Genomic DNA, 57,671 nt, shown 5'->3' on the forward strand with positions numbered 1-57,671 from the left:
CCGAGTTGCTCGACCGGGCGCGCGACGACGGTGATCCCCGGGACCATGTATGCCGCCCACGGGCTGTCGTCGACCGTGACCAGAGACACTTCGCGTCCGATCGCGAGCCCCCGCGAACCTGCGACCTTGAGCACGGACAGCGCCATGTCGTTGTTGGAGGTGAAGATGACCGTGGGTGGGGAGGCCAGGTCGAGCATCTCTGCGACCGCGGCCTCCGATGACTCGGGGACGTCTTCGCTGAAATGCCAGACCTGGTCTTCGGGAGGGATGCCCGCGTCGGCCGCTCCGGCGGCGAAACCATCGGCACGGTCCCTGACGCTCGAGATCAGTGCGGGGGGCCGTGCGGTGGTCTGGCCTGCGATGTTCGCGGCCGTGATCAGGAAGCCGAGCCGGGCGTGCCCGAGGCCGACGGCATTGCGGACCGCCTCCCGCGTGCCGGTGAAGTCGTCAGTCGTGACCGTGGTGACGCCGAGATCGTCCAGGCGACGGTCGGCGAGCACGAGCGGGCGTCCGCCCAGGTTTCCGGCCTCGAGGTGCTCGCTGTGGCCGATTGCGGAGGGGAACACGATGAGGCCGTCGACCTGCTTCTCGAGCAGGGTTTCGATGGCCCCTCGCTCTACGTCCGGGTCCTCGTCGGTGTTGCTGATCAGGACCTGGTACCCGCGTTTTCGCGCGGCATCGACGATGGACTTGGTGGCGCGGTCGAAGAATGCGTTCGTGAAGTCTGCGATGACCACGAGTCCGATCGTGCTGGTCGACCCGGCGCGCATGGCCCTGGCGAGTTCATTGGGGCGGTAGCCGATCTCGTCTGCTGCGCGACGGACGCGTTCCACGGTGGCTGCGGACGTGCGCCCATACCCGGAGAGGGCCCGGGAGGCGGTGGCGCGGGAGACGCCGGCGTGCTCTGCGACGTCGATGATCGTCGGAGCGTGACTTCGTCGTTCAACCATGAACAATCCTCGTAATCGAAACGTTACCGAACAGGCTTGCGCCGCGGTGCTGTGTGCTGCAATCTTATACAAGTTTGCGAGAACGATCTCGCAAACGGCGTGTGCAGTCGCAATTGCAGTGCACCTATGTGTCAAAGGAGACCTCCATGAAGCGTTCGTTCCGAGCGATCACCACCGTCGGCGTCGTAGCCGCATTCGCCATGTCATTGGCCGCGTGCTCGACAACCGCGAGCACGGGAAGCGCGACCACGGCGACCGAAAAGAAGGACATCACCATCGCCTTCGTGATGGGCGCAGAGTCCGACCCGTTCTTCCAGGCCATGAAGGTCGGCGCCGAGGAGGAGGCCAAGGCCCAGGGCGTCAAGCTCATCTGGCAGGGCGACCCGGCCAAGTACTCCGCCGAAACGCAGATCCCGATCGTCGACGCCGTGCTCGCCCAGCAGCCCACCGGCCTCGTGCTCATCCCGACCGACCCGAAGGCCCTGCAGGCCTCGGTTGCCAAGGCCACAGCGGCCGGCATCCCCGTCGTCAACGTCGACACCCACGTCTCCGACCTCAAGGACGTCGTCAGCTTCATCACCGGCGACAACGCCGACGGCGGTTCCAAGGCCGCCGACGCGCTCGCGACCCAGATCGGCTACAAGTCCGGCGGCTCGTACAAGGTCGTCGTCGGACTCACCAGTGCCACCGCCACGACCAACGTGAGCCGCCTCGACGGCTTCAAGGCCCAGGTCGCCGCGAAGTACCCCGGCGTGGAAATCGTCGACGTCGCCTACTCCGAGTCCAACCCGGAGACGGCTGCCACGAACGTGAGCAACTGGCTGACCAAGTACCCGGACCTGAACGGCATCTTCGCGATCGACGGCACGAACGCCTCCGGCGCGGCCGCCGCGCTCGAGTCGAAGGGCCTCAGCGGCAAGATCGGCCTCGTCGGCTACGACGCATACCCGGACAACGTCGCCAAGATCAAGTCGGGCATCTTCACTGCCCTCGTCGCCCAGGACCCGGCCGCCGAGGCTCGCCTGGCCATCAAGACCCTCGTCGAATTCATCAACACCGGCAAGACGGCGACCGAGCACGAGGTCGTCATCCCCAACGTCGTCCTCGACTCCAAGACCTCTGACGCTGACTTCGCCAAGTACACCTACGTCAAGTAACTGACGCTTCCCGTACTTCACGAAAAGAGCCAGGGAGTCATCGTGACCAACAGCAATCAAACCACTGCGCGGAAACCGGGCGTTCCGGCGGAACAGAAGCCGGTTCCGCTCGCTCTCACGGCGCGGATCAGCACCCTCGCGTCGAACCAGAGCACCATCCTGATCGGCGTGATGGTCCTACTCGTCGTCGTCTTCTCGGTGCTGGAGCCCAAGTTCTTCTCCGCACTGACCGCCAGCAACATCCTCACAGACTGGGGATCGGTCGTCCTGATTGCAGTTGGCCAGACCTTCGTCGTGATCAGCGGTGGAATCGACCTCTCGGTCGGGGCCGTCATCGGTCTCAGCGGAGTCGTGTCGGCCTGGACGATGGCGAACGTCCTCAAGGTCGACCAGACGGTGTCCGGCGCGGACGCGTCGGGCCCGCTCCTCATCGGCACCCTGGTGTCGGTGGGAGTGGGGCTCCTCGTGGGCCTGACCAACGCCTTCCTGATCAACAAGCTCCGGATCGTCCCGTTCATCGCGACCCTGTCGACGATGGGGGCCGCCCTCGGGCTCTCCGTGATCATCTCGAGCGGGCAGCCCATCGGCTCGGCCAACAACTTCGACCTCATCGCCGCGATGGACCCGAAGGTGAACCCGTTGTCGTGGGCCTTGATCGTCGTGATCGTCGTGGTGACCATCGCCGGCCTGTTCCTGCACAAGGCGCGGTTCGGCCTCTACACCTACGCGATCGGCTCGAACACCTTCGCTGCCCGCGGCGCGGGCATCAACGTCGAACGACACCTGACGTTGGTCTACGCGCTCTCCGGGGCCCTGGCGGGCCTCGCCGGGATGTACGTCTACCTGCGCCTCGGTGCCGGCTCGCCGTCATCGGGAACGGGGCGTGAACTCGACGCCATCGCCGCGGTCGTCATCGGCGGCGCATCCCTGATGGGGGGCATCGGCCGGATCTGGGGCACCGTGCTCGGTGCGCTCATCCTCTTCACGGTGCAGTCCGGCCTGATCATGGTCGGCGTCGCACCCGACTGGAAGAAGGTCGTCGTGGCCATCCTGATCGCCGCGGCCGTCGCTGCGCAGACGCTGCAGAGCAAGAACGGAAGAAAATAATGACCGGCGAAGTGATCTACGAAGTCAAGAACGTCTCCAAGCGCTACGGGTCGGTCGTCGCCCTCGATGGTGCGAGCCTCAAGCTGCACGCCGGCGAGGTGCTCGGCCTGGTCGGCGACAACGGCGCGGGCAAGTCGACGCTCGTCAAGGTCCTCTCGGGGGCTCACCAGCCCAACGGCGGGAAGATCTACCTCGACGGCGTCGAGCGCACCTGGGGTTCGCCCCGGGAGGCGCTCGAGGCCGGCGTCGAAACCCTCTACCAGGACTCGGGGCTCGCCCCGCACCTGACGGTGTCGCAGAACGTGTTCCTCGGCCGGGAGAAGACCGTCAAGGGAATCTTCGGCACGATGGGCTTCCTGGCCCGCAAGGAGATGGAGCACGACGCCCACGAGGACCTCGAGCGCGTCGGGATCGCCGTTCCGGCATCCGACCGCCCGGTGTCCCAGCTTTCCGGCGGTCAGCGCCAGGCCGTGGCGATCGGCCGCGCCGTGGCGTGGGCGCGCCGTGTGATCATCCTCGACGAGCCGACCAACCACCTCGGTGCACGGCAGGCCGGCGAGGTGCTGCATGTCATCAAGGCCGCGAAGGCGAAGGGGCTCGGCGTGATCTTCATCTCGCACACCCTGCCTCATGTGCTCGAGGTCACCGACCGGGTCGTCGTGCTGCGGCTCGGCAAGATCGTCATGGATGCCCCCACCTCGGAATTCGACGGGGATCGCCTGATCGGTGTGCTCACCGGAACCATCCAGACGGTCAGGGTCGAGGGCGACTGACCCGCCGGTCGGACGCTCCGGGAAGCAAACGAAGCAGCCCCCTGGCGGCGCACTGCAGACACTCGCAGTGCTCCGCCCGGGGGCCGTCTTCGTGTCCTGAGACCGTGCGCGCTGGTCTCAGACGCTCGTGCGGAGCAAACCCCCGACATCCGTTTCCGCCCCGCCCGCTGCGGCGCGATTGGCCTCCAGCCAGGCGGTCAGGTCGGCGGCGGACAGGGGACGCGAATAGAGGTAGCCCTGCACCCCACCCGTGCCGAGGGCCTCGAGGAGACGTTGCTGGTCAAGCCGCTCAACGCCCTCTGCGACCGTCGCGACGCCGAGCTGGGCGCACAGCCGAACGATCGCCTCGATGACGGAGCGGTCGAAGGGATTGGACACCGCGCCGGCGACGAAACTCATGTCGATCTTCACGATGTCGACGGGGAGCGCGCGCAATGACGTCAGGGAGGCATAGCCCGTGCCGAAGTCGTCGATTGCGATCCCGACGCCGAGCGCTCCGATCGCGCGGAGGCGACCGATCGCGGCGGGGGAGTCCAGTACGACGGTCTCGGTGAGTTCGATGATGAGATCCTTCGCGAGGGTCCCGGTGTCGGCCAGGCAGCCGATGATCGAGTCGACGAACCCCTCGCGGTCGAGCTCGTGGGCCGAAACGTTCACGTGCACGGCCATCGGCGCTCCAGGATTGGCCGTCCGCCATGCCGCGGCGTCGAGGCAGGCGCGTCGCATCACGAAAGCGCCGATACCGATGATCGCTCCGGTCCGCTCGGCGATGTCGATGAAGTCACCGGGGAAGAGCAGGCCGCGTTCCGGGTGTTGCCAGCGGACGAGGGCCTCGACGGCGGTGCACTGCAGCCCGGGGAGATCGAGGATGGGCTGGTAGTGCACGACGAGCTCGTCGGCGGCCGCCGCGGCCGCGAGCTGCCATTCGAAGGTGACCCTGGGATTGTCCACGCGGAGGAGGCCAGGCTCGAAGACCTGGACGCGGTTCTTGCCATTGGCCTTCGCCGCGTACATCGCCACGTCCGCCTGGTGCACCAGATCCTCGATGTCGATCCCTGCTGCTGCTGTGGCGATGCCGATGCTGACGCCGACCTGCGCGGTGTTCCGCTCGAGGGTCACCGGTTCGGCGATCGACCTGCCCAGGGCTGTGGCGATGCAGAGGGCATCGGAATCACTCTTGCCGGCCAGGATGATGGCGAACTCGTCGCCACCGAGCCTGGCGCAGATGGCATTGCTCCCGGTGTTTGACCGCATCCGCTCGGCGACCTCGATGAGGAGTTCGTTTCCGGCCCGGTGTCCGAGAAGGTCGTTGACGTCCTTGAAATCGTCGAGATCGAGGAAGAAGATGTGGACGCCGCTGGCATCGTCTACCGTGCCCAGGATCGCGGTGAGCTTGGCCATGAACGACGCACGGTTGTTGAGACCGGTAAGCGGGTCCGAACTGACCTGGACCGTGAGCTCCCCCTGGACCGTACTGTTGCGGAGGGCGAGCGAGACCTGGTTGGAGAGCGCCCGGACCGAAACGAGGGCCTCCGCCGGGATCGTGCCGGGGGCTCCCACAAGAATCCACGTATTCGCCTGGGCATTCGAGGCGAGGCAGGCCCACGCCAGGGGGGTGCCGACGGCTGCATCGAGTGGGAGGGAGTCGACGTCGGTCGCGCTGGCGTCTTTTCCATTGGAGGCAGACGTGATGACGGTGCCGGGCAGTTGCGCAGGCAGCGAGTCGAACTGGCCGGTCGCGCCGTCGACGCGCAGGACAGGGCCGTCGCGCATGACCCGCAGGACGCGCAGTCCGGGGGTGGCGAGGCAGAGTTCCTGCGTCGCAGCCCAGCCGATGACCAAGATATCCGCCTCGTCGATGACTCCGAGGAGCAGGGTTCCAGTCGCCGAAAGCTCACGGTCGCGTCGCATCGACTGTTCGCGGGAGACCAGCACCATGCTCAGTTGCCGCACGATCACGACGGTGAGGAACAGGGTCGGAATAGTGCCGAGCACCACCACCGGTGGCGTCATCGCTGCGGACCCGTTGACCGGAACCCACAGCACGACCGTGATGACGAGTGCAAGCGAATACAGCGAGCAGCGGATGAATGACCTCGCCGTGGAACCGTAGAGTCCGCGCAACCAGATGGCCCCGAACATGACCCCGAGGACGATCATCGGGTCGGGCAGTGTCAGTGCGAGCGCCACGAACGCGACGAAGTCGATCAGGTCGAGTGCGAGCGGAATCCTTCTGAGGATGAACGCGGAACACCACGAGGCGATCAGGGCGACCGCGGCCGTGAGCGCGACCAGGAGAACTCCGTTGGTGTCCGAGGCGACGATGATCGGAACGGTGAGCAGAACTGAGGCCACCGCGAACCACGTGAAGAGCCACCGGGTGCCCTCCGTCATGCAATCCGGGCGGCGGAACGGATTCCACAGCGCGGTGAAGAAGTGATGTTGTTGTATCGCGGTCATGCGAGGCCGGGTCCTGTCAGTGTGTAGGCCGGCGAACCCGAAGGTCCCGTGCCTTTGCGACCCCGCCTTTCGACGGGTGTGCCTGTATGAGACCGCAATATTTGAAGCGTTTTCACACAGGGCCAGCCTAGCCTCCGCGTTCGGGGGGCCTGGCCGGAAGGAGCACCCATCCGTGTCGGGTAAACTCGAATGTCGGATTTGAGGGGTGTTTCGGTGGTCGACCTGGAGCTTGAACGGGAACAGAACTACGTGGCAACGCTGTACGCGCGTCTGGACGCGCTGCAACGGGAGGCCGAGGACCAGCTGACGGCGGTGCGGTTGCTCGACGTCGGCGGAAATCATCAGACCCGCTCCGAGCGGGACACCTTTGCGCGCCTCTACGAGGACCGGATCGTGCAGTTGCGGGAGATCGACGACCGGCTGGCGTTCGGCCGGCTCGAACTGGCCGCGGACGACGCGAGCGGCGACTCCGTGTTCCGCTACATCGGCAGGGTCGGGCTGCGCGACGAAGACTTGCAGCCGATGCTGCTCGACTGGCGGGTGCCGCAGGCGAGCGCGTTCTACCAGGCGACGGCCGCGACCCCGCTGGGAGCCAGGGCCAGGCGCCACCTGCAGTCCAGGGGGCGGACCATCATCCGGATCGAGGACGAGATCCTCGACGCCGAACGCCTCGGCGGAGAACCCTCAGAACATCAGGGGGAGGGAGCGTTGCTCTCCGCGCTGACCGCCCAGCGCACCGGGCACATGCCCGACATCGTCGCGACCATCCAGGCGGAACAGGACCGGATCATCCGCTCTGACCTCGCCGGAGTGCTCGTCGTCCAGGGCGGGCCGGGCACGGGGAAGACCGCCGTCGCGCTGCACCGTGCGGCGTACCTGCTCTACACGCATCGCGATCGCCTGAAGCACAACGGGGTGCTCATCGTGGGGCCGTCCCGCTCGTTCCTGCAGTACATCGAGGCGGTGCTGCCGTCGCTCGGCGAGACCGGGGTGGTTCTCTCAAGCGTTGGACAGCTGTACCCGGGCGTCGAGGCGACCCGCGAGGACGTCCCCGCCGTCGCGGCGCTCAAGGGCCAGGCTTTCATGGCCGCGCTCATCGCCCATGCGGTGCGCTCCCGGCAGCGGATCCCGGTGGGGACCCGTCAGCTCGAGGTCAACGGCGACAAGATCACCCTGGCCCCGCAGCTCGTGGCGAACGCGATCGCCAAGGCGCGCGAGGGCGGCAAGCCGCACAACCTCGCGAGGGTCACCTTCGTGAAGACCGCGATCGGCGCGCTCGCGCGCGACTGGCTGCGCCAGCTGCAGCAGGGCGGCGCCTCGATGGACGAGTCCGACCTGCCGATGCTGCGCGAAGACCTGCGGCTCGCCCAGGACGTGCGCGTCGCGCTCAACACCGCGTGGCTGCCGCTCACCCCCGAGAAGCTCGTGCAGGATCTCTACGCACGCCCGCAATGGCTCGCCGAGCTCACCCCGGGCTGGAGTGCGGAGCAGAGGGCGCTCCTGCACCGGGCCAGGGACGCCGAGTTCACGATCGCCGATATCCCGCTGCTCGATGAGGCGGCCGAGCACCTCGGCGAGTACAACGTCGTCGACGCCGCCCAGAAGCGCGAGCAGAAGGAACAGCGCAAACGCGACATCGAGAATGCCGAACTCGCAATCGCGAACATGGACGTGAAGGGTCTCGTCAACGCGCGCGCCCTGGCAGACAACTTCGCCGAGCTCGGCGACCGGGCCACGACCGCCGAGCGTGCGGCCGTCGACCGCACCTGGACATACGGCCACGTCGTCGTCGACGAGGCGCAGGAACTCTCGCCGATGCAGTGGCGGCTGCTGCTGCGCCGGGGGCCGCGCCGGTCGTTCACGGTCGTCGGCGATATCGCGCAGGCCGCATCCGCCTCAGCATCCGGCAGCTGGAAGGAGGCGCTCGCGCCCATCCTCGACGCCTCCCTCGAGGCCGGGCGCTGGCGCCTCGAGGAACTGACCGTGAACTATCGCACACCCCGCCAGATCGCGACCGCCGCCGAGGAGATGGCGATCGCGCACGGGCTGCCGGTGACGCCCTCGCGGGCGGTTCGCGCGAGTGAGTGGCCGATAACCGTCGAAGCGGATGTCGCGGCAGCGGTTCACCGCGAGCGCGCGCTGCGTGCGGGCGGTACCCTCGCCGTGATCGCTGCCGATGCGGCGCTTGAGGCCGTCGGGGCGGAGCTCTCGGCGGAGTTCGGGGACCGTGTAGGTCTCGGCGCCCTCGGGCTCGGCAGGGAGATCGCACTCCTTGGGCCTCGCGACGCGAAGGGCCTCGAGTTCGACGCCGTGATCGTCGTGGATCCCGCAGGCATCGTGGCCGCCTCGGAGCGCGGGGCCGGATCGCTGTACGTCGCCATGACCCGCGCGACGCAACGCCTCTACCTCGTCGCCGACCTGAACTCCGCGCTGCCCGCCGGCCTCACCCGCTGACCCTCGCCCGCTGAGCCCCACCTTCGCGCCGCCCGTGAAGTTCCGCGAGAGTGCACTTTTGGCCCTTAAACCACGGGTTTAAGGGCCAAAAGTGCGCTCTCGCGGAAGGACGGGACGGGACCGCGCCGGGCGGGCGAGGCGGCGGGGTCAGGGGCTGGGCGCCTCGAAGTAGAGGTGGGCGTGCGCCCGGCATCCGTCGTTGAAGGGCGCCGCGCAGTGCGGGCAGCGTGTCGCGGCACGGTAGTCGGTGATGCTCAGGGTGCGGAGGCAGGCTCCGCAGAGGATCGCCTGCTCCGCCCAGAGCGCGACCGGCCACTGCCGCGCGGCATGATCGGCCGCGGCGGCGTGGCAGAGGTGGCAGGGGTAGAACCGGCGGCAGCAGTAGAACCGGATCGCGACGACATCCGCCGCCGTGTTGTAGTGAACGCACCGCGTCTCGTCGTCGACGGTCTCGCCGAACACCTCGAGGTCGGTCGTGCTCAGCTGTTTTCGGCCCGGTGGCTGCACCAGCGGCCGCCTACTTCTTGGCGGCTGCGGTGACCTGGTCCTGGACGAAGGTGGAGAACACCGTCGCGTCGGTCAGGGAGCCGGTGTAGGCGACGCCGTTGACGAGCACGGTCGGGGTTCCGGCGACCTTGGTGAGGGTCGTCGAGTTGGGCAGCGGGCCGGCGAGGGCGCGCTTGGTCGCATTGCCGACCCAGGACTTGAAGGCACCGTCAGTGATGCACTTCGTGATGCCGGCGTCCGTGGCTCCCGCGGTCGTGACCAGGCTCACAAGTTCCTGATCCGTCAGGCCGGCGGTGCTCTCAGCGGGTTGCTGGGCGAACAGGGCGGCGTTGACGGCCGGGAATGCGGCGGGCTGGTAGTTGGCCACGCACACGGCGGCGTTCGCTGCCCGGGTCGAGTACTTCGTCCCGGCCGAGTTGGCGTCGAGGATGGAGATCGGGTGGTACTCGAGCGTCGCGTTGCCCGCGGTGACCCAGGAGTTGATCGCGGTGCCGTTGGTGGTCTCGAACTGGCCGCAATAGGGGCACAGGTAATCGGCGTAGACGACGATGTTCGCAGTGCTCGTGAGCTTGGTCTGGTCGGTCGCGACCGGCGTGGCGTCCGCGGCGAGGGCGGCCGTCGGGACGGCGGTGATGGTCGTTCCGTCGCCGGTGAGCAGGACCCCATCGCTGGCCATGTTCAGCGGGCCGGCGGCCGCGGGGCCGTTGCTGTTCACGATGACGAGGGCGACGACGACGGCGATCGCAACCAGTCCGGCACCGATGCCGCCTCGCAGGAACAGCTTGTTTCGCTTGTCCTTCTTCTGCTGGGCTTCACGCATCAAGCGGGCGCTCTCCCGTGCCGCATCGCGGCGGTCCTTCTTCGGGGGCGTGCCTTTGCCGGGGAGGTTGCTGTTCATAGACCCTGTACACCGTTTCGTCGCGAGTGACTTATCGAATCTAGGTTAGGCCGTCCACCTCCACGCCCCGTGCCATCGGGCTGGGAGCCAGCTGTGAGGAGGGTTAGAACCAGGTGCTGAGGTGCGGCGGCTGCCCTGAGCGGAATGCGGCGTCGACCTGCGTCGCGGCATCCTCCGTGTGCGCGGTGACTCTGCCGGCGCGGCTCAGCACGACGGCGCTCGGGCCGCCCAGGTACAGGGCGGAGAGGGCGGCGACCGAGAGGCTGAGGTGGGCCGCTCCCGCCGGGGTGGCCTCGCCCGCGGCGAGCGGATGCGCCGAGCCGGCACCGTCTGGAGAGACAGTGAGCAGGAACTCGCCCCCTGCGATGCCGAGGTCGTCGGAGACATCGAGGAGGAAGACGCCGGGTGCGGCGTATCGGCGGTGCTCGAGTGCGGCAGGCACGTCGAGGAGGCGCAGCCAGAGGTGGTCGCGTTCGGCGGAGGCGCGCACGGCCCGCGGGTTCTCGAGCTGCCAGACGAGGGGCTCCGCGGTACTCCGGAGCGGGGCGGAGACCTCTCCGATGAGGTCGAGGTCGAGCAGGAAGCGCCAGAGTGCTGTGTATGCCGCGTCGGTCGCCGCGACCAGGTCGACGACGTCGAGCCGACCAGGGTAGGCGTCGCCCTCGAGCGTGACGCTGTAGACCGCGAATCCCTTCGGTCGGCCGGTCGGGTCGTCGAAGCGCACCGTCTGCCGCGTCGGGGTGGCGGCGGTCGTCGGGGTCGGGGCTGCCGCCTCGGACGGCTCGGCCAACGCGGGGGTCGTGAGTCCGAGGATCTGGTCCCAGAGGCTGTCGCGACGGTCGACGTCACCGGCGCCGCGCCTTCTGGCGGCTTCGAAGATCGCCGGGGCGTCGTGGCGCAGCGATTCGGGGGAGACGAAGTGCAGCCGCCCCATGTCCGTCGGGGCTGCCGGGGCCGGCCGGGCGTCGCCGGTGGTGATGGTGATGCTTGCCTGGTGCGCGGCCGGCCCGAACCCGTATCGCGCGTAGATAGTGGCCTCCGACACGGTGAGCATGGCGAGTGGCAGGCCGAGCCCGTGCGCGGTGCGGAGCTCGGCGGTGAGCAGGGCGCGGGCGAGGCCTCTGCGGCGGTGCGTCGGCGAGACGGTGACCGAGCTGATCGCCCAGGCGGGCAGCGTGCCGCCGCCGGGGACGCTCAGGCCCATCGGCCAGGACCGCACCGTCGCGACCGGGGTGAGCGGATCGGCAGCGGTCGCGTCGAGGACGGCCGTCACGCGATCCCCTGCGGTGTTCGCCAGGCGGCGGACAAGTTCGTTGTCGTCGGGCGCGCCCTCGTGGAAGCCGCGCGCTGTCGCGCGGTGCCAGTGTCGCCGGGCCTCGGTGTCTGCGGCGTCGATCAGGCGCAGTTCGAGGCCGCCGATCGCGAGCACGGCCGCCGATTCCTCGTCGATGGGCGTGCGTGCGAAGTCGGGTGCCGTGTAGTCGTTCACGGCCCTACTGTACTGGCCGGGGACCGGCCGGAGTCAGCTCGCGACGGTCGCGGCTGGCGTCCCGGGCCCGGGGACCGGAGGGACGAGCGCTCGTGCGACGGCCGCGCGGCCGATGGCGGCGAGGGACTCCGGCCCCGCCTCGGAGCCGATCTCGCCGCGTGGCACGGTCGCGAAGCCGAGGGAACGCTCGCCGAGTACGATCACCCGGCCGCCGCCGGCCTCGAAGGAGCGCAGCTCGTCCGTGAGCGGAGTGCCGTCCGTGTCATCGGGGGACGGCGGTCCGGCGAGGATCAGGATCCGGGGGCGCTGCCCGCGCAGGGATCGGACGAGTGCGAGTTCACGGTCGGGATCGCCGGCCGTGACGGTCACCGTGACGGTGAGTCCGGCATCCGCTGCCGCGTCGATCACGCCGGATGCCAGGAATGCGTCGCGCGGGTCCGCGATGTCGGTGACGACAAGGGCGACCGTCCGGGTGCTTCCCGTGGCAACGGCCTGCGCCGAGAGGTTGGGAGTGTAGCCGAGCTGGGCGGCGGCCGTGAAGACCCGGTCGCGGTAGTCCCCGTTGACGGTGCGGGTGCTGCCGTTCAGGGCACGCGACGCGGTGGCGAGGGACACGCCAGCCGCGGTGGCCACGTCGAGCAGGGTGGGTAGCCTGGATGACGGACTCATCGGTCCATCCCCTTCCTGGGGACTGGCGGGCCGGTTCGCGGTTCGGGTCGCGGTTCGGCAGGTGCTTGTCATTGTGGCACGCCGGGCGCGGGGAAGGCGTGTGCGGGCCTGAGACTCTCCTGCGGAACCGGGAATTCCCCCCGGTTGCGGGGCGACCGGGGGGAATTCTGCCTGCCGGCAGTGGCTGCCGGGCGTTCGGAACCTAGTTCAGCGCGAGTGCCGACCACGAGACCGGCGGCAGGATGACGGTGAGGACCCCTTCGGTGAGCAGCACGCCGTCGAGGGGCTTCAGGCCGACCCGATTCTGGTCGGCGAGTGTGTTCCTGGCGTAGACATCCGCATCGTGCAGGGTGACCGCTTCGGTGAGGAGCGTCGCGTCGAGGCCGGAGACGTCGATCGATACCTCGATCGACTCCGTCTGGCTGCGGTTCACGAGGAAGACGGCGGATGCGCCCGTCTCGGCATCGAAGGTCGCGACGGCGTCGACGAGGGGCGCTGCACCGTAGAGGGCCGTGTCATAGGTCCCGGCATCGATCCGGGGCTTCAGCACGACGCCGCGGGCGAGCCTCGAGGTCACCGAGAACGGGAAGAACGTGGTCTGGCGCCAGCTCGCCCCGCCCGGCTCGGTCATGATCGGCGCGATGACGTTGACGAGCTGTGCGAGAGAAGCGGATCCGACCCTGTCGTGGTTCTGCAGGAGCGTGATCAGCAGGTTGCCGAGCACGACGGCGTCGGCGACGGAGTAGACGTCCTCGAGCTGCCGCGGCGCGTGGCGCCACTCCTCGTTGACCTCCTCCGAGGCCTGGTGCTCGTCGAGGTACCAGATGTTCCACTCGTCGAAGGAGAGCTGGATGGTCTTCTCGCTGCGGAGCTTGTACTTGACGTGGTCCGCCGTGGCCTTCACCGTCTCGATGAAATAGGTCATCTCGAGGGAGGACGCGAGGTACGAAGCGAGGTCTCCCTTGCGCTCCTGGTAATAGGCGTGGCAGGAGACGTAGTCGACGTACTCGTAGCTGTGCTCGAGCACGACCCGCTCCCACTCCCCGAAGGTCGGCATCGCAGAACCGGAGGAGCCGCAGACGACGAGCTCGAGGCTCTTGTCCGCGGTCTTCATGGCGGATGCGGTGCGAGCCGCGATCTTCCCGTAGTCGTCGGCAGACATATGGCCGATCTGCCAGGGTCCGTCCATCTCGTTGCCGAGGCACCACATCCGGATGTCGTACGGCTCGACCGCGCCGTTCCGGATTCGCTGCTCGCTGAGCGCGGTCCCGTCGGGCTGGTTGGCGTATTCGAGAAGGTCGAGGGCGGCGTCGATGCCGCGGGTGCCGAGGTTGACGGCCATCATCAGCTCGGAGTCCGTCAGGGCGCACCAGCGGGCGAACTCCTCGAGGCCGACCTGGTTGCTCTCGAGCGAGTGCCAGGCGAGGTCTCGGCGCACCGGTCGGTCCGCGCGCGGTCCGACGCCGTCCTCCCACTTGTACCCGGAGACGAAGTTGCCGCCGGGGTAGCGGATGGTCGTCGAGCCGAGCTCCTTGACGAGGTCGACGACGTCGAGCCGGAACCCGTCGGCGTTGGCGGTCGGGTGGCCGGGTTCATAGATGCCGTCATACACGCACCGGCCGAGATGTTCGACGAAGGAACCGAAGATCCGGCGGTTGATGGGTGCCACGACGGCTGAGCGGTCGATGACGATTGTTGCCTGTGTCACGCGAGGAAAGTCCTTTGGAATCGAGATGGGTGGAAGAGGTGCGGATGCTTACTTGACGCTGCCGAGGGAGAGCCCGCCCTGCCAGTACTTCTGCAGCGTGAGGAAGGCGATGATGAGCGGGATCACGGAGACCAGTGCTCCGACGATGACGATGGTCCAGAGCGACTGCCCGCCGGTGTTGACGCCGGCCTGGGTCTGCAGGGCGCCGAGCCCGACGGTGACGGGGAACAGGTTCGGGTTGGAGAACATCACGAGCGGCAGGAAATAGTTGTTCCAGGTGCCGACGACGCTGAGCAGCAGCACGGTGACGAGGGCCGGGCGGAGCAGGGGGAGTGCGACGCGGAAGAAGATCCGCAACTCGCCGGCCCCGTCCATCCTTGCGGCGTCGATCATCTCGTCCGGGATCGCATCCTGGGTGTAGACCCGCATCAGGTAAACGCCGAAGGGATTGAGCATGGACGGCAGGATCACCGCCCACATCGTGTTCGTCAGGTGCGTCGCGCTGAACATCACGAACATCGGGATGACGAGGGCCGTCGCGGGGACCATGACCGAACCGAGCACCAGGGCGAAGAACGGGGTGCGCCCGGCGAAGCGGTACTGCGCGAAGCCGTAGCCGGCGAGCACCGAGATGACGGTCGCGCCGATGCCGCCGGTGAGGGCGTAGAGGAACGAGTTGCCGAGCCAGTGCCAGTACAGCCCATTCGAGTACGTGAACAACAGCTGGATGTTGTCGATCAGGTTGAACTTCCCGAACCAGAGCGGGCTGGTGTCGCCGCTGAAGAGCGTCGCCTGGTCCTTGGTGCTCGCGACGATGAGCCACCAGAACGGAAGCGCGAAATAGAGGATGAGGCCGACGAGGACGAGGTGCGGCAGGACGCGACGCCCGCCGGCCCGGCTGGCCTCGCGGGAGGCATGGGACCGCCGCTTCTCCGGTCGCGGTGAGGTGGTCGAAACGAGCACGGTCATGAGTTCAGTCCGCTCTTTTTACGCGTGAAGTGCAGGAAGATATAGGAGCCCACGAAGACGACGAGCCCGAGGGCGAATGAGATCGCCGAGGCGTAGTTGAATTGCGAATAGGAGAACGCGAGCGTGTATGCGTAGATGTTCGGCGTGTACGAGGCGGTGATCGATCCCGACGCCATGCTCCGCAGGATCTGGGGCTCCGTGAAGAACTGCAGGGTTCCGATCAGGGCGAAGACCAGGATCAGGACGAGCGAGGACGAGATCATCGGGATCTTGATCCGGAGCGCGGTCTGCCAGGCGTTGGCGCCGTCGATCTTGGCCGCCTCATAGATCGAGGTGTCGATGCCCTGGAGCGCCGCGTAGATGATGATCATGTAGTAGCCGGCCCACTGCCAGGTCACGACGTTCACGAGGCTGCCGAAGATGTTGTCCGGCGACAGCAACTGCGGCGCGTTGAGGCCGAACCAGCCGGCGACCTCTGCGGCGGGGCCGAAGCTCGGGCTGTAGAGGAAGCCCCACATCAGGGCGCCGATCACGGCGGGAACCGCGTAGGGAACGAATATCATCAGCCGGGAGAACTTGGAGAACCGGCTCGTGATCGAGTCGAGCAGCAGGGCAGCGCCGAGCGAGACGAGCATCTGGATCGGGATCAGGATGATCGAAAACCGCACGACGAGCCAGACGCCCTCGAGGAAGAGAGGATCGGTGAAGGCCTTGGCGTAGTTGTCGAGGCCGACCCAGTGCGTGCCCGTTGCCACGGTCTTGTTCTGCAGGCTGAGGATGAAGGCGTAGACGAGGGGCGTGAGGAGGAAGAGCACCAGGAAGACGGCGAAGGGGGCCACGAAGAGCCACCCCCAGCGTGCACGCCGGGCGCTGACGCCCGATCCGAGCCGGCCGGGTTTTTTCAGGAAAGCACGGTCCGGGGTGACGGAGCGTCTCTCGATGGTTGAGGACAACATTGTTCCTTTCCAGGGGCCGGGTGGTCGGCCGGTGCGTGAGCCCGGCCGACCACCGTGGGTCCGGGTTATTTGACCGTGTACCCCTGTGAGGTCGCGTACTCCGTGACGGCCTTCTGGTACGTCGCGAGGGCATCCGCCGGCGTGGCGGCACCGCTCGAGACCGAGTTGACGGCCTCGGTGAGCTTGTCGTACGCGAGGTTCTGGAACGGGCTGACCTGGAAGCCGCTGTAGTCGTTCGCGGCGGCGAGGAAGACGTCCTTGTTGATCTGCTGGCCGCCGAAGAAGTCGTAGGCGCGATCGGTGAAGTACGAGGAGGTCAGGATCGGCTTCCAGAGCGGGAAGAGTGCGGCCTTTTCAATGCCGAGCTTCCAGGCCTCTTCGGTTCCGAAGATGTCCTTCGCGACGGTCGCGGCGGCATCCTTGTCCTTGGCCTGGCTCGTCACCGAGAAGGCCGATCCGCCGATGTTGACCTGCTTGGGCGTTTCGCCTGCCCACTGCGGGATCGGGGCAGCCTGCCAGACGGCACCGCTCTCGGCGCCGGTGAACCCGGCGAGGTAGCCGGGCAGCCAGGCCGCCGCGATCGTCGAAGCGTATGTGCCGTCGACGAGGTGCGTGTTGTAGTCGGTCGTCGACGCGTCCTCTGTGCCGACGAGGCCCTTGGAGACCAGGTCCTGCCAGTAGGTGAGGACCTTGAGGCTCGCGGCGTCGTTCAGGTCGACCGTGACGTTCGTTCCGTCGACGGTATAGGGAATCGAGCCGGCCTGCGCGAAGAGCGCCTGCTGGTATGCCCGGCCATTGCCGGCGAAGTCGGTGATCATCGAGGTCGATCCGGCATCCTTGAGGGCCTGCGCGGCGGCCGCGTATTCTTCCCAGGTCGTCGGAACCGCGATGCCGTACTTGTCGAAGATGTCCTTGCGATAGAGCATGCCGACCGGTCCGCCGTCGACGGGGATGGCGTAGACGCCTGCCCCGCTGGACTCGTCGGCCCAGGCGCCCTCGGAGTAGTTCTGCTTGATGTCGGCCGTGTAACTCGTCAGGTCGGCGAGGGCGTCCCGCGGGATGTAGCTCTGCACGACCTCGGTCTCGAGCATGATGACATCGGGAGCACCCGAGCCGGCCTCGATGGCCGTCGAGAACTTGGTGTACTCGTCATTGCCCGCACCGACGTTGGTCCAGCAGACCTGCACCTTGTCATGCGTGTTGTTGAACAGGTCGACGACCGATTCGAATTCGGGATACCACGCCCAGACGTTGACCACGGTTGCGGCCGAGTTGACGATCTTGTTTTGACAGCTTGCTTCGGCCGCCCCGGTTGAGCAGCCGCTGAGCGTTGCGGCGAGCATGATGGCGACGCCCCCCGTTGCCAGAATCTTTTTCACTTGTGTTGGTCCATTCCCGGTGTGCAGACACCCTTGTCTCGGTATTGGCGACGGGATCCGCTGAGCCGATCGCATCGTTTACATCGTTGTAAGTAAACGATGTAACTAGATTCTGTCGAGGCGGACATCGATTTGTCAAGCGGTCTGACCCAGATCGTCACAGGCTGCCGTGATCAGGCCGGATCCCGCCCACCGCCTGCCATACAACGTTGTACTATGCGAGGAGACGAACGCTGCTGCGAACGTCGCCCGAATCGGAAGGGGCTCCATGGCGGCAACACTGCACGATGTGGCACAAATCGCCGGAGTCTCGATCAAGACCGTCTCCAACGTGATCAACGATCACCCCCACATCCGCCCCGCCACCAAACAGCGGGTGCTCGAGGCCATCGCCGAGCTCGACTACCACCCCAATCTCTCGGCACGCAGCCTGCGTTCCGGACGGACGGGCATGATCGGCCTCGCCCTCCCCGAGTTGTCCCTGAGCTACTTCGCCGAGCTCGCGGATGCCGTGATCCGCTCGGCGGAGCGCCATGGCGTCACCGTCCTGATCGAACAGACCGGGGGAGACCGGGACCGGGAGATCGGCCTGCTCTCGAGCCCCCGGCGCCAGCTCACCGACGGCCTGATCTTCAGCCCTCTCGGCATGGGCAACGACGACGCGGACTTCCTGCGGGTCGGCTACCCGCTCGTGCTGCTCGGGGAGCGGATCTTCAACGGGCCGACCGACCACGTCACGATGCGCAACGTCGATGCCGCGAGGGCGGCGACCGAACACCTGATCCGGCGGGGACGGCGCCGGATCGCGGTGGTCGGTGCGCACGAGGGCGAAGTGATCGGCTCGGCCGGCCTGCGCCTGCGCGGGTACCGGGAGGCCCTCGAGGCCGCCGGAATTCCCTTCGACCCCGCCCTGATCGGGTTCACGACCCTGTGGCACCGCTCGAACGGCGCCACAGCGACGCGGGAGCTGCTCGCCTCCGGCGTGGAGTTCGACGCCGTGTTCGGACTCAACGACACCCTGGCCCTCGGCGCCATGCGCGTGCTCCAGCAGGCTGGGCTGCGCATCCCGGAGGACGTGGCGCTGATGGGCTTCGACGATCTCGACGAGACCCGGTACAGCCTTCCGACGCTCTCGACGGTCGATCCCGGGAGGGCAGAGATCGCCGAGACCGCCGTGCGGGTGCTGCTCGAACGGATCAATGCCACCGCCCCGGAGGCGCCGAGAGAGTTCCTGGCCGACTTCCGGGTGATCGAGCGTGAGTCCTCGGAATCGCGCGAACCGGTGACCGTGCCCGGGGCATCCGAAGAGCGAGGACAGGAATCATGACGAGCGAGACCACGACGGCGGGACCCAACCCCGCGCCGAGCGGCGAGCAGTACGAGATCGCGGGACACGGCTACCGCGCGGTCGTGACCGAGATCGGCGCGTGCCTGCGCCTGCTGCAGTACGAGGGGCGCGACCTGGTCGTGAGCTTTGACCGGGACGAGGCCATGGTCGGCTTCCGCGGCGCTCTCGCGGCACCCTGGCCCAACCGGATCGCGGACGGTCGCTACCCGGTAGACGGAGTGGCCGTGCACGTGCCGGTCAACGAGCCGTCGCGGGACTGCGCGCTGCACGGGCTCGTGTTCGACCGGGCCTGGCGGCTGCTCGCGCAGGCTCGCGGCGAGGTCGTGCTCGGACTCAGGCTGCCCGCCGGTCCCGGCTATCCCTTCCAGCTCGACTTCACGGCCCGGTACGCGCTCGCCGCGGATGGACTGACGACCACGATCGAGGTGTGCAACTCCGGAGCGGGCACGGCGCCGTATGGCGTGTGCCCGCATCCGTACCTGCGCGCGGGGGATTCCCCGCTGGACAGCTGGACGCTCAGGCTTCCGGCCGACCGGTTCCTCGAGGTCACACCGGACCGGCTGCTGCCGGTCGGAGTCGTCGACGTCGCGGCCGGCGACGGTGCCTTCGACTTCCGGGAGCCCCGGGTGCTGGGTGCGACGGAGATCGACCACGCGTTCACGGGCATCATCCAGGACTCCGGCGGGCGCGCGACACTCGAACTGCGGGAGGCCGACGGATGCGGTGTGGCCATGAGCTTCGGGCCGGAATGCCCGTGGCTGCAAGTGCACACCGCGGACCTGCCGCTGCCAGGGGTCACCCGGCTCGGCCTCGCGGTGGAACCGATGACGTGCCCTCCTGACGCGTTCAACTCCGGCATCGACCTCGTGCGTCTGGCGCCAGGAGACACCCACGAGGCGAGCTGGCGGATCAGCGCGCTCTGACCCGGCAGGCGGGGTGGGTCGGAGCAGGTGGGTCAGACGCGGTGGGCGGCGTACTGCGAGCGGATGACGGGGCGGAAGTCGATCGCCGGCTCCGCCGCGAGCGAGATGCGCCACTCCGGTCGCGCTCCCGTCAGCGCCCACGCCGCCTGCACGGCTGCGCCGTCGGCGACATACTCGCCAGGGGCCGGAACGACGACGGGGTTGTCGAAGAGCTGCGCCGCGATGCCGCGGACGGCCGGGTTCTGCGCCGCGCCGCCGATCAGGAGCACCCGGGAGACGACGACACCCTGGCCGCGCACGGCCTCGAGGCCGTCGGCGAGCCCGCAGAGCAGGCCTTCGATCGCCGCGCGGGCGAGGTTCGGCCGGGTGGTCGAGGCGAGGGTGAGCCCGAAGAGGGTCGCGGTCGCGTTGGGCAGGTTCGGGGTGCGCTCGCCTTCGAAATAGGGCTGGAGCACGAGGCCGTTCGCGCCGGCCTCCGCCTCGAGGGCGAGTCGGCCGAGCTCGTCGTGGTCCACGCCGAGGAGTCCGCGCACCGCGTCGAGCACGCGCGCGGCGTTGAGCGTCGCGACGAGCGGAAGGAAGAGCCCGCTCGCGTCGGCGAACCCCGCGACCGTGCCCGTGGCATCCGTTGCCGGGGTCGCGGTCACCGCGAAGACGGTGCCGCTCGTGCCGATCGATACGATGACGTCGCCGTCGCCCGCTCCGAGGCCGAGGGCGGCGCCCGCGTTGTCGCCGGCGCCGACGCCGACGACGATGCCGGCGGGTACCCAATTCGACGGGGATTCCAGGTCGGTGAACGATGCACTGGTCGTCTCAGGTGTCGAATCGGCACGATCTCCGTCGAATTCGTCAGGGGAGGCGAGGCTGAGTGCGACCGTCTCTCCGGCGATCTCACCCGGGCCGAGCACGCGCGGCAGCACGGCCGCGTGCCCGAGGGCGCGCTCGAAGAGGTCGAGGTCGTACTCGCCCGTGATCGGCGACCAGTAGCCGGTGCCGCTCACATCGGAGCGGTCCGTGGTCAGCACCGTCAGGTCGGGGCCGAGAGGGCTCTCGTCGGCCGGGCCGAAGCCGCGCAGCCGCCAGGTGAGCCAGTCATGGGGGAGCGCGACCGCGGCGACGCGCGCGGCGTTGCCCGGTTCGGCGTCGCGCAGCCAGCGCAGCTTCGTCGCTGTGAACGACGCGACCGGCACGAGGCCGGTGCGCTGGGCGTATTCGGCGGCGCCGACCTCGTCGATCAGCTCTGCGGCTGCGGGGGCGCTACGGGTGTCGTTCCAGAGCAGGGCCGGGCGGATAACGCGGCCGTCGATGTCGAGGACGACCATGCCGTGCTGCTGGGCCGCGATCGAGATCGCTGCGACATCGCCCAGTCCGCCGGCGTCGGCGACGGCGGCCTGCAGGGCCTCCCACCACTTCTGTGGGTCGACCTCGGTCCCCTCCGGATGCACGGCGCGACCGCTGCGAACGAGCGCACCGGTTTCCGTGTCACGAACGACGACCTTGCAACTTTGGGTCGAGGAATCGACTCCGGCAACCAGTGACATGACTACATTCTCCGCTTCGAGAGGGGGTGGGGTGCGAGTGAGGACGTGCGGGCGCGGCGTGCGCGAACGCGCCCCGGCCGGTTTGTCCCGCCCCCCCCAGATGAGCGTGACACGCCGGCCGGGGCGCGCAGGTGATGCTGTGCTAGTTGCGGGCGCCGAGCAGGTGCTCGAGGGCCAGCTGCTGCAGGCGAACGAAGCCGAAGCCCTTGCCGCCGAAGTACGCGTCGGTGTCGAAGTCTTCGTAGGAGGCGCGGTCGGCGAGCAGGTCGTCGTAGGTCTCGCCTTCGCCGAGGGTCGGCAGCGCGAGGTCGGGCACCTTGGCCGCGGCGAGCATCTGCTGCACCTCGGGGTCGGCGCGGAAGGACGCGGCGCGTTCCTTGAGCAGCAGGTACGTCTGGATGTTGGCCCTGGCGGAGTCCCAGACGCCCGTGATGTCCTCGGTGCGGCTCGGCTTGTAGTCGAAGTGGCGAGGGCCCTCGTAGGTCTGGCCACCGTTCGGGCCGCCGTTTTCGAGCAGGTCGACGAGAGCGAAGGCGTTGTGCAGGTCGCCGTGGCCGAAGACGAGGTCCTGGTCGTACTTGATGCCGCGCTGGCCGTTGAGGTCGATGTGGAAGAGCTTGCCCTGGTACAGCGCCTGGGCGATGCCGGCGGCGAAGTTGAGCCCGGCCATCTGCTCGTGGCCGACCTCGGGGTTCACGCCGACCAATTCGGGGCGCTCGAGGGTCGTGATGAACGCCATCGCGTGACCGATCGTCGGCAGCAGGATGTCGCCGCGGGGTTCGTTCGGCTTGGGCTCGATCGCGAAGCGAATGTCGTAGCCCTTGTCGGTGACGTAGTCGCCGAGCAGGTTGACGGCTTCGCGGTAGCGGGAGAGGGCCGAGCGGATGTCCTTGGCCGAGTCGTACTCCGCGCCTTCGCGCCCGCCCCACATTACGAAGGTCTTCGCGCCGAGTTCGGCCGCGAGGTCGAGGTTGCGCAGCACCTTGCGGAGGGCGAAGCGGCGGACGCTGCGGTCGTTCGAGGTGAAGCCGCCGTCCTTGAAGACGGGCTCGCTGAACAGGTTCGTCGTGATCATCGGAATGATCAGGCCGGTGTCTGCACACGCCTGCTTGACGCGGTCGATCTGCGACTGGCGCTTCTCTTCCGTGCAGCCGAACGGGAACAGGTCGTTGTCGTGGAAGGTCAGGCCGTACGCCCCGATTTTCGCCAGGTTCTCCACGGCGTCGACGACGTCGAGCGGCGGACGAGTCGGCCCACCGAAGGGGTCAGCGCCGTTGTAGCCGATGGTCCAGAGGCCAAAGGAGAATTTGTCTGCGGGGGTGGGCGTGATGGCCATGAGGTTCCTTGTCTGTCAGCGACGTTGATGATTTGTTGTATCTATAAACATATTAGGGGAAAAGCGGATGCCGCGCTACCGTCATCCGGCAATCGGTGCGACCGGAACGGGCCGGTCGGGCGGGGCTTCAGCGCGGGGCGACGGTCGCCGCGGCCACGAGGGCGCGGGTGTGGTCGACGGTGCGCACGGGCCCGGTGAGCCGCAGGTTGAGGGGTGCGGCGACGAGCGCGCTCGAGTGCCCGAGCCGCAGCTCGAGAGCACCGGGTTCGACGATGCGGTCGCCGTCCCTGCCCGTGAACGCGGACAGGTCGGCGTGCACCGTGAACTCGACGCGTGCGCTCGCACCCGCATCCAGCTCGACCCGCGCGTAGCCGATCAGCCGGTTCACCGGGCGCACGACCGAGGCGACCGGGTCGTGCAGGTAGAGCTGCACCACGTCGGCCCCTGCGAGGGCACCCGCGTTCGTGACCGTGAGCGTGACCGTCGTTGCGGCATCCGTGGTCATCGAGGCCGCGCCGATCGCGGCATCGGTCCACTCGAATCGGCTGTAGCCGAGACCGTGGCCGAAGGGGAAGCGTGCGGTCGGGTCGAGGTTGGAGACCTCGTTCCGGCTCCCGAGCGGCGCGGCGAGGTACCCGCCTGGCTGGCCGCCCGCGTGGTTCGGTACGCTCACGGGCAGCCGGCCGGACGGGTTGACCCGGCCGCTGATCACGCCCGCGAGTGCCCCGGCGCCCTCCTCGCCGGGGAAGAACGACTGCAACACGGCCGCTGACCGTTCGGGTGCATCGTGCAGGAAGTAAGGGCGTCCGGCGACGAGCACGGTCACGACGGGGGTTCCGCTCGTGAGGACCGCGTCGAGCAGCCGCCACTGCCGACCGGGCAGTTCGAGCGACTCGGCGTCGCAGCCCTCCCCGCTGGTCCCCCGCCCGAACAGTCCGGGCCGGTCGCCGAGCACGATGATCACGAGGTCGGCGTCGGCTGCGGCACGTGCGGCTGGCGCGATGCCGGTCTCGTCGGTCCCATCGACGGTGACGCCGGGCGAGTATGTCACGGTCGCCAGGGGGTACTCAGTGCGAACTGCTTCGAGCACGGTGCGGATTTCGATTCCGATCGGCACCTCGGGGTGCAGGGTGCCGACGTGGCCGGGGAACGAATAGCAGCCGAGCAGGTTGAGCGCGTCGTCGGCATTGGGGCCGACGACCGCGATCCGCAGCGGTGAGCCGGTGGATGCCGGCGCGAGCGGCAGCAGGCCGTCGTTCGTCAGCAGCACAACCGATTGTTCGGCGATCCGGCGCGCGACGCTCCGGCTCGCGGCGGGATCAAGATCGACCCGCCCGCGCACGGCCTCGACGTCGGCGAGGTCGGTCTCGGTCCAGCCGGCCGGGAGCGGCGACCAGTCGGCGTCGAGCAGGCCGAGGTCGAGCTTCTGCAGCAGCACGCGCCGGGCTGCGCGGTCGATGTAGTCGGTCGGGAGCCGGCCGGCCTCGATCTCGGCGAGGAGCGGTCCCGCGAAGGTCTTGACGGTCGGCAGCTCAACGTCGACGCCGGCGCGGAGGGCCTGCACCGCGGCATCCCCCCAGGTCTCGGCGATCGCGTGCAGGGTCTTCAGGAAGGCGATGCCGAAGTAGTCGGCGACGACCGTTCCGGTGAAGCCCCAGGTGTCGCGGAGGAGCCCGGTGAGCAGGGTCGGGTCTGCGGCGGTCGGCACGCCGTCGATGTCGGTGTACGCGTGCATCACGGAGCGGACCCCGCTCTCGCGCACCGCCATTTCGAACGGCGGGACGAGCACGTCGTTGAATTCGCGGCGGCCGATCGAGACGGGGGCGAGGTTGCGGCCGGCCTTCGATGCGGAGTAACCGATGAAGTGTTTGAGGGTCGCGACGATGCCGGCGGACTCGAGACCGCGCACATAGGCGGTCGCGATGGTGCCGACGAGGATCGGGTCCTCTCCGACGGTCTCCTCGACGCGGCCCCAGCGGGCGTCGCGTACGACGTCGAGAACGGGAGCGAGGCCCTGGTGCACGCCGACGGAGCGCATGCTCGCGCCGATCCGGCCCGACATCTCCTGCACGAGGCCGGGGTCGAAGGTCGCGCCCCAGGCCAGCGGCACCGGGTATGCGGTCGCGCCCCACGCGGTGAAGCCGGCGAGGCACTCCTCGTGGGCGAGGGCGGGGATGCCGAAGCGGCCGGCCGCGACGATGCGACGCTGGCTGCGCGCGAGGGAGACGACGCCGACGGCGGCGTCGACGGGCCCGGAGCCGAACGGCCGGGTCAGCTGGCCGAGGCCGTGCGGCAGGAGGGCGTCGAGGTCGAGGACGTCCTCCATGTCGTGCTGGTACGGGGCGACGCCGCCGCCGTCGTTTGAGGCGCCGACCCAGACTCCGTAGAGCTGGGCGACCTTCTCGCGCAGGGTCATCGCGGCGAGGAGGGTGTCGACGCGCTCGGCGGGGGAGCGTGCGGTGTCCTGCCAGGCGTGCGGCGCGGCATCCACGGGGGAAGGGGCTGGGGAGAGTATGTCGGTCATGATTACTTGCCTCCGACGCCCATGAGGCCCTGAACGAGGGCGCGCCGGGCGAATAGGTACACGAAGAGAACCGGGAGCATCGAGAGCAGCACGGCCGCCATCAGCCCCGGAATGTTGACACCGTACTGCGACTGGAAGTCGAACAGTCCGAGGGTGATCACCTTGGTCGAGGCCGACTGGGTCAGGATCAGGGGGAACAGGAAGCCGTTCCAGGCCTGCAGCGCGGAGAAGACGATGATCGTCGAGATGCCGCTCTTGGAGAGGGGAAGCACGAGCTGGAAGAAGCTGCGCATCGGCGTCGCACCGTCCATGGCCATGGCCTCGTAGAGCTCCGGGGTGATGTCGCGCATGCTGCCGGTCAGGATCAGGGTGCAGATCGGCAGGCAGAACGCCGCCGTCGGCAGGATGATGCCGATCAGGCTGTCGTAGAGCCCGGCGACCGAGATCAGGTAGAAGATCGGCACGATGACGGCCTGGGCCGGGATCGCGAGGCCGAGCAGGAAGGTGCGGAAGATCAGCGAGATGCCCCGGCTGCGGCTGCGGACGACCGCGTAGGAGAGCGGTGGGACGACGAGCACGACGATCGCGACGACGCTCACCGTGACGATGACGGTGTTCCACACGTAGGTGAGGAACCCGCCCGTGACGAGGGCGCCGAAATTGTCGAGGGTGAACGAGCTCGGCAGAGACAATGGGCCGGCGGATGCGTAGCCCTGCTGCGTCTGGATCGTCGCCGTGACCATGACGTAGATCGGGACGAGGACGATCAGGAGCCAGATGATGCTGCCGGCCCCGGCGAAGTAATTCGGTCTGGGCTTCATCAGATGCCTTCCTGGGCGCTGTTCATCTTGTCGTAGCCGGTCGCCCTGACCATGATGAGCGAGATGGCCGTCGCGATGACCACGAGGACGAGCGCGATCGCGCTGCCGACACCGAAGTCGAAGGACTGGAACGCCTTCCGGTACATGTAGTACGGCGTGATGGTGGTGTCGGTGCCCGGCCCGCCCTTGGTCAGGATGAGCACGGTGTCGAAGGTGGTGAGGCCGCCGACGACCATCAGGATGCCGGAGGTCACGATGGTGTTGCGCAGCTGCGGCAGGGTGATGCTGAAGAACTTGCGCATCGTGCCTGCGCCGTCGATCTCGGCGGCCTGGTAGAGCACGGGCGGGACCGACCGGGCAGCGCCCTGGTAGAGCAGGGTGTGCAGCGGGGTGAACTGCCACGCGCCGACGAAGGTCAGCACGGCGATCGCGCCGGCCTGGCTGCCGAGCAGGTTGCCGTCGCCGCCGAAGATCCCGGCCAGCTGGCCGGGGATGCCGAAGTTCGGGTCGAGCAGGGCCCGCCAGAGAACCGAGACGGCCGCGGAGGAGAGCAGCAGCGGGATGAAGTAGATCGCGGAGAGGACGGCGCGGTTCTTCTGCTGTCCCGCGGCCCAGACGCCGAGCAGGATGCTGAGCGGGGTCTGGATGACGACGCCGAGCAGGGTGAGCAGGGCGCTCAGCCAGAGGCTCTGCATCATGACCTTGTCGCCGAGGAGCTTGTTCCAATTGGAGAGCCCGTTGAACTCGGGAGAGCCGAGGCCGCTCCAGCTCGTGAAGGACATCACCGCGACGCCGATGAGGGGGACGATCGCGAAGAGGGCGAAGAAGATTGTGGCGGGGAGGGCCCAGGCGAAGCCCGGGCGGCCCACGTTGGGGCCGCCCGAGTGCCGTGAGCGCCCGGTGGTTGGACGCTTCATGGTCAGTTACCTAGAGTGCCTGCATCGCGGAGATGAAGCCGGCGACGTCGAGCTTGCCGGTGAAGAACTGCGAGACCGCGGTCTTCATGTCGGCGGATGCCGACTGGGGGTAAGCCTGGTCCCAGGAGAGCTGGAACGCGGGTGCGTCCTTGACCAGGTTGAACTGGAAGGTCGCGTATGCCGGGTCGGCGGCCTGGTCGAGGAACTTCTCGGTCGTGGTCGTCGTGGGGAGGTTGCCGATGCCGAGCTGGGCCTGGACGAACTCGTCGGAGTACATCAGCTTCAGGAAGTCGCGGGCGGTGTCCGGGTAGCGGGTGGCCTTGATGACCGAGTAGTAGTTGTTCGTGTTGCCGACGAGGTCGGCGCCGTCACCCTTGCCATCGGCGATCGACGGGAAGCCGGTGTAGCCGAGGTTGGCTTCGGTCCACGCCTTGTCCGCGGTCTGCTGGGTGGAGTACTCCCACGAGCCCATGAGCTCGAAGGCGGCCTTGCCGGTGCGGAGCAGAGCGGGCGAGCCGCCGTCGACGAAGCTCACGGAGTCGAAGTTGGTGCCGAAGGCGCCCGCGTCGATAAGGGACTTGAGCTTGGTGAGTGCTGCCTTGCCGTCGGCGGAGTCCCAGACGGTGGTGTCGCCGCCGATGGCCTTCGTGAGGAGGTCGGGGCCGGCCACACGGTCGAAGAGGTACTCGAACCACATCAGGGTCGGCCACTGGTCGGCGCCGCCGAGGGCGATCGGGGTGATGCCCTTCGCCGTGAGGACCTTGACGTCGGCGAGCAGGTCGTCCCACGTCTTCGGGGCGGTGATTCCCGCATCCGTCAGGACCTGCTTGTTGTTGAACAGGATGACCGGCTGGGTGCCGCGCATCGGGATGCCGTACGGCACGCCGTCGATCGCGGCGGCGTTGAAGACCGAGGGCAGGAAGCTCGACTCGAGGGCCGGGTCCGACTTGATCATGTCGGTGAGGGGGAGGAGGAGGTTGGCCTTCACGAACGGCTGGATGCTGCCGCCGCCCCAGTTGAAGAAGACGTCGGGCGCCGCGTCGGTGCTGATGATCGTCTGGAGCTTCTGCTGGTAATTGGCGCCGGGGATCCGGTCGAGGATGACCTGGACCTTGGAGGTGGCGTTGAATTTGTCGACCATGGCCTGCTCGACGGTGTTGCCCGCGTCTCCGTAGACGGCGACGTGGATGACATTCTCCGGACGGTTGCTGTTGGCTGTGCTGCCTGATGTGCCGGAGCACGCGGAGAGCGTGACTCCCAACGCGATTACTGCGGATGCGGCGACGGCTCGTTTGAGCCACCTGCTCGTGTTCGACATTGAACGCCTCTCGAAAGTTTCGGCGAAGTTGCCGAAAGTGATTAGGATGACTGGAGTCTATGGCGCAGGGTTTGTTGCGTCAAGCGACAAACCAAACGGATGCACGGAGCCGAGGCTTCGGGGAAGAATGAGGCCATGTCGATCGTCGAAGAAAGCCGGGAGAGTCCGGACCGCGTGACCCTGTCGGCGATCGCCGCGCTCGCGGCCGTGTCGCTCTCCACCGTGTCCAAGGTGCTCAACGGCCGCGGCGACGTCGCCCCGGCGACGCGCACCCGGGTCGAAGAGCTGCTCTCCCGCAACGGGTACAGCCGTCGCGGCGACGCCGCAGCCTCCGCGCCGTTGCTCGAGCTCGTCTTCCACGAGCTCGAGAGCGTCTGGGCGATCGAGATCATCCGCGGGGTGGAGCGCGTCGCGCGGGCGAACGGGCTCAGCATCGTCCTCACCGAGAGCGGCGACAGGCACGCGCCGTCCGTGGAATGGATCGACGGCGTGATCGCCCGCAATCCGGTCGGCGTGATCCTGGTCTTCTCGGACCTCTCGGGGGAGCAGAAGCAGAAGCTCGCGACCCGCGGTATCCCCTTCGTGGTCGTCGACCCGGCGGGGGAGCCGACCCCGGACGTTCCCTCGATCGGCTCGGCGAACTGGTCGGGCGGCCTCGCGGCGACCCGGCACCTCATCGACCTCGGGCACACCCGGATCGGCATGATCGGGGGTCCGGTCGACATGCTGTGTTCGGTCGCGCGGATCGGCGGGTACCGTGCCGCGCTCGAAGCGGCCGGAATCGCCTACGACTCCTCCCTCGTGCTCGACGGTGACTTCCACCCGGAGGGGGCCCGGGTGCGCGCGGTCGAGCTGCTCGACCGGCCGGACCGGCCGACCGCCATTTTCGCGGGGAGCGACCTCCAGGCCATGGGCGTGTACGAGGCGGCCAGGGCGCTGGGGCTGCTCATCCCCGCCGACCTCTCGGTCGTCGGCTACGACGACCTCCCCCTCGCCCGGTGGGTCGGGCCGCCGCTCACGACGATCCGGCAGCCGCTCACCGAGATGGCGGAGGCCGCGGCGAATCTCGCGGTCAGCATGCGGCATTCCCCTGGCGGCACCGTGCAGCGGATGGATCTTGCGACGAGCCTCGTCACGCGGCACAGCACGGCCCCTCTCGCCTGACTCCCAACCGATTCGACGGACTCTTCTGGTCCATTTCGCGGGGGAGCGGGTGTGAAGGGTTTTCCGGGCAGAATCCCCGTCGAATCGGTTCGGTCAGGGCGTGGCGGATGCCGTCGGCACGTAGTCGAAGCCGGTGACCGTGACCGGGTGGCCGGGCTCGCCGCTCACGAAGGGCCCGACGACGGTGCCCACGAAGCCGCCGGCGCGCTCGGTCGTCAGGAGGGCGGCATCCGTCACGGCGACGACGCGCGTCTCGCCGGCGACCGTGACCGTGAAAGCGACCCCCGCCGCAGACAGCTCCGCGGTGAGGCCGAGCAGGGAGCCCGGTGCGACGGGGTCGAGCGGCACGCTGCCGAGGACCGTGTCAGCCCCGTCCGCGCGCGCGATCGCGGTCGCAGTCCAGCCGGCCGGCGCGTGCGCGAGCTCGATGCGCAGGCCGAAGTTCTCGCTCTGCCGCAGGGCGAGCCCGGCCGTGACCCCGGGGTACGGCAGCACCAGGCGGAGACCGGCCCGCACGTCGGGATGCCGCAACCGGTACCCCAGGAACGCGGCCGGCGTCCTCGTCGCGGGTCGTGGCGCCGATGTCGACCCGGCCGGGTCCGGGGCCGGCGGCGCAGGAGGCTCGAGGTGCAACTCTGCCGCAGAGGTGTGCGCTCCCGGCACCGGCCCGCGCACGCCGAGCCAGTGCGCCGCGAGCGGCCCGACCGGGAATGTGTCATGCAGTTCGGCCGGGGTCGGCGCATCCGCGCTCGTGAACGGTGTGCTTCCGCGCTCGCCGAGCCGGCCTGCACCCGGGTTGACCACGGGCCAGCCGGACTCCCAGGCGACGGGCGCGAGGAAGGTCTCCCGTCCGAGCACGTGCCCGCCCGCGCGGCTGCGCACGCCGAGGGCGAGGGCCCACCAGGAGCCGTCCCCTGCCTCGACGAGGTCGGCGTGCCCGACGTTCTGCACGCTCGCGGTGGCTCCCAGCTGGCGGTGGCTGAGGATCGGGTTGCCGGGGTTCCCGACGTACGGGCCCGTGACGGACCGGGAGCGGGCGACCGAGACGGCGTGGTTCCGTTCGGTGCCGCCCTCGGCGGCGAGGAGGTAGATCCACCCGTCGTGCGCGAAGAGGTGCGGGCCCTCCGCCCACACCGCCCCGGCAACCGCGCCATTCCAGAGGATGTGCTCCTGGCCGAAGAGTCGCCCGGCGACCGGGTCGAGCTCGCGGAGCCAGATCTCGGTCTGGCCGGGGTATGCGCCGGGTTCGACGAGGCGGCAGCCGGCCCACCAGACCCTGCCCTCGTGGAAGAAGACCGTCGGATCGATGCCGCGCGCGCCCTCGAGGAACACCGGATCGGACCAGGGCCCGGCCGGGTCGGTCGTGGTGAGGAAGAACGACGCGTCCGCCGCGCCGCCGACGACGGTGCAGGCGAGGAAGAAAAGACCGTCGTGATGGCGCAGGGTCGGCGCGTAGAGGCCGCCGGAGTCCGGCACCCCGGCGAGGTCGAGCAGGCCGGCCTGCCCGGTGCGGTCGATCGCGTGGCCGAGGGGTGTCCAGGTGACGAGGTCGGTGCTCGAGTGCAGTGGGAGACCGGGGAAGTACTCGAACGACGAATTGGCGAGGTAGAAGGTGTCGCCGACCCGGCAGACCGAGGGATCGGGGTACATTCCGGGCAGGACCGGATTCGCGAAGACCGTCATGCTTGACCACCCTAGTGACCGGACCGTCGGCATCCGTGACCCCTGACCCGTTTAAGTCGATTCTCACAACAAATCCGGGACGGGGTGGTTCTGGTCCGTTGGTTCATGGGTCAGACTGTGCGACAAGACATTTATTATCGGGAAGCGAGGTCGGCGCCATGGCGAGCATCCACGATGTTGCGCGGGTTGCCGGTGTCTCGATCAGCACGGTGTCCTACGCGCTGTCCGGCAAGCGGTCGATCGCGGCATCCACGCGCGTGCGCGTCCTCGATGCCGTGGAGAGTCTCGGCTATCGTCCGAACGCGGGGGCCAGGATGCTCGCGGGCACCCGCACCAACATCTTCGCCCTCACGGCGCCTTTTCACGCGGACACCTATGCGCCGGCCCACATGGCCTTCGTGCTCGCGGTCGCGCAAGCCGCCCGCGAACACGACTACGACGTGCTGCTGCTCACCCAGGACGAGGCGACGAGCGGACTCCGCCGGGTGGCGTCGAGCAGCCTCGTCGACGGCATCATCGTGCTCGACGTCGCGGGCGATGACGACAGGGTCGCGGTCATCCGCGAGCTCGGCGTGCCGGCGACCTTCATCGGGATTCCCCGGGATGCCGCCGGTCTCGTCTGCGTCGACCTCGACTTCGAGGCCGCTGCGGCGCTCGCGGTCGAGAAGCTGGTGGCAGCCGGGCACCGGTCGATCGGCCTGATCGGGCACTCTCCCGGCGTCTATGCCCGCGGCTCGAATTTCCCGCCCCGGTTCCGCGACGGTTTCTTCGCGGCCGCTGCGGCCCACGGGGTCGAGACGGCGTTCGTGATGCCCGAACGGGACGGCCCGAGCGTCCGGATCGCCCTCGATGCGCTCTTCGCGGAGCGCCCGGACATGACGGCGCTCGTCCTCCATGCCGAGGAGAGCATACACACCGCGGTTCTGGACGTGCTGCGGGAACGCGGCCTGCGGGTGCCGCGGGATCTCTCCGTGCTTGCGGCCTGCGCGAGCTTCGAGACCGATCACTTCGAGCCTCCGCTCGACACGATTCCGCTCGTCGCCGCCGACTCCTGCTGGCGCGCGGTCACGCTCGCGATCGAGCAGGTGAGCGGTCCGATCGAACCCCGTATCGAGCTCGTCCCTCCGCGTTTCTACGAGCGCGGCTCGATCGCACCGCCGCCGGATCGGCCAGGGGCCTCCCCGCGATCCTGACCCGCTCCCGACCCGGGAAGCCGGGTCCCACCACCGGATCTTCTCCGGGAACGGTGCGGAACGCTCCGGGACCTGTACCCTCCAAGTGGGGGAGCTTCGACGGGTTCCCGTGGTCGCATTCCTCGGGCAAAGGTGACGATGGACGACTACGAGGCACTCGTGGCAGAACGGGACCTCCTGCGAACCGCAATCGACCGGATCCCCGCCCTGATCGGGCACTGGAACAACGACCTCCGTTGCGACCTCGCCAACACCGCGTACGGCATGCTGCTCGGCGGCGACGCCGCGGCAATGCGCGGCCGGCATATCAGCGAGGTGCTCGGCGCCGAGCTCTACGCGAGCAACTTTCCCATGGTGCGTGGTGCACTCGACGGAATCCCGCAGCATTTCGACCGGACCCTCGTCGACGCCGGTGGCGTGACGCGCCACCTGCAGGTCGACTACCAGCCCGACATCGCCGGAGGCTTCTTCGTGCAGGTTGCCGACGTCTCCGAGCGGATGGCGGCGCAGCAACGTCTCGGGGAAGTGCTCGAATTCCAGAACGCCGTCCTCGAGACCACCCCCGACCTGATCACGGTGTTCGACCTTGACGAGGAGAAGCTTCTCTGGGCGTCGAAGTCCCTGAGCGAGACCTACGGCTACAGCGTCGAGGGCCTGTCGGATCCCGCGGAGCGGGACCGCGCCGTTCCAAGCGAAGACCGGGGCATCTACCGCGCTGCCCAGGAGCGAGTGCGGCTGGCCCTCGATCACGAGGTCGTGCACTGCCGGCACCGGATGGTGACCGCCGACGGGCGCAGCCTGTGGGTCGAGCGCGGACTCACCCCGTTCAAGCGCAACGTCGAGGGCCGCGTCACGCAATACCTGAGTGTGTCGCGCGACATCACGGGACTCGTCCACGCAGAGCGCCAGCTCGACAGGGCCGCGAACCACGACGACCTGACCGGCCTGGCCAATCGCCGGCAGTTCATTTCGGCCCTCGAGGAGGCCGTCGGCCGGGAGTCCGGTGAGGTGGCGCTGGTCTACTGCGACCTCGACGACTTCAAGTCCATCAACGACCGGCATGGTCACGCCGTCGGCGACACCGTGCTCTGCCTGGTCGCCGAGCGACTGAGTGCCGTAGTCCGGCCCAGCGACCTCGTCGCGCGCCTCGGCGGAGATGAATTCGTCATCCTGATCACCGGCGGGATTCCCGAGGCGTCCGCCCTCGTCGAGCGCATCACCGAGCGGATGCGCCCCGTGTTCCCGATCGGAGACCTCTCGCTCGCCGTCCGGGCCAGCATCGGCGTGGCCATCGGGGTCCCCGGCGCGAGCGCGGAGGATCTGTTCGCGCGGGCGGACGCCGACATGTACCGGATGAAGCCGGGTACCCCGCGGCGCGCTCTCCGTGCGCGGGTGCGCCGCGCCGCCGTCGGTCGTCGATGACGTCCCTGAGGTGTCGCATATCGATGTTCAACCCGCGTGTGAACCTCGATATGCGACACCTCAGGTGGAGGATCCGGGGGATCGCGGCCGGGCCGGATGCTCGCGCGACGCGGATATGTTGCGAATATCAACAAACAACTTGTGCCCGCATCCGCAGGCCCCTATGCTTCAAAGCGACCCACTGTCGAAGCGTTTCGGCGGGCGATAAGCACAGCAATTATCGAAGCGTTTCGATTCGCTCGCGCTCGGGTCGTCATCGGCGACAGGAATCGGTGTCGCCACTACAAGGAGGTAGAAAGTGAGATTAGGAAAGCGCGCCCTCGCTGTCGTCGCAATGACGGCAGCAGCGGCACTCTTGACCGGCTGCGCAAGCGGTTCAACCGGCGGATCCACGAGCGCCAGCTCGGCTGGCCCCGTCGACGGCACGGGGAAGACCCTGACGCTCTGGGACTTCGAGTCCGATACCAGTGCGATGGGAATCGCCTGGAACGAGGCGATCAAGGTCTTCGAGAAGGAGACCGGCGCGAAGGTGAAGTTCGAAGCGAAGAGCTTCGAGCAGATCCGTTCGACCGCGAGCCAGGTCCTCAACTCCGACCAGGCCCCCGACATCCTCGAGTACAACAAGGGCAACGCCACCGCCGGCCTGCTCGCAAGCCAGGGGCTGCTCAGCAACCTCGACGACTACGTCAGCCAGTACGGCTGGGACGCGAAGCTCGCCCCCTCCCTGCAGACCACCGCCAAGTATGACGAAAACGGCATCATGGGCTCCGGCTCCTGGTACGGCGTTCCGAACTACGGCGAATTCGTCGAGGCCTATTACAACAAGGACATGTTCGCGAAGTACAACGTCGCGATCCCGACCACGCAGGCCGAGTTCGAAGCCGCACTGAAAACCTTCAAGGACGCCGGGATCACCCCGCTGGCGGAGTCGGCAGCCGAGTACCCGCTCGGCCAGCTCTGGTACCAGCTTGCGCTGACCAAGGCAGACCGCAGCTTCGTCAACGACTACCAGCTCTACACCGGTGACGTCGACTGGCAGGGCAAGGAACTGACCTACGCGACCAACACCATCAAGGACTGGACCGACAAGGGCTACATCTCCAAAGACGCCACCGGGACCAAGGCAGAGGATGCCGGCACCGCGTTCATCGCTGGGACGAACCCGATCTTCTTCTCCGGCAGCTGGTGGTACAACCGCTTCACGACAGAGATCAAGGGCTTCGATTTCGGCACCTTCCTCTACCCCGGCGCCACGATGTCTCCCGGATCCAGCGGAAACATGTGGGTCGTCCCCGAGAAGGCCAAGAACAAGGACCTCGCCGCCGCATTCATCGACATCACGATGCGCCCGGAGATCCAGGCCCTGATCGGCAACAACGGTGGCGTCCCCGTCGCCGCGAACGCCTCGGACATCACGGACCCGAAGAGCCAGGAACTGATTGCCAACTTCAACACGCTCACCGCGCGCGACGGCATCGGCTTCTACCCCGACTGGCCCACCCCGACCTTCTACGACCAGCTGAACGCCGGCCTGCAGGAGCTCATGAACGGCACCAAGTCGTCCAAGGACGTCCTGACCGAACTCGGCACCGAATACAACGACGGCATCAAGGACATCAAGAAGTAGTCCGCCGCGGGTCGCGCCTCCCCGGCGCGACCCGCACCCCCCTCTTCCTGCCGCGCAGGCCCGGCGTCGTGGCTGCGCGGCAGACCCCTGAACTGAAGAAAGGCAAGGCGATGGTTATGACAGCCCCGCTGGCCACTGAGACAACCGAATCGCACCCGCCCCGGCCGGGCAAGCCTGCGGGCAAGCGCGTTCGCCGCGCACCCGTGCAGAGCCTCATCCCCGGTGCGGGCGGCAAGGGTTTCTGGCTCTACCTGGTGCCGGGCCTGCTCCTGCTCACCATCATCGTCCTGGTTCCGCTGGGCTGGAACTTCTTCCTGACCTTCACCAAGTACCGCGGTATCAAGCCTCCGGTCTGGATCGGCCTGGACAACTGGACCAAGCTCTTCGGCGACGACGTGTTCTGGACCTCGTTCGGGAACTCGATCGCCATGATCGTGGCCATGGTCGTCGTCCCAACCCTGCTCGGCCTCGTGCTCGCGGCCATGCTCTTCGACCTCGTCGGCAAGAAGTTCGGCGGCAAGATCGCAAGCTTCCTCCGCGCCACCTACTACCTCCCGCAGATCCTGCCGACCGTGATCGCGGCGATCGTGATCGGCTGGATCCTCCGCCCGGAGAACGGTGCCCTCAACCAGGTGCTCGGCGCCATCGGACTCAGCGGCCTCGAACACAACTGGCTCGGCAGCCCGGACACCGCGATGGCCTGCATCATGGTCATCATGATCTGGGTCCAGCTCGGCTACCCGATCGTGATCTTCATGGCCGCCCTCCAGCGCGTCGACCCGGAACTCTACGAGGCTGCGGAGCTCGACGGCGCCAACTGGTTCCAGCGGTTCCGCGCCATCACCGTCGGCATCATCCGCCCGGAGATCTTCGTCGTGACCCTGACCTGCACGATCGCAGCCCTCAAGGTGTTCGGCCCGATCTACGCACTGACCCGCGGCGGGCCGGGCACATCGACCATGGTGCCGAGCTACTACTCCTACAGCGAGTTCTTCCAGAACCAGCAGGTCGGCTACGGCGCAACGATCGCAACCGCCCTGACCGTCGTGGTCGCCATCGTCGCGATCATCTTCATCACTTTCCAGACCCGGCTCGAGCGCCAGGACGAGGAGCGCTAGCCATGACTACCCTGACCGACAAGATCCGTCCCCGCCGCGATTCCGGCGCCCCGGAACCCAAGCCGCTCAAGCTGCCCAAGGTGCACACCCGCAAGACCACCGGCGACTGGGTCATCCTGTTCATCGCCATCATCATCGGCCTGTTCATCGCGATCCCGTTCGTGATGATCGTGATCAACTCCTTCAAGTCTCCGGCCGACTACAACAGCTCCGGCCCCCTTGCCCTGCCGAGCAACCTCTACTTCGACGGCATCATCAACTTCTGGACCAGGGTCAACTTCCCGGAGAAGCTCTGGAACAGCGTCGTCATCTCGAGTGTCGTCGCCGTGGCCGCCGTGCTGCTGTCGATGTTCAACGCCTACGCGATCGGGATCGGCCGCATCCGCGGTCGGACCTGGATCGTCGTCCTCATCCTGCTCGCCAACATGGTGCCGCAGGAGGCCCTGCTCTACCCGCTCTACTTCATGTTCAAGCAGGTCGGCCTCTACGACAACATCTGGGCCGTCATCATCATCTTCACGGTCATCCAGAGCGCCTTCGGCACCTACCTGCTGTCGAGCGTCTACGGAACCTTCCCGAAGGAACTCCTCGAGGCGGCCTCCCTCGACGGCGCGAGCCGCTGGCAGATCCTCTGGCGCGTCGTCTACCCGATCAGCCGGTCGACCCTCGCGGTGCTCCTGATCTTCTTCTTCATCTGGACCTGGAACGAATTCCTGATCCCGTTGACGTTCCTGGTCAGCAACGCGAACCAGACGGTCCCGGTCGCGATCAGCGTGCTGCAGGGCGATCGCCTGATGGACGTCACCACCACGAGCGCATCCGCATTGCTCGGCCTGCTGCCGACGCTCGTCTTCTTCCTCATCTTCCAGCGCACGCTGACGCGTGGCATTACCGCAGGAGCAGTCAAGTAATGAAGTTCACCGATGGATTCTGGCACGTGCGACCCGGCGTCACGCCGCTCTATGCGCAGGAGGCGTACGACCTCGAGGTCGTGCCCTGCGCGACGGGTGACGGCGACGCACTGCGGATCGACGCCCCCACCAAGGTCATCGCCCACCGCGGCGACGTGCTCAACCGTGCCCTGCTCTCGGTGACGCTGTCCTCCCCGCTGCCCGGCGTGATCCGGGTGCGGGTGGCCAAGAACACCGGCGGAGCCACGGAGCCCGGGTTCGAGCTCGACGGCGCCGTCACCGGCAGCGGCATCGTGTCCGTCGACGCGGACGGTGGGACGGTCACGAGCGGCCCCCTGACCGCGCGCATCGACAGGGGGAGCCCCTGGAGCCTCCGCTTCGAGGCCGACGGGCGCACCCTGACCGAGAGCGGGCCGAAATCGATCGGCTACCTGCAGCTCGCCGACGGCGCGCCGATCGCGGCGGAACCCACCGGGGTCTCCGGCGTCACGGAGACCGGGCTCGCCGCCGCATCCGCTTACGTGCACGCGCGGCTCGGGCTCGGCGTCGGCGAACTCGTCTACGGTCTCGGCGAACGCTTCGGCCCTCTCGTGAAGAACGGCCAGACCATCGACATCTGGAACGCCGACGGCGGCACCTCGAGCGAGCAGTCCTACAAGAACATCCCGTTCTACCTCACCAACCGGGGCTACGGCGTGCTCGTCAACCACGCAGAGCACGTCTCCTTCGAGGTCGGCACCGAGTCGGTCGAACAGGTGCAGTTCTCCGTCGCCGGAGAGTACCTCGAATACTTCGTGATCTACGGGCCGACGCCCAAGGACGTGCTCGGCCGCTACACGGAGCTGACCGGGCGCCCGGCCCAGGTGCCGGCCTGGTCGTACGGCCTCTGGTTGTCGACCTCGTTCACGACCCAGTACGACGAGGCGACGGTCAACTCCTTCATCGACGGCATGGCCGAACGCGACCTGCCGCTCTCGGTCTTCCACTTCGACTGCTTCTGGATGCGCGAATTCAACTGGACCGACTTCGAGTGGGACCCGCGGGTGTTCCCGGACCCCGAGGGGATGCTCGCCCGCCTGCACGGCAAGAACCTGCACGTGAGCGCCTGGATCAACCCGTACATCGCCCAGCGCGCCCCGATCTTCGCCGAGGCCCAGGCGGCCGGCTACCTCGTGAAGAGGGCTGACGGCTCCGTCTGGCAGTGGGACTTCTGGCAGGCAGGCATGGGCCTCGTCGACTTCACCAACCCGGATGCCGTCACCTGGTTCCAGGGCAAGCTGCGGCACCTGCTCGACCAGGGCGTCGACGCCATCAAGACCGACTTCGGCGAGCGGATCCCGCTCGACGTGGTCTGGCACGACGGTTCAAGCCCGGAGCGGATGCACAACTGGTACACCCAGCTCTACAACGCCGCCGTGTTCGAGGTGCTCCAGGAGCACCACGGCGTCGGCGACGCCGTTCTGTTCGCGCGCTCCGCGACCGTCGGCGGCCAGAAGCAGCCGGTGCACTGGGGCGGGGACAACTCCTCGAGCTACGAGTCGATGGCGGAGACGCTGCGCGGCGGGCTCTCGCTCGCCCTCTCGGGCTTCGGGTTCTGGAGCCACGACATCGGCGGCTTCGAGGGCATGCCCAATGCGGCCGTGCTCAAGCGCTGGCTCGCCTTCGGCCTGATGTCGAGCCACTCCCGCCTGCACGGCTCCACGAGCTACCGGGTGCCGTGGCTCTTCGACGACGGCACGGAGGAACCGGGCCAGAGCGCCGTCGACGTCACCCGTCGCTTCACGAAGCTCAAGCTCTCGCTGATGCCCTACCTGTACCAGGTCGGCCTCGAGGCGCACCGCACCGGCATCCCCTTCATGCGACCGATGCAGATCGAATTCGCCGGCGACCCCGCGGTCGACTATCTCGACCGCCAGTACCTGCTCGGCCACGACCTGCTCGTCGCTCCCGTCTTCAGCGAGGCCGGCGACGTGTCGTACTACCTCCCCGCCGGGACGTGGACGAACTACCTGACCGGCGAGACCGCGGCCGGACCGGCCTGGCGCCGCGAGACCCACACGTTCGACAGTATTCCGTTGTGGGTGCGGGAGGGTGCTGTGCTCGCGACGGGCGCCAGGGACGACCGGCCGGACTACGACTACACCGATGACGTCCTGATCACGGTCTATCCCGGCGGCGACGCCACCAGGACCGTGCTCGTGTCGGATCCGCTCGGCGATTCCGTCGTGACCTTTACGATTGTGGAAGACGGCGACGGGGTCACGGTGCAGAGTGACTCGGACGCCGCGTTCCGCGCCAGGCGCGCGGGAGGCGACACCTCAGCATCCGCGAATCGAAAGGCCACCCTCTCATGACCGATTCCCGCCAGGGCAACCCGGACTACCGCGACTCGGGGCTGGAGTTCCCCGCCGGATTCGTGTTCGGTTCGGCGACGGCCGCGTACCAGATCGAGGGTGCCTTCGATAAGGATGGCCGCGGCCCGTCGATCTGGGACACCTTCAGCCACACGCCCGGCGCGATCCTGAACGGTGACACCGGCGACAAGGCGAGCGACCACTATCACCACCTCGAGGAAGACCTCGACCTGATGCAGCGGCTGGGCCTGCACGCGTACCGGTTCTCGATCTCGTGGTCCCGGATCCAGCCCACCGGCCGCGGCCCGGTCAACGAGAAGGGCCTCGCGTTCTACGAGCGGCTCGTCGACGGGCTGCTCGAGCGCGGCATTCGTCCGATCGCGACGCTCTACCACTGGGACCTCCCGCAGGCCCTGGAGGACGAGGGCGGCTGGACCAACCGCGAGACCGCGTACGCGTTCGCCGAGTACGCGGGGATCATGGGCGCGGCTCTCGGCGACCGGATCGACACCTGGACGACGCTCAACGAGCCGTGGTGCTCCGCGTACCTGGGCTACGGCTCCGGGGCGCACGCGCCCGGTCGAACCGACGGTGCGGAGGCGTTGACCGCGGTCCACCACCTCAACCTCGCGCACGGGCTCGCGATCACGGAACTCCGGAAGGTCGTCACGAACGACCCGGACTTCTCGATCACGCTCAACCTGCACGTCGTGCGAGGCGAGGGCCCCGGTGGGCCAGAGGCCGTTCGGCAGATCGAGGGCCTCGGCAACCGGGTCTTCCTCGGCCCGTTGCTGAAGGGCGAGTACCCGGCGGATGTCCTCGCCGACACCGCAGCGATCACCGACTGGTCCTTCGTGCGGCCCGGCGACACCGAGATCATCCACCAGCCGATCGACGTGCTCGGCGTCAACTACTACTCGACCACGCGAGTGCGGCTCTGGGACGGCGAGGCCCCGCGCCAGAGCGCCGACGGCCACAAGGACGCCGCCGGCTCTCCCTGGCCCGGCGCCGACCGGGTCGAATTCGTGCAGCAGGCCGGCCCGTACACCGATATGGGCTGGAACATCGAGCCCGCGGGCCTCGAGGAACTGCTCGTGTCGCTCAGCGAGGAATTCCCGGACCAGCCGCTCATGATCACCGAGAACGGCGCAGCCTTCCCGGACACCCTCGTGCAGGAAGCGGACGGCCCCGCCGTGCACGACCCGCTGCGCACCGACTACCTGCAGCGGCACTTCACCGCCGCACACCGGGCCCTCGCGCGCGGCGTCGACCTGCGCGGGTACCAGGTCTGGTCGTTCATGGACAACTTCGAGTGGGCCTATGGCTACTCGATGCGGTTCGGCATCGTCTACGTGGACTACGACACCGAGGTGCGCACCCCCAAGGACAGTGCCCTCTGGTACGCGAAGCTCGTCGCCACGGGAATCATCCCCGCCGCCTGATCCCCGGAGGCTGATCCCGCCGCCTGATCCCGCTACCTTCCGGTCGAGAGTGCCCGTTTCCGCGGTCGCTCTCGACCGGAAAGGTCACTCTGGCGCGCCGGGAAAACCGTGCACGCGCACGGTTTTGCGGTTTGGTGCAACAAATTCGGTTCCGGCCCTGAATTCTCACGTTGTAATTGCCAGATCTGCGTCCCTGGCCCAAAAGAGGGGGTGACTCGGGGCCGAATCCTGTTATATGTTGGATGCGTCAACATAAGCGCGTGTCGCCATGTTGATGACAGCGTTACAAGGGGGTAATGGTGGTTTTCCTGCCGCCTCCTCGTGCGATCACAGCATTCAGAGCAGAAAGCAGATCATGACGAAAACCAAGAGGCTGTTCACGATTGTCGCTACGGGGGCCGTTGCGCTCTCGCTCGCGGCGTGTTCAACGGCCACCACATCAGGGACCGGAAGCACCACGGCAGCAATCGCGGACTGCAACGTCGGCATCTCGATGCCCACGAGAAGCCTCGAGCGCTGGATCAACGACGGCGAAGGCCTCAAGACCAAGCTCGAAGGGGCCGGCTGCACCGTCGACCTTCAGTACGCCGACAACAAGACCGACCAGCAGATCAGCCAGATCCAGAACCAGGTCGCCGGCGGGGCCAAGATCCTCGTCGTCGCAGCGATCGACGGCAAGGTACTCGCACCGGCACTCGCCGACGCGAAGAAGCAGGACGCCACGGTCATCGCCTACGACCGCCTGATCAACGGGACCGCCGACGTCGACTACTACGCGACGTTCGACAACTACAAGGTCGGCCAGCTCCAGGGGCAGTTCATCGAGAAGGAACTCGGCCTCAAGGACGGCAAGGGTCCGTTCAACCTCGAGCCCTTCGCCGGCAGCCCCGACGACAACAACGCCAAGTTCTTCTTCTCCGGCGCATGGGACGTGCTCCTGCCCTACGTGACGAGCGGCCAGCTGGTCGTCCCGAGCGGCAAGGCTCCGAAGACGAACGACGCGTGGACCACGATCGGAATCCAGGGCTGGGCGTCCGACAAGGCACAGGCCGAGATGGACAACCGGCTCTCCTCGTTCTACGGCAACGGCGCCAAGGTCAACGTCGTGCTCTCCCCGAACGACAGCCTCGCGGTCGGCATCGAAGCCTCCCTGAAGTCGGCCGGCTACACCGCAGGCACCGACTACCCGATCATCACGGGCCAGGACGCGGACAAGGCGAACGTCAAGGCCATCCTCGCGGGCACCCAGTCGATGACCGTCTGGAAGGACACCCGTACCCTGGGCGCCCAGGTCTTCACGATGATCCAGTCGATCGCGGCCGGCACAACGGTCGAGGTGAACGACACCAAGACGTACGACAACGGCAAGAAGGTCGTCCCGTCCTACCTGCTGGCCCCTGAGGTCGTCACGAAGGACCTCGTGCAGACGAAGCTCATCGATTCCGGGTTCATCAAGGCATCGGACGTCGGCCTCTAAGCCGTACCGAAGAAACCGAATTCCGTACCGACTGCGGTGGTGGCGGGGCCCTGGGCTTCGCCACCACCGTGGTCGGTACGCACCCGAACGACGTATTCGCTGACAGGAGCGACACACATGAACGGTCCGATTCTTCGGATGATCGACATCGGGAAAGACTTCAGCGGGGTCAAAGCCCTCGACTCAGTCACCCTCGAAGTCGAGCGCGGCAAGGTGCACGGCATCTGCGGTGAGAACGGCGCAGGCAAGTCGACGCTGATGAAGGTGCTGAGCGGCGTCTACCCGCACGGCAGCTACGACGGCACGATCGAATTCGAGGGGGAAGAGGCCCAGTTCAGATCGATCAACGACAGCGAAGCGGTCGGGATCGTCATCATCCACCAGGAACTCGCGCTCAGCCCGTACCTCTCGATCGCGGAGAACATCTTCCTCGGCAACGAGAACGCCACCCGCGGCGTCATCGACTGGAACAAGACCAACCTCGAGGCCGCGAGCCTGCTCGCCCGGGTCGGTCTCGACGAGAACCCGGCCACGAAGGTGCTCGAGCTGGGCGTCGGCAAGCAGCAGCTCGTGGAGATCGCCAAGGCGTTGTCGAAGCGGGTCAAGCTCCTGATCCTCGACGAGCCGACCGCGGCTCTCAACGACGAAGACTCCGACCACCTGCTCGACCTGATCGAGCACCTGCGGGGCCAGGGCATCACGAGCATCATCATATCCCACAAGCTCAAGGAGATCCGCCGGATCGCGGACACGGTGACCGTGATCCGGGACGGCAAGACGATCGAGACGATCGACATGCACGGTCCCGACGCGACCCAGGCCCGCATCATCCGCTCGATGGTCGGCCGCGACCTCAACAGCATGTTCCCGCCCAGGGACCCGAAGATCGGCGCAGAGATCCTCCGGGTCGAGGACTGGAACGCGTACCACCCGGTGGACACCGGCAGGAAGATCGTCGACAACGCCTCGTTCACCGTGCACGCGGGCGAGGTCGTCGGCTTCGCCGGGCTGATGGGCGCGGGCCGCACCGAACTGGCCATGAGCATCTTCGGACGCTCGTACGGCACCAACATCACCGGCCGGGTCTTCAAGAACGGCACCGAGATCTCGGTGCGCACGGTCGACGAAGCCATCCGCAACGGAATCGCGTACGCGACGGAGGACCGCAAGAAATACGGGCTCAACCTGATCGGCGACATCACCGTGAACGTCTCGGCGGCGGCGCTGGCGACCCTCGCCCGGTTCGGCGTGATCGACCGCCACCGCGAGTACAAGATCGCGGACGACTACCGCAGGCGGATGAACATCAAGGCGCCGAGCGTCTCGTCGATCACCGGCCAGCTCTCCGGCGGCAACCAGCAGAAGGTCGTGCTGTCGAAGTGGGTCTTCACCGGCCCCGACGTGCTCTTCCTCGACGAACCGACCAGAGGCATCGACGTCGGCGCCAAGTACGAGATCTACGGCATCATCAACGAGCTCGCCGCGGCAGGAAAGGCCGTCGTCGTCATCTCCTCCGAACTACCGGAGCTTCTCGGCATCTCCGATCGCATCTACGCGATCTCCGAGGGTCGCATCACAGGCGAAGTCGCCGCGAAGGATGCCACCCAGGAAAGCCTCATGCACCTCATGACTGCGGGAAAGGACTAGACCGCAATGACCACCACCACCCCAGCCACGCGCAAGCCCCGGCTGGCCATCAACTTCCGCCAGTACGGCATTCTCGCCGCGCTCGTCGTCATCATCGTTCTGTTCGAAGTGCTCACGAAGGGCCGGCTGCTGCTGCCCGGCAACGTGAACAACCTCATCCAGCAGAACGCCTACGTGTTGATCCTCGCGATCGGCATGGTCGTCGTGATCATCGCCGGCCACATCGACCTCTCGGTCGGCTCCGTCGTCGCCATGGTCGGTGCGGTCTCGGCCATCGCGACGAACCAATGGGGCTTCCCGTGGTGGGCGGCCGTGTTGCTCGCCCTCGTCGTGGGTGCGGTCGTGGGCGCCTGGCAGGGCTTCTGGATCGCCTTCGTCGGAATCCCCGCCTTCATCGTGACCCTCGCCGGCATGCTGATCTTCCGCGGCCTCACGCTCGTCCTGCTGACCGGTGGCACGATCAGCGGGCTGCCGGACTCCTTCACGGCGATCGGCGCCGGTTGGTTGCCCGGAGTGCTGGGTGAGCTCGGCGGACGGGACACCCTGACTCTCGCCCTCGGCGCCATCACCTGCATCGCCCTCGTCGCGCAGCAGCTGCGCACCCGTGCGACCCTGCGGCGCCTCGAGCTGCCCATGGAGTCCGTCGTGCAGATGGCCGTCAAGTCCGGCATTGCGGTCATCGCGATCATGTGGCTGGCCTGGCTTCTCTCCGGTTACCGCGGCACCCCGATCATCCTGATCGTCCTCGCCGTCCTGATTCTCGGCTACACGTTCATGCTGAACCAGACCGTCTTCGGCCGTCACGTCTACGCGATCGGCGGCAACCTCTTCGCCGCCATGATGAGCGGCGTGAAGACCAAATGGGTCAACTTCTACGTCTTCGTCAACATGGGCGTGCTCGCCGGACTCGCCGGCGTGGACAGCACGGCCCGCGCAGGCGGCGCCGTGGCTTCGGCAGGGCAGAACTACGAACTGGACGCCATCGCCGCGGTCTTCATCGGCGGCGCAGCCGTTCAGGGCGGCGTGGGAACGGTCGTCGGAGCCATCGTCGGTGGCCTCGTGATGGGTGTCCTGAACATGGGACTGTCGATCCTCTCGGTGGATGCCGCGTGGCAGATGGCCATCAAGGGTCTCGTCCTCCTGCTCGCGGTCGCGTTCGACATCTTCAACAAGCGGCGCAGCGGCGGACGCTGACTCCGGGGCGCGGGCGGTAGCCTTGTGCAACACGCGCGGACGGAGGAGTACCAGGTGCAGGGCAACAACCACGACGACATCCGTCGGCACAACCTGTCGGTCATTCTGCGCCTCGTCCACCGCAACGGGCCCACCTCCCGCGCCCAGCTGACCCGCCTCACCGGGCTGAACCGGTCGACCATCGCCGCCCTCGTCGGCGAGCTCGCCCAGCTCGGCCTCGCGGGGGAGCGGGACCCGGACTCGACGAACCAGGTCGGCCGGCCGAGCCCCATCGTGCACGTGGCCGCCGCGGTCGTCGCCCTCGCCGTGAACCCCGAGATCGACGCGGTCACGATCGGGATCGTGGGCCTCGACGGCACCGTGCACCGCCGCATCCGCTACCCGACCGAGCACACCCCGAGCCCGACGGAGGCCGTCAACATCGCCGCAGCCGTCATCGACGGGATGCGCGGCGAGCTCGAGGCCCGGTTCCGGGTCGTCGGCATCGGTGTCGCCGTTCCGGGCCTCGTGCGCGCCCACGACGGGCTCGTCCGGCTCGCCCCGCACCTCGGCTGGATCGACGAACCGCTCACGGACATGCTCGAGCAGGCCACCGGGTTTCCCGTCGTGGCCGCGAACGACGCGAGCCTCGGGGCGCTCGCCGAACGCTACTTCGGCGCGGGCAAGGGCATCACCGACCTGATCTACCTGAACGGCGGGGCAAGCGGCATCGGCGGCGGCATGATCGTCGGCGGCCTGCCCGTCGGCGGCGTCGCCGGCTATGCGGGCGAGTTCGGCCACACCCGCGTGAGCGGAAGCTCCCGCGTCGACTCCGCGGGGATCACGGGAACGCTCGAGGCCGAAGTGAGCCGGGAGGAACTGCTCGCGGTGCTCGGACTCTCCGGCTCCGGCGCGGACGCCGACGAACTCGAACGCGCCCTGCTCTCGACGGAATCCGCCGAGGTCCAGGCCGAGGTGCACCGCCAGCTCGACTTCCTCGCGGTCGCGCTCGGCGGGGCGATCAACATCCTCAACCCGCAGCTCGTCGTACTCGGCGGCTTCCTCGGCGCGCTCTTCAACGCGGATCCCGAACGCCTCCGCGCGGCCGTCGGTACCTGGTCGCTGCCGTCCTCCTTCGGGAGCGTGCGGATCACCGCGGCGGAACTGGGATCGAACCTGTTGATGATCGGTGCAGCGGAGCTCGCCTTCGAGGGCATCCTCGCCGACCCGAACGGGTTCGGCGTCTCCGACTGATCCGTCCGGCGTGTCGCGGTCCGGCGGGAATAGCCGGAGGGGCGCCCGCCTTGGCACCAGTGGGCGAGAGTGTCTTTCGTCGTGTGCACCCGGGCGCACGACGGGCGCGGTGACCGTCCGGCCTGCACCCAGCATGCGTCCCAGCGCCAGCCCCCAGCACCCACAGTGAGGACACGTCCGCCGTGAGCACCGCCACCGCCCCCATTTCCGTCGTCCGGCATCCCGGAGATGCCCTGACCCGGCCGCAGCGCCTGGTCTACGTGCTCGTGCTCGGAGCCCTCACCGCGCTCGGCCCGTTCACGATCGACCTCTACCTGCCCGCGTTCCCCACGCTCGAGAGCGAACTCGGCGTCTCCGCTGCGGCCATCCAGCTCACCCTGACCGGGACCATGATCGGCTTCGGCTTCGGCCAGCTCGTCGTCGGGCCGTGGAGCGACCGGGTCGGTCGGCGCCTGCCTCTGCTCCTCGCGACCGGGTTCCATATCCTTGCCAGCGTCGGCGCCGCACTGTCCCAGGACATCGTCTGGCTCGGCGTCTTCCGGGTGCTGATGGGCTTCGGCGCGGCGGCGGGCGCGGTCGTCGCCCTCGCGATGGTGCGTGACCTGTTCGGCGGCAAGCCGCTCGTGCGGATGCTGTCCCGGCTCGCCCTGGTCAGCGGGCTCGCCCCCGTGCTCGCCCCGGTGATCGGGTCGCAGCTCCTCCTCGTGATGAGCTGGCGCGGCATCTTCTGGGTGCTCGCCGGCTACGGCGTCGTCGTCGTGGTGGCGGTCGCGTTCCTGATCGTCGAAACCCTCCCGACGCTGGAACGCCACGCCTCCGGGCACAACACACTTGCCCAGCGCTACCGGGCCGTGCTCGGCGACCGCACCTTCGTCGGGGTCGCGATCATCGGAGCGATGACCTTCACCGGGCTGTTCTCCTACCTCTCCGCCTCGCCCTTCCTGTTTCAGCAGGTGTACGCGTTCAGCCCGCAGCAGTACGGGGTGCTGTTCGCGGTGAACTCGCTCGGCATCGTCGCGGGCGTGCAGCTCTCCTCTGTGCTGATGCACCGTTTCAACGTCGCCCCGCAGTGGATCATCGCCGTATCGACGATCGTGCTGCTCACGGCGGCGATGGCGATCCTCGTGCTCGACCGCGCCGGCGCCGGCCTCTGGGGCACCCTCGTTCCGCTCTGGGTGTTCATCGCCGCGTGCGGCTTCACCTTCCCGTCGGCGCAGGTGATCGCGCTGGATGCGCACGGTCACGAGGCCGGGACCGCCGCGTCGCTGCTCGGCGCGGCCAACTTCGGGGTCGCGGGGCTGATCTCCCCGATCGTCGGACTGCTCGGGGTGGGCACCGCCGTGCCGATGTCCGCGGTCATGGGCGTGACGGCCGTTGTCTCGATCGTCGTGCTGTGGACCCTCGTGCGGCCGCGGTCGCTCGGGACGCTCGACGCGGCCTGAACCGCGCGGCCCGCGCCGGGCGCGACGTAGGCTGGACGCAGGTGCGACCTGGCACCCTGGGGACTCTCGATGCAGCCGGACCCGGCCCGCGGCATCCTGACTCGCGGGAAACCGAGCAAAGGACCCCGCCGTGACCACCGAATCACTGACCGTGATCACCGCAGCACACCTGCGGGCGACCGGGAGGCACCCGGGTGATGCGCTGTCCCGCGGGCAGCGGCTCGTCTACGTACTCATTCTCGGCGCGCTCACGGCGCTCGGCCCGTTCACGATCGACCTGTACCTTCCCGCGTTCCCGACACTGCAGAGCGAGCTCGGCGTCTCGGCGGCCGCCATCCAGCTCACCCTGACCGGCACCATGGTCGGGTTCGGGCTCGGCCAGCTCATTGTCGGGCCGTGGAGCGATAAGGTCGGCCGCCGACTGCCGCTCATGCTCGCGGCCGGCTTCCACATTGCGAGCAGCGTCGGCGCCGCGCTCTCGCCCGACATCGTCTGGCTCGGTGTCTTCCGCGTGTTGATGGGCTTCGGCGCCGCGGCGGGCGTCGTCGTCGCCCTCGCCATGGTGCGCGACCTGTTCGGCGGCAAGCCGCTCGTGCGGATGCTGTCCCGACTGGCCCTGATCAGCGGACTCGCGCCCGTGGTCGCGCCTGTTCTCGGCTCGCAGCTGCTGCTCGTGATGAACTGGCGCGGCATCTTCATCGTTCTCGCCGGGTACGGCGCTGTCGTGATCGCCGCGGTCGCCATCTGGATCGTCGAGACCCGGCCGGTGAACGAGCGCCACCACGCCGGGCACAGCACCCTCGGCCAGCGTTACCGGGCGGTGCTCGGCGACCGCACCTTCGTCGGGGTCGCGATCGTCGGCGCGATGACCTTCACCGGGCTGTTCTCCTACCTGTCGGCATCGTCGTTCCTGTTCCAGCAGGTCTACGCGTTCACGCCGCAGCAATACGGGGTGCTGTTCGCGGCGAACTCCCTCGGCATCGTCGTCGGGGTGCAGACGAGCTCCCGGCTGATGCACCGCCACAACGTCGCCCCGCAGTGGATCCTGGCCTGCTCGACCGCCGCGCTCGCCGTGTTCGCGACCCTGATGCTCGTGCTCGGCCTCGTCGACGCCGGGCTCTGGGGCGTGATCGTGCCGCTCTGGTTCTTCATCGCGGCGTGCGGATTCACCTTCCCCTCCGTGCAGGTGATCGCGCTCAACGCGCATCCGCACGAAGCGGGCACGGCGGCGTCCCTCCTCGGGGCGGGCAACTACGGGCTCGCGGGTCTCGTCTCGCCGGTCGTCGGGATGCTCGGGGTCTCGACCGCGGTGCCGATGGCCGCGGTCATGCTCGGGACCGCGCTCGCATCGGTGTGTTCCCTGTGGTTCGTGTTGCGCCCGCGGACGGTCCCGCGCCTCGCCCACTGAGTGCGCCCGCCGGGCAGCTGCGGCCGGTGCGGGCAGCTGCGGCCGGTGCCGACGACTGTGGCTCGCGCACGGGAAACAGGTGTCCGTGGCGGGAACGGGTGCGGGGGTCCGCCCCGAGGTCGGCCTAACATGGCCTGATGGACGATGACAGCGCCCGCGCACCCGAGCCAGACCCTGCACCCGCCGTCGCCCCGGAAACCGCGGCGGCCCCGGCGGCGCGACGCGTCGCCCGGCGCTGGCCTCTCCTCAGCGGTCTCGTGGCGGTACTCCTTGCCGCGGGCCTCGGCGCCCTGATCGTCTTTCGCGACAACGGGAATCCGCTCGTTATCGACACCGAGTGGATGGACGAGATCATCGAGCACCGGGCGCCGATCTGGGAGTACGCCTCGCTCGTGATGAACTTCCTCGGCGCGGGAATCGCCGGGGTCGTGATCATCCCGATCCTGATCCTGGCGGGACTGCTCCTGCTGAAACGTCCCTGGGCGGCGGGCTACTTCCTGGTGGCAACGATCGTCAGTTCCGGGCTCGTGCAACTTCTCAAGAACCTGTTCGGCCGCGCCCGCCCTCAGGACATGCTGGTCACCAGCGATTTCGGTTCATTCCCCTCCGGGCATGTAGCGAATGCGGCGACGATGGTCGTCTGCCTCGCCCTGATCTTCCCGAAGGTGTGGGTCTGGGTGGCCGGCGCGGTCTGGGCCGTCGCGATGATGGTCAGCCGCACCTACCTCGGCGCGCACTGGCTCACCGACACCATCGGCGGCCTGCTGCTCGGCATCGGCGTCGCCGTGCTGCTCTGGGCGCCCCTCGCCGCGAAACTGGACGGCGAGCGCCGGCTGGCCCGCCGGCATCCGCCCGCCCCAGAACCGGTTCGGCACCCCTTGTGAGGCTTGTGTACCCGGGACGGGTGTTTCGGGCCGTTTGAGGTGAAAATTCCGTCGAATTGGTCGGAATGCGGGGCAGACAACGGCGGATGAGCGCGGTAGCGTCATCGAATGAGAATCCTCCTTGTCGGGGCGGGCGGCGTCGGAGACGCGTTCGCGAAGATCATCGCCCGCCGGTCGTTCTTCGAGCGGGTGATCGTGAGCGACTACGACATCGGCCGGGCGGAACGGACGATCGCCGCCGTCGCAGCGAAGTACGGTGACGAGAGCGCGGCCCGGTTCACAGCGGCCCAGATCGATGCGGGCGATCCGGACCGCGTCGCATCGGTCGCCCGGGAACACGGCGCGACGCACGTGATGAACGCGGTCGAGCCGAAGTTCGTGCCGAGCGTGTTCGCCGGGGCGCTCGCCGCAGGCTGCGACTACCTCGACATGGCGGCGAGCCTTTCCGAGCCGCACCCGACGGACCCGTACCACGAGACCGGCGTCAAGCTCGGCGACGACCAGTTCGCGCTCGCCGCAGACTGGGAAACCGCCGGGCGGCTCGCCCTCGTCGGGATGGGCGTCGAGCCGGGGCTGTCCGACGTGTTCGCCCGGTACGCCGCAGACCACCTGTTCAGCGAGATCGACGAGCTCGGCACCCGCGACGGCGCCAATCTCGTCGTGCGCGACGAGTCCGGTGCCGAGATCTTCGCGCCCTCGTTCAGCATCTGGACCACGATCGAGGAATGCCTGAACCCGCCGGTGATCTTCGAGAAAGACCGCGGCTGGTTCACGACGCAGCCGTTCAGCGAACCGGAGATCTTCGACTTCCCGGAGGGGATCGGCCCGGTCGAGTGCGTGAACGTCGAGCACGAAGAGGTGTTGCTGATGCCGCGCTGGCTCGACGCGAAGCGGGTCACCTTCAAGTACGGGCTCGGTGAGGAGTTCATCGGCGTGTTGCAGACCCTGCACCGCCTCGGCCTCGACAGCGTGACCCCGGTGCGGGTGCGCAGTGAGTCCGGGCCCGTCTGGGTCGCGCCCCGCGACGTCGTCGCGGCGAGCCTGCCCGACCCGGCCACGATCGGACCCCGGATGACCGGGAAGACCTGCGCCGGGGTCTGGGTCACGGGCACAGGGGTCGACGGGGAGCCGCGCGAGGTGTACCTGTACCACGTGAGCGACAACGAGTGGACGATGCGCGAGTACGACGCCCAGTGCGTGGTCTGGCAGACCGCCCTCAACCCGGTGATCGCCCTCGAACTGCTCGCGACCGGCGCCTGGAGCGGACTCGGTGTGCTCGGTCCCGAGGCGTTCGACGCGAAACCGTTCCTCGACCTGATGAGCGCGAGCGAGGAATCCGGTGGATATGGCGAGCCCTGGGGGCTGGAAGACCGGCTGGTGCGGCCCGCTTCCGCGGCCGACCCGGCATGATCAACGGCGAGGTCTCGTTCTGGTGGAACCAGCTCGGCCGGCCGACGCAGCGTCCGCCGCTACCCGGTGCTCTCCGCGCCGACGTCTGCATCGTCGGCGCCGGCTACACCGGACTCTGGACCGCCTACTACCTGAAGAAGGCGGCGCCCGGCCTGCGCATCGTGATCCTCGAGCAGCGTTTCGCCGGTTACGGGGCCTCCGGGCGGAACGGCGGCTGGCTGACGAATTCGATCACGGGAGGACGCGAGCAGTATGTCGCCACCCACGGGCGCGACTCCGCGGCCCGGTTCCAGACCGCGATGAACGACACCGTCGACGAGGTGATCCGGGTCGCCGCCGCCGAGGGCATCGACGCCGACATCGTCAAGGGCGGCGAGTTCACCGTGGCGTGCGACGTGCCCCAGCAGCGGCGGCTCGAGGCGAGCGCCCGGGCCGAACAGGAGTGGGCGGAAACGGATGTCGAGCTCCTGACGGCTGCGGAGGCATCCGCTCGCGTGAACGTCGTCGGAGCCACGGGAGCGATGTGGCACCCGCACTGCGCTCGCATCCACCCGGCGAAACTCGCCGCCGGACTCGCCGGGGTCGTCGAGGCACTCGGCGTCGAGATCTACGAGGACACCACCGTGACCGAGATCACGCCGCACCGCGCGGTCACGGCGCGCGGGGTCGTCGCCGCCGACGTCGTCGTGCGGGCGACCGAAGGCTTCACCGCGGGACTGCGCGGCCTGCACCGGGCCTGGCTGCCGATGAACTCGTCGCTGATCGCGACGGCGCCGCTCGCGCCGGCGGTCTGGGAGAGCATCGGCTGGGACGCTTGCGAGACCCTCGACGATATGGCGCACGCCTACATGTACGCCCAGCGCACCGCCGACGACCGCATCGCGATCGGCGGCCGCGGGGTGCCGTACCGGTTCGGGTCGCGGACGGACTCCGACGGGCACACCCCTGCGGGCACGGTCGACGCGCTGCGCGGCATCCTCAACCGGTTCTTCCCCGCGACGACAGGGGTGACGATCGACCACGCCTGGTCCGGCGTGCTCGGGGTTCCTCGGGACTGGGCCGCGACGGTCGGCCTCGACCCGGCGACCGGGCTCGCCTGGGCGGGCGGGTACGTCGGAACCGGGGTCGCGACCACGAACCTGGCCGGGCGCACGCTGACCGAGCTGATCCTCGCGCGGGCCGCCGGGAACGCACCGGGCGGTGCGGCCGGTGGTGCGGCCGGTGCTGCGGCCGCGCTGAGTGAGCTGCCCTGGGTCAACCATCGGGTGCGGAACTGGGAGCCCGAGCCGCTGCGCTGGCTTGCGGTGACCGGGCTGTATCGCGCGTACGGGATCGCGGACCGCGCCGAGCACGGCGGCCGCCGCACGACGACCTCGCCGCTCGCGACGATCGCCGATCGCGTCTCGGGCCGAGGCCACTGAACCGATTCGACGGAGTTCTTGGGTGTCGAACGCGTGGGAGCGCGGTCGCGGCGGACGCCCTGGGTCGGGCCGGCCGCGGATGTGGTCTACTCGAGGCATGAACGTTCCGCCGGCGCCCCGTGCGCCCGATGCTTCCGCCGAAACTTCCGCCGAGACCCTCGTGGCCGCATACCGGGTCGCGCTGGCCGCGGCCGACGCGGCCGCGGTGAGCGTGCGTGCGGCGCGCCCCGAAGACCTGCCCGCGGTCGTCGCGCTCTTCGAGCGCACCTGGGGTGCCGGACGCAGCCCGGACGCCTCCCTCCTGCGCGCCCTCGACCACGCCGGTAACACGGTGCTCGTCGCCACGAGTGACGCCGATGCTGCACCCGCGTTCGTCGGGGCCGCACTCGGCTTCCTCGGCTGGACGGGCGGCATCCACCTGCACTCGCACATGACGGCCGTCGCCCCCGGGCTGCGCGGCGGCGGGGTCGGCTACGCGCTCAAGCTCTTCCAGCGCGCGGTCTGCCTCGAGCACGGCGTCGACGAGATGCGCTGGACCTTCGACCCGCTGATCCGCCGCAACGCGCACTTCAACCTCGTGAAACTCGGGGCAGAGGTGACCGACTTCCACCCCGACTTCTACGGGCGACTCGACGACGCGATCAGCGGCAGCGACCGCAGCGACCGGTTCGAGGTGCGCTGGCGCCTCGACTCGCGTCGGGTGCGTGCGGCGCTCGCCGGTTCCCCGCGGCCGCAGTGGAGCAGCGCCGAACCGACCCGCGACGGGCTGCCCGCCCCAGAACCCCTGCGGCTCGACCCTGACTTCGAGCGACTCCGCGACGACGCACCGGATGCCGCGGCCCGGCAACGCACCGACTCCCGCGTGTTCGCCGAGGCCTTCTCCCGCGGCCTCCGGCCCGAACTCGCCGGCGACTCCTGGGTGTTCACCTCCCGCCCCGCAGACCCCGCCTGACCCGCCTCGCCCCGCCCTATCTCCCCCCGACACGCCGCCCTTCGTGCGCGTGTGTTCCGCGAGAGCGCACTTGTGGCCCTTAAACCCGAGGTTTAAGGGCCACAAGTGCGCTCTCGCGGCCGGGATTTTGGCGCACGGATCGCGTGTGGGACTAGGATCGCGCCATGAATCCGAGCGACGCCGCCGATCACCTGTCCGAACTCCAGGCCGCAGCCGAGGCCGCGGTCGCCGCGGCCCGCCAGGCGCAGGCCGACGCCGAAGCCGCCCTCGCGAGAGTGCAGGCTGCGGCCGTTCAGGAGCAGGCGGATGCCGCGACGGCGACCGCCCAGACCGGGTCCGGCCCGGCGGCACCGGTGCCGGCACCCGCGGCACCCGCGGCACCCGCGGCGCCCGCGGCACACGCAACACCGCTCACGGCCGCCCAGGTCGACGTGATCCGGGCCGGCTACGCCTTCAGCGGGCCGGCGCTCGAGATGGGGGCCCTCGTCAACGGCGACGCCCTCGCCGACGTGCCGATCCGGATCCCGCTCGCGATGACCAACCGGCACGGCCTCGTCGCCGGCGCCACCGGAACCGGCAAGACCCGCACCCTGCAGGTGCTCGCCGAGCAGCTCTCCGCGCACGGCGTGCCCGTGTTCGCCGCCGACATCAAGGGCGACCTGTCCGGGGTCGCGACCGCGGGCGTGCCGAACGACAAGCTGCTCGCCCGCACCCGCGGCATCGGGCAGGACTGGGCCGGCCAGGCCGCCCCGACCGAGTACTTCTCCCTCGGCGGCACCGGCCGCGGTGTACCGGTGCGCGCGACCGTCGCCGGGTTCGGCCCGCTGCTCCTCAGCAAGGTCCTCGGCCTCAACGACACCCAGGAGTCCAGCCTCGGCCTCGTCTTCCACTACGCCGACCAGGCCGGCCTGCCGCTGCTCGACCTCACCGACCTGCGCGCGGTCCTGAGCTTCCTGACGAGCCCGGCAGGCAAAGCCGAGCTCGCCGGGCTCGGCGGACTGTCCCCGGCGACCGTCGGCGTGATCCTCCGCGAGCTGATCACCTTCGCCGACCAGGGCGCCGACGTGTTCTTCGGCGAGCCCGAGATCGACACCCGGGAGTTCCTCCGCACCGCGCCGGACGGCCGCGGCGTGATCAGCCTGCTCGAGGTGCCCGGCGTGCAGAACCAGCCAGCGCTCTTCTCGACGTTCCTGATGTGGCTCCTCGCCGACCTCTACAACGACCTGCCAGAGGTCGGCGACCTCGACAAGCCCAAGCTCGTGTTCTTCTTCGACGAGGCGCACCTGCTCTTCGCGAACGCCTCCAAGGACTTCCTCGCGTCGATCACCCAGACCGTTCGGCTCATCCGCTCGAAGGGAGTCGGCATCTTCTTCGTCACCCAGACCCCCAAGGACGTGCCCGGCGATGTGCTCGCCCAGCTCGGCTCCCGTGTGCAGCACCAGCTGCGGGCCTTCACCCCGGACGACGCCAAGGCGTTGCGGGCGACCGTCTCGACGTTCCCGAACTCCGGTTACGACCTCGAAGAGGTGCTCACCGGGCTCGGAACCGGCGAGGCGATCGTGACGGTGATGAACGAGAAGGGCGCCCCGAGCCCCGTGGCCTGGACGCGGCTGCGCGCGCCGCAGGGGTCGATGTCTCCGACTGCGGATGCCGCGATCGAGTCGGCCGTCGCGGCCTCGCCGCTCCTGGCGACATACGGCGCCGCGATCGACCGGGAGTCTGCGCGGGAGATCCTCGCGACCAAGCTCGAGGCGGCGAACCGGGCCGCGGCCGAGCAGCAGGCGGCAGAGCAGGCGGCGCTCGATGCGGCGAAGGCGGCCGCGGAGCGCGAGAAGGCGGACAAGGCCGCCGCCGCGCAGGAGGCGAAGGATGCGCGGGCCGGGGAGCAGGCCGACCGGAAGGCGCAGGCCGAATACGACCGGCTGATGCGGCAGACCGCGGGCCCGGCGCGCACCCGCACGAGCGCGAAGCCGCAGAAGAGCGTGCTCGAGGAGGTGCTCGGGTCGTCCGTGACGAAGTCGATCCTGACCGGGGTCGTTGCCGGCATCTTCGGAACCCGCCGCCGGCGCTGAGCCGCCGCCCGGCATCCGCTCAGCTTGTGTGGGAGGTGTAGCGGCGCTCGAACCAGTAGAGCAGCTCGGGCCGGGACCGGTTGAGGTCCTGCAGCGTCATCGGTTCGGCGACCCGCACGATCGGCGCGTCGAGCTGTTCGACGATCAGCTCCATCGCCCCGCGCGAATAGAACTGGCCGCGCATCCGCAGCAGCAGCCGGCCGTCGAGTCCCGTGATGAACAGCTGCGGGTGCGTGTCGAGCGCGCCGCTTTCGTAGAGGTCGAGCAGCACGATGGTGCCGATCACGGACTTGTCGTAGCTCGTGACCCTGCCCAGGAAGCCGCGTTCGGAGACGCCGTCCCTGTCGACCCAGATCACGGTGCGGAAGAACGCGATCGCGGCGAGAACGCAGATGGCGACGAGGATGATCTGGCCGACGAAAACCGGTCGCCAGGAATCTGTCGGGATCGTGAGCCAGTAGAGCACGGCGGAAACCGGGGCGACGAGGGCCAGCACGGACAGACCGGACTGCCGGAGCAACCGGCCGTGCGGTCTCAGAGCGTGCGCCCGAATGAGCGGTCCCCCAGTGACTTTCACCTTAAGCGTTCCCCCTAGCCGGTGTACCCAGATTATCGCGAATGAGAGAGCGTGCCGGATAGCCACCTTAAAGGGGACAGCACGCCGCACCCCGGTGCCCGGGTGCGTGCGGGCAGACGCCGGAACCGGGCGGCACGAGGGGATCGTGCCGCCCGGTTCCGGGTGGAGGCTGCGGTGCAGCCGGTCGTGCGGGCCGGGTCAGCGGCCGAGGATGCCGCCGAGGTCGATTCCGGTGCCGGTGCCGTCCGTGGCGCCGGTGCTGCCGGAGCCGCTGAGGGCACCGTCGACGATGTCGCTGACGCTCGCACCGATGTCATCGACCGACGCCGAGGTGCCGTTGCCGGCCGGAGCGGTGACAGGAGCGGTGACGGGCGCGGTCGTGTCGGTGGTGAGCGGAGCGGTCACGGGAGCCGTGACGGCCGTGTCGTTGCCGGAGGCGACCGGGACGTCGTTGCCGGACGCGACCGGGACGGAGGTGCCGTTGCCGATCGAGGCGCCGTTTCCGACGGAGTTGCCCGAGACGACCGGGCCGGAAACCAGCGGGGCGTTCAGCACGCCGCCGCCGAGGGCATCCGTGCTGGTTCCGTTCGCGCCGGACCTGTTCAGGCCGGACCCGTTCGCGTCGATGCCGCGCAGCGCGTCGTTCAGCAGGCCGAAGTCGACCGTGTTGGCCAGGCTGCTTCTGTCACTGCCCGAGGGGGAGACCGTACCGGTTTCCGCTGCCTGCGCCGGGGCGACGAAGCCGCAGACGATGAGGGCGGATGCCGCGACTCCGGTGATTCCGAATGCGGTGAGACGCTTCGTAATGGTGTTCATGAGAGCTCCATTTCGTAGTT

At 68.4% G+C, this 57,671-nt stretch carries 44 protein-coding genes and 1 riboswitch (1 of these 45 running past the window's edge); of the genes, 25 read left to right on the forward strand and 19 right to left on the reverse strand.

All coding sequences use genetic code 11. From position 1 onward, the window contains the following. Positions 1-950 carry the 5' portion of a LacI family DNA-binding transcriptional regulator gene (locus E3O39_RS05490; protein ID WP_134446799.1) on the reverse strand. 133 nt of this gene lie to the left of the window's left edge, so only the first 950 of its 1,083 coding nucleotides appear in the window; it begins with the start codon at positions 948-950; its stop codon lies beyond the left edge, outside the window. Between the two features lie 146 nt (positions 951-1,096). Between E3O39_RS05490 and E3O39_RS05495 the strand changes: the two genes are divergently transcribed. Genes E3O39_RS05495 through E3O39_RS05505 form a run of 3 tightly spaced genes read left to right on the forward strand, consistent with a single transcriptional unit; the run spans position 1,097 to position 3,987 of the window. Beyond that, on the forward strand, positions 1,097-2,107 hold the full coding sequence (locus E3O39_RS05495) for a substrate-binding domain-containing protein (protein ID WP_134446801.1): 1,011 nt from the start codon (positions 1,097-1,099) through the stop codon (positions 2,105-2,107). A gap of 42 nt (positions 2,108-2,149) precedes the next feature. Beyond that, positions 2,150-3,214, forward strand: a complete 1,065-nt coding sequence (locus E3O39_RS05500; protein WP_134446803.1) for an ABC transporter permease — start codon at positions 2,150-2,152, stop codon at positions 3,212-3,214. Further along, complete coding sequence (locus E3O39_RS05505; protein WP_134446805.1) at positions 3,214-3,987, forward strand: ATP-binding cassette domain-containing protein; 774 nt, start codon at positions 3,214-3,216, stop codon at positions 3,985-3,987. The genes E3O39_RS05500 and E3O39_RS05505 overlap by 1 nt, the downstream gene beginning before the upstream one ends. Before the next feature lie 117 nt (positions 3,988-4,104). Here the strand turns inward: E3O39_RS05505 and E3O39_RS05510 are convergent, their stop codons facing one another. Further along, a complete protein-coding gene (locus E3O39_RS05510; RefSeq protein WP_134446807.1) occupies positions 4,105-6,447 on the reverse strand; it encodes a bifunctional diguanylate cyclase/phosphodiesterase in 2,343 nt (780 codons plus the stop codon). Between the two features lie 19 nt (positions 6,448-6,466). Beyond that, a riboswitch (cyclic di-GMP riboswitch) is annotated at positions 6,467-6,540 on the reverse strand. A gap of 96 nt (positions 6,541-6,636) precedes the next feature. Between E3O39_RS05510 and E3O39_RS05515 the strand changes: the two genes are divergently transcribed. Beyond that, the gene (locus tag E3O39_RS05515; protein ID WP_134446809.1) at positions 6,637-8,901 is read left to right on the forward strand and encodes a UvrD-helicase domain-containing protein; all 2,265 of its coding nucleotides are present in this window, start codon (positions 6,637-6,639) and stop codon (positions 8,899-8,901) included. 147 nt (positions 8,902-9,048) lie between these two features. Here the strand turns inward: E3O39_RS05515 and E3O39_RS05520 are convergent, their stop codons facing one another. The 8 genes from E3O39_RS05520 to E3O39_RS05555 all read right to left on the reverse strand — a co-directional run bounded on the left by E3O39_RS05520 (position 9,049) and on the right by E3O39_RS05555 (position 17,476). Next, positions 9,049-9,408 carry a CHY zinc finger protein gene (locus E3O39_RS05520; protein ID WP_241984981.1) on the reverse strand — a complete coding sequence of 120 codons (360 nt, stop codon included), beginning with the start codon at positions 9,406-9,408 and terminating at the stop codon, positions 9,049-9,051. Positions 9,409-9,418: 10 nt separating this feature from the next. Then, positions 9,419-10,306 carry a thioredoxin domain-containing protein gene (locus E3O39_RS05525; protein ID WP_134446811.1) on the reverse strand — a complete coding sequence of 296 codons (888 nt, stop codon included), beginning with the start codon at positions 10,304-10,306 and terminating at the stop codon, positions 9,419-9,421. A 103-nt stretch (positions 10,307-10,409) separates the two neighbouring features. Continuing rightward, entirely contained in the window at positions 10,410-11,795 is a 1,386-nt protein-coding gene (locus tag E3O39_RS05530) for a GNAT family N-acetyltransferase (RefSeq protein WP_134446813.1), read from the reverse strand. Between the two features lie 33 nt (positions 11,796-11,828). Further along, on the reverse strand, positions 11,829-12,464 hold the full coding sequence (locus E3O39_RS05535) for a LacI family DNA-binding transcriptional regulator (protein ID WP_134446815.1): 636 nt from the start codon (positions 12,462-12,464) through the stop codon (positions 11,829-11,831). Between the two features lie 202 nt (positions 12,465-12,666). Further along, entirely contained in the window at positions 12,667-14,172 is a 1,506-nt protein-coding gene (locus E3O39_RS05540; protein ID WP_134446817.1) for an alpha-N-arabinofuranosidase, read from the reverse strand. A gap of 48 nt (positions 14,173-14,220) precedes the next feature. Continuing rightward, entirely contained in the window at positions 14,221-15,141 is a 921-nt protein-coding gene (locus E3O39_RS05545) for a carbohydrate ABC transporter permease (RefSeq protein ID WP_134446819.1), read from the reverse strand. Continuing rightward, positions 15,138-16,097, reverse strand: a complete 960-nt coding sequence (locus E3O39_RS05550; RefSeq protein WP_134446821.1) for a carbohydrate ABC transporter permease — start codon at positions 16,095-16,097, stop codon at positions 15,138-15,140. The genes E3O39_RS05545 and E3O39_RS05550 overlap by 4 nt, the downstream gene beginning before the upstream one ends. A gap of 65 nt (positions 16,098-16,162) precedes the next feature. Then, complete coding sequence (locus E3O39_RS05555; protein ID WP_166787286.1) at positions 16,163-17,476, reverse strand: ABC transporter substrate-binding protein; 1,314 nt, start codon at positions 17,474-17,476, stop codon at positions 16,163-16,165. Between the two features lie 268 nt (positions 17,477-17,744). Here E3O39_RS05555 and E3O39_RS05560 point away from each other — a divergent pair, with 268 nt between their 5' ends. Both E3O39_RS05560 and E3O39_RS05565 read left to right on the forward strand, forming a co-directional pair. Beyond that, positions 17,745-18,803: a LacI family DNA-binding transcriptional regulator gene (locus E3O39_RS05560; protein WP_134446825.1), complete on the forward strand. Its 1,059-nt coding sequence runs from the start codon at positions 17,745-17,747 to the stop codon at positions 18,801-18,803. Next, positions 18,800-19,747 carry an aldose 1-epimerase family protein gene (locus tag E3O39_RS05565; protein ID WP_134446827.1) on the forward strand — a complete coding sequence of 316 codons (948 nt, stop codon included), beginning with the start codon at positions 18,800-18,802 and terminating at the stop codon, positions 19,745-19,747. The genes E3O39_RS05560 and E3O39_RS05565 overlap by 4 nt, the downstream gene beginning before the upstream one ends. 32 nt (positions 19,748-19,779) lie before the next feature. Here E3O39_RS05565 and E3O39_RS05570 read toward each other — a convergent pair whose 3' ends face one another. The 6 genes from E3O39_RS05570 to E3O39_RS05595 form a co-directional block, all read right to left on the reverse strand. Then, positions 19,780-21,288 carry a xylulokinase gene (locus E3O39_RS05570; RefSeq protein WP_134446829.1) on the reverse strand — a complete coding sequence of 503 codons (1,509 nt, stop codon included), beginning with the start codon at positions 21,286-21,288 and terminating at the stop codon, positions 19,780-19,782. 142 nt (positions 21,289-21,430) lie between these two features. After that, positions 21,431-22,624 carry a xylose isomerase gene (gene xylA, locus E3O39_RS05575; protein ID WP_134446831.1) on the reverse strand — a complete coding sequence of 398 codons (1,194 nt, stop codon included), beginning with the start codon at positions 22,622-22,624 and terminating at the stop codon, positions 21,431-21,433. A gap of 127 nt (positions 22,625-22,751) precedes the next feature. After that, the gene (locus tag E3O39_RS05580) at positions 22,752-25,148 is read right to left on the reverse strand and encodes a glycoside hydrolase family 3 N-terminal domain-containing protein (protein ID WP_134446833.1); all 2,397 of its coding nucleotides are present in this window, start codon (positions 25,146-25,148) and stop codon (positions 22,752-22,754) included. Between the two features lie 2 nt (positions 25,149-25,150). Beyond that, the gene (locus E3O39_RS05585) at positions 25,151-25,969 is read right to left on the reverse strand and encodes a carbohydrate ABC transporter permease (RefSeq protein ID WP_134446835.1); all 819 of its coding nucleotides are present in this window, start codon (positions 25,967-25,969) and stop codon (positions 25,151-25,153) included. Then, positions 25,969-26,886 carry a carbohydrate ABC transporter permease gene (locus E3O39_RS05590; protein ID WP_134446837.1) on the reverse strand — a complete coding sequence of 306 codons (918 nt, stop codon included), beginning with the start codon at positions 26,884-26,886 and terminating at the stop codon, positions 25,969-25,971. Before E3O39_RS05590 ends, E3O39_RS05585 begins: the two co-directional genes overlap by 1 nt. A gap of 10 nt (positions 26,887-26,896) precedes the next feature. After that, entirely contained in the window at positions 26,897-28,204 is a 1,308-nt protein-coding gene (locus E3O39_RS05595) for an ABC transporter substrate-binding protein (RefSeq protein ID WP_134446839.1), read from the reverse strand. A 135-nt stretch (positions 28,205-28,339) separates the two neighbouring features. On the opposite strand from E3O39_RS05595, the gene E3O39_RS05600 reads away from it, so the two are divergent. Continuing rightward, entirely contained in the window at positions 28,340-29,368 is a 1,029-nt protein-coding gene (locus E3O39_RS05600) for a LacI family DNA-binding transcriptional regulator (RefSeq protein ID WP_134446841.1), read from the forward strand. 93 nt (positions 29,369-29,461) lie between these two features. Here E3O39_RS05600 and E3O39_RS05605 read toward each other — a convergent pair whose 3' ends face one another. Then, positions 29,462-31,051 carry a glycoside hydrolase family 43 protein gene (locus E3O39_RS05605; RefSeq protein WP_241984982.1) on the reverse strand — a complete coding sequence of 530 codons (1,590 nt, stop codon included), beginning with the start codon at positions 31,049-31,051 and terminating at the stop codon, positions 29,462-29,464. A gap of 158 nt (positions 31,052-31,209) precedes the next feature. On the opposite strand from E3O39_RS05605, the gene E3O39_RS05610 reads away from it, so the two are divergent. The 18 genes from E3O39_RS05610 (at position 31,210) to E3O39_RS05695 (ending at position 56,258) form a co-directional block, all read left to right on the forward strand. Continuing rightward, entirely contained in the window at positions 31,210-32,244 is a 1,035-nt protein-coding gene (locus tag E3O39_RS05610) for a LacI family DNA-binding transcriptional regulator (RefSeq protein WP_134446845.1), read from the forward strand. 138 nt (positions 32,245-32,382) lie between these two features. Next, positions 32,383-33,666 (forward strand): sensor domain-containing diguanylate cyclase, encoded by a 1,284-nt coding sequence (locus tag E3O39_RS05615; protein ID WP_134446847.1) that lies wholly within the window; start codon positions 32,383-32,385, stop codon positions 33,664-33,666. 334 nt (positions 33,667-34,000) lie between these two features. After that, positions 34,001-35,293: an extracellular solute-binding protein gene (locus tag E3O39_RS05620; RefSeq protein WP_134446913.1), complete on the forward strand. Its 1,293-nt coding sequence runs from the start codon at positions 34,001-34,003 to the stop codon at positions 35,291-35,293. Positions 35,294-35,409: 116 nt separating this feature from the next. Then, a complete protein-coding gene (locus E3O39_RS05625) occupies positions 35,410-36,411 on the forward strand; it encodes a carbohydrate ABC transporter permease (protein ID WP_134446848.1) in 1,002 nt (333 codons plus the stop codon). A 2-nt stretch (positions 36,412-36,413) separates the two neighbouring features. Beyond that, complete coding sequence (locus E3O39_RS05630) at positions 36,414-37,322, forward strand: carbohydrate ABC transporter permease (RefSeq protein ID WP_134446850.1); 909 nt, start codon at positions 36,414-36,416, stop codon at positions 37,320-37,322. Continuing rightward, the gene (yicI, locus tag E3O39_RS05635) at positions 37,322-39,676 is read left to right on the forward strand and encodes an alpha-xylosidase (protein WP_134446852.1); all 2,355 of its coding nucleotides are present in this window, start codon (positions 37,322-37,324) and stop codon (positions 39,674-39,676) included. The genes E3O39_RS05630 and yicI overlap by 1 nt, the downstream gene beginning before the upstream one ends. After that, complete coding sequence (locus tag E3O39_RS05640) at positions 39,673-41,118, forward strand: GH1 family beta-glucosidase (protein ID WP_134446854.1); 1,446 nt, start codon at positions 39,673-39,675, stop codon at positions 41,116-41,118. Before yicI ends, E3O39_RS05640 begins: the two co-directional genes overlap by 4 nt. A 355-nt stretch (positions 41,119-41,473) precedes the next feature. After that, positions 41,474-42,595, forward strand: a complete 1,122-nt coding sequence (gene chvE, locus E3O39_RS05645) for a multiple monosaccharide ABC transporter substrate-binding protein (protein WP_134446856.1) — start codon at positions 41,474-41,476, stop codon at positions 42,593-42,595. A gap of 117 nt (positions 42,596-42,712) precedes the next feature. Continuing rightward, entirely contained in the window at positions 42,713-44,242 is a 1,530-nt protein-coding gene (gene mmsA / locus E3O39_RS05650; protein ID WP_134446858.1) for a multiple monosaccharide ABC transporter ATP-binding protein, read from the forward strand. Between the two features lie 6 nt (positions 44,243-44,248). Then, on the forward strand, positions 44,249-45,436 hold the full coding sequence (mmsB, locus tag E3O39_RS05655; RefSeq protein ID WP_134446860.1) for a multiple monosaccharide ABC transporter permease: 1,188 nt from the start codon (positions 44,249-44,251) through the stop codon (positions 45,434-45,436). A 54-nt stretch (positions 45,437-45,490) separates the two neighbouring features. Then, positions 45,491-46,669 (forward strand): ROK family transcriptional regulator, encoded by a 1,179-nt coding sequence (locus tag E3O39_RS05660; RefSeq protein WP_134446862.1) that lies wholly within the window; start codon positions 45,491-45,493, stop codon positions 46,667-46,669. 182 nt (positions 46,670-46,851) lie between these two features. Then, positions 46,852-48,111: a multidrug effflux MFS transporter gene (locus tag E3O39_RS05665; RefSeq protein WP_241984983.1), complete on the forward strand. Its 1,260-nt coding sequence runs from the start codon at positions 46,852-46,854 to the stop codon at positions 48,109-48,111. Between the two features lie 130 nt (positions 48,112-48,241). Beyond that, positions 48,242-49,519 carry a multidrug effflux MFS transporter gene (locus E3O39_RS05670; protein WP_241984984.1) on the forward strand — a complete coding sequence of 426 codons (1,278 nt, stop codon included), beginning with the start codon at positions 48,242-48,244 and terminating at the stop codon, positions 49,517-49,519. Positions 49,520-49,656: 137 nt separating this feature from the next. Further along, on the forward strand, positions 49,657-50,403 hold the full coding sequence (locus E3O39_RS05675) for a phosphatase PAP2 family protein (protein ID WP_134446864.1): 747 nt from the start codon (positions 49,657-49,659) through the stop codon (positions 50,401-50,403). A 108-nt stretch (positions 50,404-50,511) separates the two neighbouring features. Continuing rightward, entirely contained in the window at positions 50,512-51,813 is a 1,302-nt protein-coding gene (locus E3O39_RS05680; RefSeq protein WP_134446866.1) for a saccharopine dehydrogenase family protein, read from the forward strand. Then, entirely contained in the window at positions 51,810-53,234 is a 1,425-nt protein-coding gene (locus tag E3O39_RS05685) for an FAD-binding oxidoreductase (protein ID WP_134446868.1), read from the forward strand. Before E3O39_RS05680 ends, E3O39_RS05685 begins: the two co-directional genes overlap by 4 nt. 97 nt (positions 53,235-53,331) lie before the next feature. Continuing rightward, entirely contained in the window at positions 53,332-54,186 is an 855-nt protein-coding gene (locus tag E3O39_RS05690) for a GNAT family N-acetyltransferase (protein WP_134446870.1), read from the forward strand. Between the two features lie 164 nt (positions 54,187-54,350). Continuing rightward, the gene (locus E3O39_RS05695) at positions 54,351-56,258 is read left to right on the forward strand and encodes a helicase HerA-like domain-containing protein (RefSeq protein ID WP_134446872.1); all 1,908 of its coding nucleotides are present in this window, start codon (positions 54,351-54,353) and stop codon (positions 56,256-56,258) included. A gap of 19 nt (positions 56,259-56,277) precedes the next feature. Here E3O39_RS05695 and E3O39_RS05700 read toward each other — a convergent pair whose 3' ends face one another. Further along, on the reverse strand, positions 56,278-56,754 hold the full coding sequence (locus tag E3O39_RS05700) for a hypothetical protein (protein ID WP_134446874.1): 477 nt from the start codon (positions 56,752-56,754) through the stop codon (positions 56,278-56,280). 279 nt (positions 56,755-57,033) lie between these two features. After that, entirely contained in the window at positions 57,034-57,651 is a 618-nt protein-coding gene (locus E3O39_RS05705; RefSeq protein WP_134446876.1) for a hypothetical protein, read from the reverse strand. Positions 57,652-57,671: the final 20 nt, after the last annotated feature.

The sequence above is a fragment of the Cryobacterium sp. MDB2-A-1 genome (genome assembly GCF_004402675.1).
Taxonomy (GTDB): Bacteria; Actinomycetota; Actinomycetes; order Actinomycetales; family Microbacteriaceae; genus Cryobacterium; species Cryobacterium glucosi.

Excerpts from the sequence above, each read along its gene's own strand:
- E3O39_RS05605 (WP_241984982.1), bottom strand. The coding sequence starts at position 31,051 with ATGACGGTCTTCGCGAATCCGGTCCTGCCCGGAATGTACCCCGATCCC.
- E3O39_RS05620 (WP_134446913.1), top strand. The coding sequence starts at position 34,001 with ATGACGGCAGCAGCGGCACTCTTGACCGGCTGCGCAAGCGGTTCAACC.
- E3O39_RS05580 (WP_134446833.1), bottom strand. The coding sequence starts at position 25,148 with ATGACCGACATACTCTCCCCAGCCCCTTCCCCCGTGGATGCCGCGCCG.
- E3O39_RS05615 (WP_134446847.1), top strand. The coding sequence starts at position 32,383 with ATGGACGACTACGAGGCACTCGTGGCAGAACGGGACCTCCTGCGAACC.
- E3O39_RS05600 (WP_134446841.1), top strand. The coding sequence starts at position 28,340 with ATGTCGATCGTCGAAGAAAGCCGGGAGAGTCCGGACCGCGTGACCCTG.
- mmsB (WP_134446860.1), top strand. The coding sequence starts at position 44,249 with ATGACCACCACCACCCCAGCCACGCGCAAGCCCCGGCTGGCCATCAAC.
- E3O39_RS05585 (WP_134446835.1), bottom strand. The coding sequence starts at position 25,969 with ATGAAGCCCAGACCGAATTACTTCGCCGGGGCCGGCAGCATCATCTGG.
- mmsA (WP_134446858.1), top strand. The coding sequence starts at position 42,713 with ATGAACGGTCCGATTCTTCGGATGATCGACATCGGGAAAGACTTCAGC.
- chvE (WP_134446856.1), top strand. The coding sequence starts at position 41,474 with ATGACGAAAACCAAGAGGCTGTTCACGATTGTCGCTACGGGGGCCGTT.
- E3O39_RS05685 (WP_134446868.1), top strand. The coding sequence starts at position 51,810 with ATGATCAACGGCGAGGTCTCGTTCTGGTGGAACCAGCTCGGCCGGCCG.
- E3O39_RS05590 (WP_134446837.1), bottom strand. The coding sequence starts at position 26,886 with ATGAAGCGTCCAACCACCGGGCGCTCACGGCACTCGGGCGGCCCCAAC.
- E3O39_RS05525 (WP_134446811.1), bottom strand. The coding sequence starts at position 10,306 with ATGAACAGCAACCTCCCCGGCAAAGGCACGCCCCCGAAGAAGGACCGC.
- E3O39_RS05690 (WP_134446870.1), top strand. The coding sequence starts at position 53,332 with ATGAACGTTCCGCCGGCGCCCCGTGCGCCCGATGCTTCCGCCGAAACT.
- E3O39_RS05495 (WP_134446801.1), top strand. The coding sequence starts at position 1,097 with ATGAAGCGTTCGTTCCGAGCGATCACCACCGTCGGCGTCGTAGCCGCA.
- E3O39_RS05630 (WP_134446850.1), top strand. The coding sequence starts at position 36,414 with ATGACTACCCTGACCGACAAGATCCGTCCCCGCCGCGATTCCGGCGCC.
- E3O39_RS05680 (WP_134446866.1), top strand. The coding sequence starts at position 50,512 with ATGAGAATCCTCCTTGTCGGGGCGGGCGGCGTCGGAGACGCGTTCGCG.
- E3O39_RS05595 (WP_134446839.1), bottom strand. The coding sequence starts at position 28,204 with ATGTCGAACACGAGCAGGTGGCTCAAACGAGCCGTCGCCGCATCCGCA.
- E3O39_RS05560 (WP_134446825.1), top strand. The coding sequence starts at position 17,745 with ATGGCGGCAACACTGCACGATGTGGCACAAATCGCCGGAGTCTCGATC.
- E3O39_RS05565 (WP_134446827.1), top strand. The coding sequence starts at position 18,800 with ATGACGAGCGAGACCACGACGGCGGGACCCAACCCCGCGCCGAGCGGC.
- E3O39_RS05625 (WP_134446848.1), top strand. The coding sequence starts at position 35,410 with ATGACAGCCCCGCTGGCCACTGAGACAACCGAATCGCACCCGCCCCGG.
- E3O39_RS05505 (WP_134446805.1), top strand. The coding sequence starts at position 3,214 with ATGACCGGCGAAGTGATCTACGAAGTCAAGAACGTCTCCAAGCGCTAC.
- E3O39_RS05675 (WP_134446864.1), top strand. The coding sequence starts at position 49,657 with ATGGACGATGACAGCGCCCGCGCACCCGAGCCAGACCCTGCACCCGCC.
- E3O39_RS05535 (WP_134446815.1), bottom strand. The coding sequence starts at position 12,464 with ATGAGTCCGTCATCCAGGCTACCCACCCTGCTCGACGTGGCCACCGCG.
- E3O39_RS05610 (WP_134446845.1), top strand. The coding sequence starts at position 31,210 with ATGGCGAGCATCCACGATGTTGCGCGGGTTGCCGGTGTCTCGATCAGC.
- E3O39_RS05510 (WP_134446807.1), bottom strand. The coding sequence starts at position 6,447 with ATGACCGCGATACAACAACATCACTTCTTCACCGCGCTGTGGAATCCG.
- E3O39_RS05570 (WP_134446829.1), bottom strand. The coding sequence starts at position 21,288 with ATGTCACTGGTTGCCGGAGTCGATTCCTCGACCCAAAGTTGCAAGGTC.
- E3O39_RS05515 (WP_134446809.1), top strand. The coding sequence starts at position 6,637 with ATGTCGGATTTGAGGGGTGTTTCGGTGGTCGACCTGGAGCTTGAACGG.
- yicI (WP_134446852.1), top strand. The coding sequence starts at position 37,322 with ATGAAGTTCACCGATGGATTCTGGCACGTGCGACCCGGCGTCACGCCG.
- E3O39_RS05705 (WP_134446876.1), bottom strand. The coding sequence starts at position 57,651 with ATGAACACCATTACGAAGCGTCTCACCGCATTCGGAATCACCGGAGTC.
- E3O39_RS05550 (WP_134446821.1), bottom strand. The coding sequence starts at position 16,097 with ATGTTGTCCTCAACCATCGAGAGACGCTCCGTCACCCCGGACCGTGCT.
- xylA (WP_134446831.1), bottom strand. The coding sequence starts at position 22,624 with ATGGCCATCACGCCCACCCCCGCAGACAAATTCTCCTTTGGCCTCTGG.
- E3O39_RS05640 (WP_134446854.1), top strand. The coding sequence starts at position 39,673 with ATGACCGATTCCCGCCAGGGCAACCCGGACTACCGCGACTCGGGGCTG.
- E3O39_RS05545 (WP_134446819.1), bottom strand. The coding sequence starts at position 15,141 with ATGACCGTGCTCGTTTCGACCACCTCACCGCGACCGGAGAAGCGGCGG.
- E3O39_RS05695 (WP_134446872.1), top strand. The coding sequence starts at position 54,351 with ATGAATCCGAGCGACGCCGCCGATCACCTGTCCGAACTCCAGGCCGCA.